The sequence below is a fragment of the Phaeobacter sp. JH20_26 genome, assembly GCF_048056275.1.
Lineage (GTDB): Bacteria > Pseudomonadota > Alphaproteobacteria > Rhodobacterales > Rhodobacteraceae > Phaeobacter > Phaeobacter bryozoorum.
The window spans coordinates 172,114-225,989 of sequence record NZ_JAYMWL010000001.1 but is presented as its reverse complement, the minus strand read 5'-3'; the positions used below and the strand labels follow the sequence as shown (position 1 = coordinate 225,989).

Below are 53,876 nucleotides of genomic sequence, written 5' to 3'. Positions count from 1 at the left end.
GAAACTCAAATTAAATAATGTATCATGAGGCCAGATATCTTGTCGGGCAGCGCTTTCCTGCGATAAGTCGCCTGATAATAAGGGGGAAATACGGTGGTTAAATCGGACAGGCTTTCACATTCCGGCGAACTGCGTGAAAGCAGTCGCCTTCAGGTATTCGATACCATCCGGGCCGCAGGGCAAATCGCACGAATCGATATCGCTCAGGCCACCCGCATCAGCCCCGCCACCGTCACGGCGATCACCGCCGAACTGCTGGCCGCAGGGCTGATCGAGGAAGTCAGCCCGGATACAGCGCGCGGTGCCAAACGCGGCCGCCCACGGGTCGCCCTCAAAATCTGCGGCAGCGCCCATCGAATCGCCGGGCTGAAATTGTCGCATCACGCCATCACGACCCTGATCACCGATTTCGAAGGCACAGAGCTGGTCAGCCACGAAATGCCCCTGCGTGGCGGTCAGATGTCGCCAGAGGCCCTTTGCGAGAAAATTGTCGAAGCCCTGGACCAGAGCTGCGCTAAGGGCGGGTTCACCCGCGCGCACATCTCCGGAGTTGGCATTGGCATGGCCGGCGTTATGGATGCCGAGCGCAATTTCATCTACTGGTCATCGTCGCTCAACGTGCGGAATATCGATCTTGGCAGCCTTCTTGGCAGCTATCTGAGCATGCCGGTGTTTATCGACAACGACGCCAATCTGGTCGCCAAGGCTGAGCATCTCTTCGGTGAAGGTGACACCCGCAGCAACTTTGTCGTGGTGACCGTCGAACATGGTGTCGGCATGGGCATCGTCATCGACAATCAGATCTATCGCGGCGCGCGCGGCTGCGGCGCAGAATTTGGCCATATCAAGGTGCAGCTCGAAGGCGCGCTGTGCCAATGCGGCCAGCGCGGCTGTCTGGAAGCTTACGTCGGCGACTACGCCCTGCTGCGCGAGGCGAATATCACCAGTGGCGTCGAACGGCACAAGGATCTCGCCTCGCTTTATGCTGCCGTCGGTGACGGCGACACCATGGCGCAATCCATCCTTGACCGCGCCGGGCGCATGTTTGCCATGGGACTGGCCAATATCGTCAATATATTCGACCCGCAGATGATCGTTTTGGCGGGTGCGCAGCTGGCCTTTGGCTACCTGTCCTCCGACAAAGTGGTGGAGGAAATGCGCCGCTGGGTGGTTCAGGTGGACGGCCCCCTGCCCGAAGTGCGCGTCCATGGCTGGGGCAACAAGATGTGGGCAAAAGGGGCCGCCGCCTATGCGATTGAAGAAGTCTCCGCACTGACCATCCGCGAAGTTGCCAGCCATGCGGGATAAACTCTCATATATCCTCGCGCCGATCTGGCTCCTGCCGCAGATCGCGCTGGCGGACATCCCCGAGCCTCCGGTGTTCCGCTCCCAACCAGTTCCCGCGCATGTCTATGATGGCGGCTGGGAGCATTTCGTGGGCGGGGGGCTCGCCTCGCTGGATTGCAACGACGATAAATTCCCTGATCTGTTGGCGGCGGGCGGCAGCAACCCGGTTCAGCTTATGATCAACCAGAGCGAGGCACCAGGCGCCACGCTGCGGTTTGCATCCGCTACACCGGCCGCCCTCGCACAGACAGGTGTCACCAGCGTCTACCCGCTCGACATTGATGGTAACGGTATTCTCGATCTTGCCCTGCTGCGCGTTGGCGCGGATCAGCTGCTGCGTGGAACCGGGAACTGTCAGTTCGAACCCTTCGATGGTCTGGGGTTTACCAGTGGTGACCACTGGACCACCGCGTTTTCGGCCACCTGGGAGCCGGGCGCTCAGCTGCCGACGCTTGCCTTTGGCACCTATGTCGACCGCAGCGACCCCGAGGGTCCGTTTGAGGCCTGTGACGACACACTGCTGTATCGGCCCGATGGTGACCGCTACGGCCCGGCCATCCGGCTCCAGCCAGGGTACTGCGCGCTGTCCATGCTGTTCACCAATTGGCACCGAAGCGTTGGGGCAACCGCCCGCGGTCGGGCCGATCTTCGGATCAGCAACGACCGACATTACTATGTCCGGGGTGGGCAGGAGCAGATGTGGAAAATGACCACGCCGCCAAAGCTCTACCAGCAGGACGACGGCTGGCTGCCCTTTCACCTCTGGGGGATGGGGATAGCGTCTCGCGATCTGAACGGTGACGGATTTTCGGATGTCTACCTCACCTCGATGGGAGATCAGAAACTACAGCTGTTTGATCCAAGCGGCACCGGCCCCGCCTACCGCGATGTGACTTATGATTACGGCACCACCGCCCACCGCCCAACCAGCGGCGGTGACGGGCGACCATCCACCGGGTGGCACGCGGATTTTGGCGATGTGAACAACGATGGGCATGACGATATCTTTGTCACCAAGGGAAATGTCGAACAGATGCCCGATGCCGCCATGCGCGACCCGAATACCCTGTTGATCCAAGGGGCAGATGGGCGTTTTGCCGACATGGCCACCGCTGCGGGTATTGCCAGCATGGAACGTTCTCGCGGCGCCGTGCTGCGCGATCTCAATCTCGATGGGCAGCTTGACCTTGCCGTGATCAACCGGCGCGCGCCAATGGAACTCTACCAGAACACCACCAGCCCATCCGGAAACTGGCTGAGCCTGTCACTCAAGGGCACTGCCCCGAACACGCAGGCAATTGGTGCCTTCGTCGAGCTGGACACAGGCATAAGGATACACACCCGCGAGGTCACTGTCGGCGGCGGCCATGCGGGCGGCTCGGCCGGGGATCTGCACTTCGGTCTGGGAGAGAGCGATGATCTGCGGTTGCGCATTATCTGGCCGGATGGGGAAACCACAATCTGGCAAGAAATCACGCCCAACCAGCATCTTACCCGAACACAATAAACTCCTGGACCGGTAGATCAGCGTTCCACCGGCAGGCCCGATGGAACGCTATCCGGCACCCCAAGCCGCCCCTTGGCTGCGGCACTGTCTGTCAGCGCTTCCAGAAAGACCACGAGATCGGCAATATCCCCGTCACTTAGCGCAATCGGATCCAGATCATTCGCTGCCGCGATACGCTCCAGCTCGACCGGATCATCCATGACCGCCCAATCCGACACCCCATCAAGACCGGGCAAGACCGCCTGGCTGCGATCATAAGACATCAGCGCCGCGACGGGATCCAGATGGTGACGCACAACAGCCTCCAAAGTGGCATAGGCGCCGTTATGCCCATAGGGCTCTGTCAGCGCGACATTGCGCAGCGACGGGGTGCGAAAGCGGTAAGCGTCATCCGGATTTCCAGTCACCCGCAACCGCCCCTCGTCGCGGGCGTGGGTTTCAAATCGGGCGGCCTTGCCCGGACCAAGCTGCGGCATCGCGATTGCATGAAACCTATTGTCCGTCTGCAACCAGCCTGTATGGCACTGGCTGCATCCGGCGCTCCCGTAGAAAAGCTCCTGCCCCCTTGCTGCTGTGGTGGGCAGGGCCTCTCCATGCAGCTGAGCACGATCAAACGGGCTGTCATCAGCGCGCCATTCAAACCGGATAAACGCCGCCAGCATATTGCCGATATCGGTAAAGCGGATGGGTTCTGCCGCTCCCAGGATCTCATCAAAACGCTGCCGATATTCGGGGATCTCTGCGACCCGGCCCGCGATGATATCCCATGCCCCACCGGGATGGCTCAGCTGACCCAGACGTACCGCGCGCGAGACATCATTTTCGCCGTAGTGGCCAGCCATCTCATCTGCCGAAAGCACCGGAAACATCGCCTGTGCGGCCAGCGCGGAATCGAATCCTGCGACCATATCACCTTCCAGCGGCGTGCGGATACCCGACCCATATGCGGGGTCAGCCTCCAGTCGCCCGTCGTGGAACATCACATCCATATCATCAGCGCCAAGATTCCAGAGCGCAGGCGCATTACGTGGAATACGCTGTTCAGGACGGTTGTCCGGATCCGCGCGCCGCTCAGGGCCAAGCGTGGTTGCGCCCTCGCCCAGCGACAGGGAGACGCCGTCACCTGTGCCAAACCGTGGATGATGGCAGCTGGCGCAGCTGATGTTGCGGTTGCCCGATAGAATGGGATCATAAAACAGCAGTTGGCCCAGCTCGACCTCTGCCTGTATCTGCGCGGCAAAGCTTGGCCGCGGCCCCAGATCCAAATTCATGGACTGCTCCTCAGCGCTACCAGCACAGGCGAAGGTCGCGTTCGTCATGCAGATCGCAATCGCGCCACACAGGCGATATCGACGCCGGTATTCAGCCATCTTGCTCCCTCTCCGCTACGGAAAATTTCAGCAGCAACTTCTGACGATACGAATGACCGGGGTCCACCAGAACACTCGGGAAATGGGGCTGATTTACAGCATCTGGCAAACCCTGCGGCTCGATACAGACGGCAGAAAATGGTTCCAACCGCTGTCCATCCCGCGCGGCGCAGGAACTGTTCAGATGACTCGCCGTGTAAATCTGCGCACCCGGTTGATCTGAAAAAACCCGCATGACAACACCATTGGAGGCGCCAAGATGGGCCACCTCGCGCATATCACCCGAAGCGTTCGGGGGGAAATTCACATGGATATCCGTGCCAAGCCGCTCTGGATCCAGCGCGGCAAAGCTCCGGCCAGCGCGATAGTCAAATCTGGTACCGCTAGTTGGTGCAATTTCGCCCGTAGGCACCCCATCCCGGCGCAGCGGCAGATAGCTCTCGGCGCTGCTGTGCAGGCGGTGCCCCCAGATATCGCCCTTGATACCAAGCGTATAATAGTTGTGCTGCGCCAAGCTAATCGGGGTGAGTTGGTCCACCGAAGCTGTCATGTCATAGCTGACCGTTGTGCCGGACACGGCAATCCTAAGCCGGATATCGGCACCGCCCGGATAGCCGTTTTCACCATCCGCGGAGAAGTGGCGCAATTCAACCGCCCCGGCCCCCAGCCGCCGCATATCCCAGAACACCCGTCCAAGCCCCTGCGCGCCGCCGTGAAGCTGGTTGCTCCCTTCATTGGCATTAAGAGAAACCTCGCGACCCGCGAGGTGGAAACCCGCCCCGCCAATCCGATTGGCCACCCGGCCAACAATGGCACCCAGATAATACGGATCCCCCAGATAGGCCGTCATATCGGCATATCCCAGCACCATGGGTTGCCAGGTTTCACCATCGCGCAGATCCAGCCAGGCCGTTATAGCGCCAAGGTTCATCACCCTTAGCCGCAGATGATCATTTTCCAGATCGAGCCAACGCAATCTCTCGTCAGCATCGTCCCGCAGATGCGAGTGCTGCTGTAAGGCTCTGGAGCGAGGCTGGCTGGATGATGGCATACAGGGGCGTCCTTTGGGTGCAGAACCCCGGAAGTCCTGGTGATGATATTTATTTCACCGATCAAATTAATACGCCGAACGGCGGCTGTCAATTCAACTGTTCGGCCGCATCACCAGCTCGGGAACGCTTGTTCAGCCTGGCTGCCGATCTGCATACCCCATCTTTAGAACGCCCCAGCATGACTTTGTTTACGACAAAATCTTGCCACGAATTTGAATCAAATCTTAGGAAAGGCGGACGAGATCGCAGCCAGAAAATCGGCCAGCGACCCTGTCGACATAAATGTCGACACCGCGAGGCTGAAAATCGGGGTAAGGCATGAGCGACATTACGAATTTTGACCACCTGCGGGCGCCATCAGGCGGCGGTCAGGCGGCAGAACCGCGCTTCGATATTTATGCAAGAATCGGAAAGCGCCTTCTTGATATGTCACTTGCGCTGGCTCTTCTGCCCGCCCTCGCCCCGGTTATCGCGCTCCTCTGGCTCATCAGCCGGCGCGATGGCGGGCCAGGGTTCTTCGGTCATACTCGTATCGGCAAGGACGGAATACCCTTCACCTGCTGGAAAATCCGTACCATGATCCACGGCGCGGAGGATATTCTGTCCGAGCATCTCAAGTCGGACGCCCAAGCGGCCAGCGAATGGGCCCGCGACCGCAAGCTCAGCCGCGATCCACGGGTCACGGGCTTTGGCCTGTTCCTCCGCCGCAGCAGTCTCGATGAGCTGCCACAGATCTGGAACGTGCTGCGCGGTGATATGAGCTTTGTCGGGCCGCGCCCGATCGTGCGCTGCGAACTGCACAGATATGGTCCAGCCGCTTCTGCATATCTGAGCCAAAGACCGGGAATCACCGGGCTGTGGCAGGTATCAGGTCGCAACGATGTCAGCTATGCTGATCGGGTCTCCTTTGACGTTGATTACCTGAAGCGGCGGACATTCGGCTTTGATATCAAACTGATCCTGCTGACCGGCCGCTCAGTCATTGCGCGCACCGGACGGTAAACGGGCCATTAAGCCCTCTGCGGTAACGTTCAGCCAACGGCGATAGGGATCAGAGTCTGCACCAAGGGTGACAGCCGCGGCAGATTATGCTCCCTAACTGCAAAAGCGGGACCAACAGAATGCACGACAGCAATACCGATGCTTCGACACTCAGCCATATATCGCAGGGCCGCGGCCGCCTGGCGCTGATTGGCGTGTTCTGGTCCTTCGTCAACATCATGGTCAGCAACGGCTTGACCGTGGTTGTGTTCCTGGTGACCTCTCTATTGCTGGAGCCCGCCGATTTTGGCGCCGTGGCTCTGGCCACCTCGATCGTCATCTGGGTCATGACATTGGTGCCGCTGCCGCTTGGAGACGCCATCATTCAACGCAGCGACCTGAGGCAGAGCCATCTGGACAGCGCATTCTGGCTGACGATGGTGATCGCACTTGCCACTATTGCGATCCTGGTTCTCTGTGCGCCGATGATCGCGTCCTGGACCAAACTCGAGGCACTTGCGATCATATTGCCGGTGCTGTCGCTCCGTATCCTGTTTGTATCACTTGGAAATATTCCCGCGGCACTGGTGAACCGGCGGATGGAGTTTCGTCATATTGCGTTGCGGACAACCCTTGCAAATGGGCTGGGCGCGGCAGGTTGCCTGCTGCTCGTGTTGCAAGGATATGCCATCTGGGCACTGGTCTGGGCGCAGGTCATTACCGCGATTGTCGGCTGCGTCGTCTCCTACTGGGCCGCTGGCTGGCGCCCTGGGCTACAGCTCTCGAGGGCCGCTTTGACGGATCTGCGCGGCTTTACCCTGTTGACGATGGGTGGCCGGATGATCGAACCGACCAAGATCAACCAGATCCTGCTCGGGATCGTCGCCGGCCCAGCAGTGCTCGGCATCTTCTTTTTCGCCCGCAGAATGTGTGAAATCCTGCAGGAGCTTACCATTGGCACGCTCTTGCCTGTCACAAGGGTCCTATTTGCCAGTCTGCAAACTGAAAAAGAACAACAGCGGGAAGCGTTTATCCTCAGCAGCTTCGCCGCTGCAACCGCCGCCTTACCGCTGTTCATCGGCTTCATCATTGTGGCCCCAACGGCGATACCCTTCGTCTTTGGCAGCAAATGGCTCGCTGCGATCTACCCGCTCCAGTGTTTTGCAATGCTCAGCCTGATGATGAGTATCGGCGTCATGCAGGCCTCTTTGCTCAGGTTCTCCGGTCATGCACGTTGGTGGTTCGGATTCGAATGTGTCGTCAGCCTGTCTGGATTTGCAGCGATCCTGCTGCTGGCCCCGGAGGGTCTGAACAGGATCATGTCCGCATTGGTTGGCATTTCCTTCTTGCTCTGGCCGGTCGCCACGCGCAAAACTCTGAAAACCCTCGAAATCTCGGCGACAACCTATATCTTCGATGCACTGCGCCCCGCGCTGATTTCTGTCTCAATGATGTCCATTGCGCTCTTCGCGCTACGTGAGTTGGGGCCGCCGATGTATGGCACTCCACAGCTTATGGCTCAACTTGCGGTCGCAATCCCCACCTATCTGATCATGATCCTCCTCGTGGGCGGCGACCGCTTGCAGCAAATCCTGGGAAAGATCCGCAACAGAAGAGATCGCGATCCGGTTGAACCTGGCGCTCACCAGTAGACGTTTCCACCGGCGACTGCCGTCAGCATTCTGATTTGCACCCGCATCTCCAGTCGCAGGCCTACCGGCGTTCGCAGCCAAACTATGATCCGCAGCACCTCTCCAGCGGACGCCAGCCATCTCATGACGCCATGTCGAGGTTTCGAGGAGCTAGGCCGTTAGGTGCGCGCAGCGGACAAAAGCCGGTACCATGGTCAAAGGCGATACAGTGCAGCATCGGACACTCAGGAAGCAGAGGCTGCCTTGCCGCCCAGAACCATGGAAACCGCTGAAAGAGCCGCGCGGTATTGAAGCAACACCCGCCCATCTGCTTTGACAGGCTTCCGGTTGGCGCCGCTCCCACCGCAGGGATGCCAACAGACCGCGAGCCAGCTCAGGATCGTCGCCCCGTCAGGATCAAACATCCGCTGGTCGTTTGCATGCCGATGGGTAGCGGACAATGGATGCTCCAGACTGAATGATCTCAATCGGGTGCTGCACCACTACCCGGCATGATAGGGATCTGGATCGTCAAACCTGCTTTGCGCCGCCCCGCAACAAACCAATTCAATCAACCAGAGTTGGCGTTAGCGTGTCATGCTTGCGACCTCGCTGATTGCGGGAAACTCAGATCACGGAAACGCTGCCGGACTGCAAACCATCCAGCTCAGGAATGACCCAAAGATCCGACACGGGGCCATCACCGGCAGCAACAGCAGACATCAAAGACGAGAGCCACCACTCAAAGGAGTGGTGGCTCTCAAGCATTTGGTGGAGCTACTCTCGGACTCACCGGCCCCGCCTGGACACCCAGTGACGCTCGCGCCTCCAGAGCAGTCTAAGTCAGCGCCCTAGGCCGCAGCCGTATAACTGTGGTGCTGCGCACTCTGCACGGGCTGGCGGCCAGCATCTCCAGTCTGAAAGGCTGTGACCAGCCGCGACAGATTGGTTGTCTCATGGTCCAGCGAACTGCAGGCGGCGGCGGTCTCCTCGCACATGGCGGCATTCTGCTGCTGGGCAGCTTCCAGTGTGCTCATCGCGCCATTCAACTCCGAAATGCCCCTGGATTGCTCGTCGGCCTGTTTGGCAATATCGCCAACATGTTCCGAAATGCTGCCAATGGCATTCATAATGGTCTCCAGAGAGGAATTGGTCCTGCCGACCAGATCCACGCCATGGGCCACCTGCGCTGCGGAGGCGGTAATCAGCTTCTTGATTTCTAGCGCCGATTCAGACGAACGCAGCGCAAGACTGCGGACTTCGGCGGCAACCACCGAGAACCCGCGACCCGCTTCGCCAGCCCGCGCGGCTTCAACACCGGCGTTCAGGGCAAGCAGGTTTGTCTGAAACGCGATATCGTCAATCATACCGGTGATCCGGGTGATCTGCTCAGAGGTGGCGGCAATCGAATCCATCGCATCAACCGTCTCCCGGGCAACCGCGGAGCTGTTTGTTGCACTCTGATTCACGGATGTGACCAATGCCTCAGTTTCGCGCGCGCCGCTGGCGACATGCTGGACGTTCTGCGTGAGTTCGCTCAGCGACGCCGCAGTCTCTTCCAGCTGAAGCGCGGATTGTTCTGTGCGCTGCGACAGATCGTTGGTTGCCGAGGAAATCTCCGTCAATCCGGTATCGATCGAACGTGCCGAGTCATTGACCGAGGTGATCAGCTTGCTCAACTGTTCAACAGTATTGTTGAAGTCCTGGCGCAGCCCCTCATACTGGCTGGGCATTTCATCGTGGATTTTGACATCCAGCCGCCCGGAAGCCAGCTGTTGCAAATTCTGGGCAAGGGCCTGAACAACCGCCTGCTGCTGCTGCTGATCGCGCAGCTGATTTGCTTCCAGCTCCTCCTTGGATGCCAAACCCTGGCGCAGGGTCTCGATGGACAGGGCCATCGCCCCGATCTCATCTTTACGCTTTGGAATATCAACGGGTTGATGCACCTTCCCGGCGGTAAGATCCTTCATGACCCCAAGCATTCGCCCCAGGGGACGCCGGACAAGCGAGCGCACCGAGAAGAAGATGGTGGCCAGCGTCAGCGCCAGCAAGAGAACATTGGCGATCAGCTGTTCGTAGATGCTTGCCTTTACCGGGTTGACGAAGACATGGCGTGGCACATCCAAGACGACAACCCAGGTCTTGTTCATGCCGTAGGCGGTGAAAGGAAAGAACAGGCGTGTCGACCCATCAGCGCGATCCGAAACAATCTGCACCTCTCCGGTTTCGACAGCGGCCTGGAAATCTGCCACCTCTTCCCCTTCAAAGGCCTGAATCAGCATTTCCGGGTCAGGATGTGACAACCATTTGCCGCCCTGGCCCAGCAGCATCACACTGCCGCCTTCATAAACCGACAGCCCCCGGACAAAATCACCGAGATTATCGAGCACGATATCGACACCGGCAACACCGACGATCTGGCCCTGTGCATTCACAGGCACCGACACCGATGTCAGCAGGCGGTTTTCATTTGAGAGATAAGGTTCGGTGATGACGCTCTCGCCACTGTCGATCGGCAGGCGATACCACTCGGATGTGTCATTGGGATCAACGTTGAACGTCTCGAAATTCAGCCCGCCGGACTCCGCTTTGGTCCAGTAGGCGGCAAAGATACCATCGGCATTTCGTCCCTCTTCACCGGTAATGAAATCTTCGGTGGCGCCGTCCGGAATCGCTGACATCCAGGAAGAGAATACAAGATCATAGCGGCCGGGGACGCCTTCCATGATCTTGATCAGATCGGCGGTGGTTGCCTCGCCATCTTCGATATATCCGGATAGCGCGCCGCCTAGTGCCGCCGCAGCTGAGGTCGCTTCGACCAGTTGAGACGACAGGCTTTGCGCGATATCCGAGGCACGCTGCGACGCGCCCTCCAATACCCGCTCCCTGACCTGTGCAGATTCATTGAGGGCCGTAAATACGCTGAAGCAGAGCATCAGCCCGGTAATTGCAACCGTGGTCGCGGCAAGTAGCTTGCCTGATATTGTGTTGAACAGAGCTGGCATTCATATCTCCACTTGGAAGGCTCGTCTTGCACAACCTCTCGCATATTCGCCTGAACAAAGTGTTGACCCACCGCGCCGGGGGCAGTCCCCCAACCGGTTTACCCAGCAGTTTTCAATTAGATTGAAGATATATTTTAGGCCAGCCCCGAACGAGGACTGGCCGCCGCGCAGCAAAGCGAGAGACAGACCTCTAGATCGGGGCCGTCGCCGCCGACAACCACCGGCCCGCTGCATCGCTGACCAAGGGCGATAACCGCTGCAGCACATCCTGATGATACGTATTCAGCCAACAGCGTTCGTCCTCACTCAGATCTGCCGGGATCAGCATGTCGGTTTGTATTGGTGCAAGCGTCATATTGCGAAAGCTGAGGAACCCATCACTTTCTTCAATAACCTCAAAGATGTTCTCAATCCGGATGCCAAAACGCCCGGCCTCGTAATAGCCCGGCTCGATCGACACAACCATGCCAGGCACCAGATCCACCGGATTATAGGGCTTGCCGATGCGTTGCGGGTGCTCGTGCACCGAGAGCCGATGTCCGATGCCATGACCGGTGCCATGGTCGTAATCCAAGCCGAGATCCCAGAGCGGTCGCCGACAGACCGCATCTATATGATGGCCCTGCGTACCCCGGGGAAACCGCAGCGTGGCCAGCGCATGGAACGCGCGAAACACCGCCGTATACGCCCGGTCATAGCCGTCGGGGCGCATCCCGAAGGCATAGCTGCGCGTGGCATCGGTGGTCCCGGTGTCATACTGGCCGCCGCTGTCCAGCAGATAGGGATTCTGTGGCATTATCGGAGCATTACGCCCGTTGGTGGCCGCGTAGTGGCACATTGCAGCATTGCCTGCCGCGGCTGAGATCGTCTGAAAGCTCTCGGTCAGAAAACCCGGACGCGCCTGTCGGCAGGACAGGATCTGTGCTTCCGCCTCACGCTCGGTCACCGGCTCACCAGCCGCCGCGCGCGCAGGAACCGTCTGCGCCAACCAGGCCGAGAACTCGACCCATGCCACCCCGTCTTCCAGATGGCAATCATGCAGACCGGCGATTTCGACCGGATTCTTAACGGATTTGGTCCGGGTCAATATACTGGCCACCGCAGCCGCAATCGCCCCGGCGTCGGCAATAGTATGACGCACCGCAACCGGCGAAAAATCCGGATCAAACAGGATCCGTTCTCCGGCGTTGCATCGGTTTTGAAGAGCGCCCAGAAACTGCGAGACTGGCTGGGCGGTCACGATGTCCGGCAGGTGATCCTTGATCTCATCATCCAGCTTGGCCGGATCAACGAACCAAGTGACCGTCCCGTTTCTCTCGGCAATGAGAAAGGACTGCGGCATCGGGTTGAAGGCCACGTCATCCCCACGCACGTTCAGCAGCCAGGCAATATTGTCAGGTTGTGTCTCAACCAGACATGCGGCGTCCTGCTCGCTCAGATATGCTGCAAGATCCGCACATTTCTCGGCACTGCTCCGCCCGGCCCATTGCATCGGAAAAACGCTGATCCGCCCGGTCGGCGCTGGCGGCTGGTCCGACCAGATCGCATCCACCGGATTGTCGCCTTGCGGCAACATCGTCGCACTGGCCTGCACAGCGGATGCGGCAAACCGATCGAACCAGCCGGGTGGCAGGTGCATCGGGTCGAACCCGATCTGCCAGCCTGCCTGCGCAACCGCGCCCAGCCAGTCTTCCGGTGGCTGTTCAAAAATGTGAAGCCGCGAAAACAGCGGTCCTGAGCATTCATTTGCGACCTGCACGGTGTAGCGGCCATCCACAAACACGGCGACGGTCTCAGCCGTGATGATGGCCATCCCGGCCGATCCGGTAAAACCTGTGATATAGGCAAGGCGTTCGTCATGGGGAGCCACATATTCCCCCTGATGCGCGTCGAACCGGGGCAGAATGAAGGCATCCAGATCGCGGGCACGCAGCTCGCGGCGCAGATCGGCAATGCGGGCGGCGGCAGGTGGGCCGCTCAACATGTCATCCATTTTGATTGATCTCTTCCGCAAGATGGCAGGCGACCTCGCCACGGTCGCCAAGAGGACGCAGGTGCGGGACATCCCGCCTGCAAATTTCCGAAGCGTGGGCGCAGCGCACATGGAACGGGCACCCTGGCGGCACGTTCAGCGGCGACGGCAGCTCTCCCTCCAACCGGATCGCATCCCCTTTGTCATCGGGATCAAGCGACGGGGCCGCACTCAGCAACGCCTGTGAATACGGATGCGCCGGATTGGCAAACAGGCGCTCGCTGTCGCCGATTTCCACGATGCGGCCGAGATAGATCACTGCGACACGGTGGGAAACATGGCGCACCAGCCGCAAATCATGGGCGACAAACAGGATGGTCAGATCCAGCTGCTCCTGCAGCTCCAGCAGAAGATTCACCACCTGCGCCTGAACCGAGACATCCAGCGCCGATACCAGCTCATCGGCGATCAGCACCTCGGGCTCCACCGCCAGCGCACGGGCAATGGCAATCCGCTGACGCTGGCCACCGGAGAACTCATGCGGCAGTTTCTGCGCCGCATCTGCGGGCAGCCGCACCAAATCCAGCAGCTCCGCGACTCGTGTCGGGATCTCGTCGGAGGGGCGCATCTTATGGACCTGCAAGGCTTCGCTCAGGATCTGACCGCAGGTCATACGCGGGTTGAGCGACGAATAGGGATCCTGGAACATCATCTGCACGCGCCGGTTATAGCTTCGGTCGCTGCGCGCGCCGTCGGCGAATATATCCTGCCCATGGTGGCGAATGCTGCCACCCTGCGGCTCGTAAAGCCGGACGATGCAGCGCGCCAATGTCGATTTTCCGCACCCCGATTCTCCGACAACACCTAGGGTTTCTCCCTTCCTCAGCGCCAGGCTGACGCCGTTCAGCGCGCGTACGGCGCGACCGGGTTGCTTGCGCATCACATCAATCAGGCTGCGCGGCAGATGAAACGTCAGGCTGAGATTGTCGATCTCCATCACCGGATCAGTCATGCCACCTCTCCCTGGACCGCGGGAACCGGATTGAAACAGGCCGCGCGACGCCCGGCACTGATCGCCTCCAACGGCGGGCGCGCATTCAGGCAGGCCTCAGTCCGTGCGTCGCAACGGGGCGCATAGGCACAGCCTCGCGGCAGCATCTCCAGACTAGGTGGCGTACCCGGCACAGAGTAAAGCGGCGTCCGTGGCGGCACATCCTGTGGCACCGACTGCATCAATCCGGCCGTATAGGGATGGCGCGGCGTGCGCAGCACCTGCCGCACCGCCCCCTGCTCGACGATCCGCCCAGCATACATCACCGCAACATTCTCACAGGTCTGCGCAACGACCCCCAGATCATGAGTAACGAGGATCACGCCCATGTTCATCTCTTCAGACAGGCGCAGGATCAAATCAAGGATCTGCGCCTGAATGGTAACATCCAGCGCTGTGGTCGGTTCATCCGCCAACAAAAGCTTCGGCTGCGCCGCCAGCGCAATGGCAATCATCACCCGCTGCCGCATCCCGCCCGAAAACTGATGCGGATAATCCTGCAACCGAGAGGCAGCCGCCGGGATACCGACATGATCCAGCATCTCGACCGCCCGGTCCCGACGCGCCGCACGCGGCAGATCGGTATGTGCCTTCAGTGTCTCGGTCAGCTGCAGGCCCACGGTCAATAGCGGGTTGAGCGACGTCATCGGCTCCTGAAAGATCATTGCAACCTCACCGCCGCGCACCTGGCGCAGCTGCCGATCCGACAGGCGGGAAATATCCCGCCCCTGCCAGCGCACCTCGCCTGTGACCTCTCCATGGCGACGGGTCAGCCCCAGGATCGACCTGAGCGTGACGCTCTTCCCCGAGCCGCTTTCGCCGACAAGCCCCAGAACCTCACCCTGTCGCACATCAAAGCTGACATCGCGGACCGCAGGCAGCATCACACCGCCGCGTCGAAACGTCGTACAGAGGTTACGGACCTCAAGTATCGGCTGGGTCTCTTTCATGCTCATACTCTCTTTCCCCTTAACCGCGAGGCCGCAACAGATCGGCCAGCCCGTCGCCGATCAGCGAGAACCCGATCCCGGTCAGCACGATGGCGATGCCCGGCATCAGACTGAGCCACCAGGCCGTGGTGATGAAATTGCGCCCTTCGGCAATCAGGACACCCCATTCAGCCTGCGGTGGCTGCGCCCCCAAACCGAGGTATCCAAGCGATGATCCCAGAAGAATGGCCAGCGACATATCGGTCATCCAGTAGACAATCACCGGGGTGATCGCATTGGGCAGCAGGTGGCGAAAGATCACGCGCCGGTCAGAATATCCCATGACAATTCCGGCCGCCGCATAGTCATTGCCCATCTGGGTGATCACCTCGGCGCGCATCAGCCGGGCGTAGTAGACCCAGCCCACCGCCGTGATGGCGATATACATATTGACAAGCCCCGGCCCCAGCACCGCAACAACCGCGATCACCAGGACCAGAAACGGGAAGGTAATGACGGCATCCACGACCCGACCAAAGATCATATCGGCAATGCCGCGATAATAGCCCACCAACGCACCAACCGTGACCCCGATCAGCATGGCAAAGACCGTGGCCAGAACGGCCATCTGCATATTCACTGAATAGGCAGAGATCACCCGGCTGAGGCTGTCGCGCCCCAGCATATCGGTGCCGAAAGGATGCGCCCAGCTCGGCGGCTGCCGCACCGCGTTATAATCGATGAAATTGGGATCATATGGGGCGAACAGGCCCGGCGCGATAGCCAGCAGCGTCGAGGCTGCGATAATCGCGACACCGATCATGAACCCCGGTTTGCGCAGCGCGATCTTCCACCGGCTCTGCTGCGGTCGCGTCGCCTCGGGCGACAGAACTGTGGCATCGGTCATGTCAGACGCATCCTCGGGTCTAGGGCGCTCTGGATCAGATCGGTCATCAGGAACACGATCGACACCAGCACTGCAAATGTCAGGGTCAGCCCCTGGATCAGCGGATAATCACGGGCAAAGATTGCCTCCAGCATCAACCGGCCAACGCCCGGCACCGCAAACACCGTTTCGGTGACCAGGGTTCCGCTCATCAGGTTGCCGATGGACAGGCCAAGCAGCGTGACTGTGGAAATCAGCGCATTGCGCAACACATGCCGCCCCAGGATCTGCCAGGCCGACAGTCCCTTGGCACGGGCAAATTCAACATATTCCGCATCCACCACCTCAACGATGGCCGACCGCAGATTCCGCATGATGATCGCAGAGGTATAAAGCGCCACTGCCACCGATGGTAAAAACAGATGGTAGAGCCGCTCGGAAAAACTGTCGCCATAGCCCCCAACCGGGAACCAGCGCAGCTGCGCGGCTAGAAATGTCAGCAAGATCAATCCGATATAAAACACCGGCATGGACAGGCCGACCTGAAAGACGGTGCGGATCACCGCATCGGGCCAGCGCCCCCGGTTCAGTGCCGCAACAAAGGCCAGCGGCCCCGCGATCAGCACCGACAATGCCACGGCATAAACCGTAAGAAACAGGGTCGTCGGCAGGCGGCTGGCGATCACATCTATCACCGGCGCTCGCATCAGGATCGAGCGCCCCAGATCCCCCTGCACGGTATTGGACAGGAACTGCCAGAACTGGACCACCAGCGGCTGATTCAGTCCCAGCCGTTCGCGAATAGCGGCCAGATCAGCATCCGACGCGCGGTCCCCCGCGATGGCGATTGCCGGGTCTCCGGGTAATAGGCGCACCAGAAGAAAGATGATGATCATGACCAGAAAAAAGGTCACGGCCATCAGCAACAGGCGCTTGAGAATATATTGAATAGTGGCCATTCCGGCATCCGTTCGTCTGCACCGCCAGCCCTAGGGCTGACGGTGCTTTTACATTGCAGGGCGAAACTGATCAGCGGCTGACCGACGCTTCCTCAAAGAGGTTGTTGCCCAGCGGTGTCTGCACGTAGCCGCTGACCTTCTTTGACAGGGCCACCGCAAACGGGGTCTCGTACATGAACAGCAGCGGCGCCGCCTCGGCATAGATCGACTGCATCTCGGCATATTGACCAGCACGCGCACCCGGATCCATTTCCGTTGCCGAGGCCTCAAACAGGCTGTTGAACTTCTCGTTCTCCCAACCTGTGCCGACGGCCTTCGCAGTGGGGAAGTAACCGAGCCAACCAGTGACCTGACTTGGGTCATTCACATCATTGACCCACCCATAGGTATGGATATCAAATTCACCCGACCGGTTCTTCGCGCCACGGGTGGCATTGTCGACCTGCTCCACCTTAAGCTCGATGCCCAAAGGCGCCCACATCTGCTGAAGTGCTGCAAAAATGGTGCTGTCATCCGCCGATCCGGCCAGCGTCGTAAAGGTGATCTCGGTCCCGGGCTCAAGACCGGCCTCGGCAATCAAGGCCTTTGCCTTGTCCAGATCATAGCCATAAAGCGGATCAGTCGATGTCGCCAGCTGGGTCGCCGCCGCCATCAGAGGCGAGGTCATGGGCTTGCCGGCCCCCTGCAGCACCAACCCGATCAGGGCCTGTTTATTGGTGGCATAGTTCAGCGCCTGACGCACCCGCTCGTCCGCCAGCGGATTGGGCGATCCATCTGCCCGCGTCGGGCGGGTATTGATCGGCGAATAGATAATCCGGGTCGAGGGGAACAGATTCATATCGATGTTCGGATCCGCCTCCAGCTCGGCCACACGCGAGAACGGGATGAATTCCGCCGCATCCATCTCACCGGCCTGCAGCTTCAGGATACGGGTGGCATCATCGGGGATAATCTCGAAATGCACACCGTCCAGATAGGGCAGCGGTTTGCCGTCCGAGCCACTGCGCCAGTAGTGCTCATTGGCGCAGAAATCCATCGATGTGCCCTGCTCAAACCCGCAGAGATAGAAGGGGCCAGTGCCAACGCCCGCACTCTTTGCAGCAAAGATGGCGGCTGACTTCTCCTGATCCGTTGCGCCTTCGGCGGCCTCGAACGCGGCTTTGGACACGATGCCGGTGGTAAAGGTTGCCAGCATCGACAGGATCGTCGGATCCGGTGCCGAGAGGGTCAGGGTGATCTCGTTTTCACTATTGGCAACTGTATCCAATGTACCGAGGAGACCCGCCCACGGGCTCAGATCAGCATTGCGAGCACGATCCAGCGAAAACACCACGTCTTCTCCGGTCAGCGGTGTGCCATCGGAGAATTTGATCCCGTCGCGCAATGTCAGGGTCACCGTGGTGCCATCTTCAGAGACATTATATGTCTCGGCGAGGCCAGGAACGACCGAATTTCCATCGTCGCTGGGGCGCAGCAACGTGTCGAACAGGCTGCCAACCATCCAGATATCCGGATTGCGATCCGCATAGATCGGGTCGATCAAGGTCGATCCGTCGTAACGGGCAAAGTTCAGCACGCCGCCGCGATCCTGCGCCAGCGCCGGTACGGTCAGTGCCGTGGTCAGGGCAGCTGCGGCCGCCACCAGTTTTCTTGTCATTTGTGAGATCCTCCCAGATCGATTCTCCGTCTCATGTGGAGAAGCATAGCGTGGGTTTTAAAATTACTAAAATTATTTTTAGCAAAAGTTCTGATTGCGGTAGAAATCTCCGGTAGCTCAACTGCAGATGGACGCCGAACTTGCCGCATCAGCCCCAAGGCCGGAGGGTAGAGATATGCGCATTTGCGCCTGATCCTTCAGCGGGCAGAGCTCTTCATCGGCATGGTGCTCACCCAAAGTTCAACCGCCTCTTCGTCACTCAAAACGATCGAATAATGCGGCTTCGAGCAGTCATGGTGAACCGTATCCCCCGGCGACATGATATGCACCGAATCCCCCAGATGATATTCGAGCTGCCCCGAGATCAGGTAGCAGAACACCTCGCCCTCGTGGCACATCTTCTCCGAGACATGACCAGGTGGGCGGTGAATGATCGACGGGTAGCAGAGCGCGCCGGAAAACCCCGGCCCCAGCTTCTCATACAATCTTCCGTTGGTTCCCAGAGCGTAGGTCTGCCGGTTATCCTTATGGATATACTCTCTAAACTCTTCCTCAACACTCAACAGCTGCTCTACGCTGGTTTGTAGGGCGGCAGCGATGGACAACAGCGAGGACAGCGAGGGCGTGCTGATGCCCCGCTCAACCTGAGAAATGAATCCGGGCGTCAGTTCAGTGTCCTCGGCAACCTGCACCATTGTCATCCCCATCGCCTTGCGGCGGCGGCGGATCGCGTGTCCAAGCTGCTCGGAATTGTCCTTCTTGCGCGTTTTCTTGCTGGCGCCTGCCTTTATGGTCTCTGTCTTGCGCGTTTCTGAGGCGTCCATATCCGTATCCTGAAATTCCGGCAGCCCGACACCGCGCTGACCAAAGTGACCCATCCAACCAGCCGAACCTGTTTGGTCATGATCTGTGATGTGGGCTTCAGGAAAACATATACTAAAATTTATTGTAGTGCTACATCAGAAACAGGCGATCGATTGGCTTGACCGCCTTTCAGCCCGCCCCAAGCCCGCCGGAACCGCAGGAGACCGAGATGCGCAGCACCAGGACCGTACATGTCATTTCCGCCCATGCCGAGGGCGAAGTGGGTGATGTCATCGTCGGCGGCGTGGCACCGCCGCCGGGCGCCACACTCTGGGATCAGCGCACATTCATCGCGCAGGACCAGACCCTGCGCAACTTTGTCCTCAATGAACCCCGCGGCGGCGTGTTCCGGCACGTCAATTTGCTGGTGCCCCCCAAACATCCCGACGCCGACATGGGGTTTATCATTATGGAACCGGAATACACGCCGCCGATGTCCGGATCGAATTCGATCTGCGTTGCGACCGTGCTGCTGGATGGGGGCATTCTGCCCATGCAGGAACCGGAAACGCATCTGACGCTGGAAGCGCCAGGGGGGCTGGTCAAGGTGCGCGCCGAATGCAGAAATGGCAAAGCTGAGAGGATATTTGTCCGCAATGTTCCCAGTTTTGCAGGGGCAATTGGCGTTGCCTTGGATGTCCCGGGGATCGGTACGCTCTATGTGGATACGGCCTATGGCGGCGATAGTTTTGTGGTCGTACAGGCCGCCGATCTGGATCTGACAATCTGCGACGCAGAGGCCAAGGCCCTAGCGCAGATCGGAACCTGCATTCTGGATGCGGCAAATGAGCAGCTGGGTTTCAGCCATCCAGACAATCCCGACTGGTCGCATATTTCCTTCTGTGCATTTTGCGGCCCGCTGGAGCGCACCGACATCGGGTGGCGCAGTCGCTCTGCCGTGGCCATCCAGCCCGGCAAGGTGGATCGTTCACCCACCGGAACCGCAGTATCGGCCCGAATGGCCCTGATGCTGGCCAAAGGGGAAATGACCGCAGATGAGGAGTTTGAGGCAGTGTCGATCATTGGCTCCAGTTTCAAGGGCCGGATCACCGACCAGACAACCGTCGGAGGCCAGCTCGCCATCATTCCGGAAATCAGTGGTCGTGGCTGGATCACGGGAATACATCAGCACATGCTGGACCCCGATGACCCCTGGCCCGGTGGCTACAGGCTGAGCGACACCTGGGGGGCGTGATGCCCTGCCCCTTGATCCGCGCTTCCCGGCAGGGCACACCCGAACAACAACCGCCAGATTGGCACCTACGTAACCCCGACCCATGAGGCTCCCATGGCAGCCAAGCGCGCCATCTCCCGCAGCACCCTCCCCGACGTGATCGCCGCCGATTTGCGCGAGCGTATCCTGAGTGGTGAACTTGCCGAAGGTGAACCGATCCGCCAGGAGGCACTGGCAGAGGAATACGATGTCTCGCGGATGCCGGTGCGCGAAGCTCTGAAACGGCTCGATGCCGAGGGGCTGGTCCTTTTTGCGAATAACCGCGGGGCAACAGTCACCAAACATTCTCTGCGCGAAATCGCGGAGATTTTTGATCTGCGCATCCTGGTCGAGGTCGATCTGTTCCGTCGCTCGATCCCTGCGATGACCAGCACTGACTTCGCAAGATGCAGCCAGATCCTGGATGAAATGGACGCCTCCTATGATGCTGATGACGTGGCAACCTGGGGCGCATTGAACCACCGCTACCACTCTGCGCTCTATGCTGCTGCCGAACGTAAGCTGACCAATGAAATGCTACAGGGGCTCAGCCTTCATTCCGACCGGTTTGTGCGCATGCATCTCAGCGTGATGAAACAGCGCGAACCCGCCAAGGCCGAGCATCGCGACCTCCTCGCACTGGCGCAGGCCCGCAATGTCGAGGCCGCCTGCGACGCCCTGACCCGACATATTTCCCGCACCAAGGAAGAGCTGCTGGCGCTGGTTGCGGAGAACCGCAGCTAATACCGCACGCCGCAGGGCATACAGCGCGAATTTTACTGGCGCGCCTGTTCATCTCTTGTGAGCGCCCATAAAACCAATATATTTAGTCAGGAATTGACCGGGGTGCCCGAGTGCCCCTCTAGATAGACGGATTCATCACCCATGATGCCAGTGCAGACCTTGTCCCTGCCGCAGGTGACGGCCCCTGACCGGTTGCGCAGTATCCCCCTGCTCGATGAGCAGGAATATAATGCACTCAATACGTTGCGTCTTGCGGCGATGGGCTGCCGCGCCGCTGCGCGGACCGATCTGTTCGAAGCCTGCGCGCTGCTCTGTGTCGATGGAGAGGACGCCAGACGCACCTATGTCGATACTTTTGTGAAATGCCTGCCAGAGGCAATGCCACGTCGAATCAAATGGTTTCGCCCCGGCACGGCAGAGGTCTCGTTCGACGAAGCTTGGGTGATGCGCTGCCTGTCCTGTGTATCAGCACAGGATTATGACAGCCTCGGTTTCTTGCTGCGGTCGCAAATCGACCCGGCGCGGCGGCGCTACATCGGGTTTCTTCTGCGCCGTATTTCCGAGCAATTTCCTAAGTTTTAGAATCGTTCTAAAAACTCTTGCCATATGCCCCCGGATGGCTATGTTGTATGTCACAGCAAGCCAGCTTCCTGCCAGCCAGCTATTTTATGGAACAATGGGGAACATGATGACACAGACCGCTGCTGCACTCTCGACCGATGCCAAAACCGCAATCGCCGATGCTCTGAACCAATCCGTGGCAGAAACCGCTGTCACCACGATGTTGGCCCAGAATTTCCACTGGAACGTCAAGGGCATGGCATTCGGCCCGCTGCATGATCTGTTCCAGAAGATCTACGAAGATCACTTTCTGGGGCAGGACGACCTTGCCGAACGCGTACGTGCACTGGATGCCCATGCCGAGGGCACGTTGGCCGGGATGCTGAAACGCTCCAAAGTTGCCGAACACGACGGCCATGCGACCGATCAGGAAATGATCCGGATCATGATGGAGGCGCAGGAAACCCTCGCAGCGACCCTTGCAGGCTGTGGTGCGCTAGCCGCCGATCATGGTGATACGCTGACCGAGGATCTGTGCATTGCACGCGGCCAGACCCATGAAAAATTTGCCTGGTTCCTGCGCTCGCATCTGGCGGGCTGACACGACAACGGCGGTGGGTGAACAACCCAGACCGGCAAAGACATATAATCGCGGTCAGAGGATCTCCTCTGCCGCGATTTTTCGTTTTGCCAGTTTCTTGCGGTAGGCAAGGTCCCAATGCGTGTATTTTCCCAGCTGGCCCTGCTGCGCGGTCAGCATCCTGACAAACGCGCGCCTGTGGCTGTCTTTCTTCAACGCTTTGAACAGCGACTTCTGGGCCTTGGTCATCGAACAGCCGATGCAATGTCCCTCACGCTTGAATTTGCAGACATCAATGCAGGGGCTGGGAGTCTTGGGCATATCGAACCTTATGCGTTACCGGGCATCTTGGCCCACAAATGGGGCGACACGGGTCACTCTGCAACCGCAAAGACGAGTATTTTTGTCAATTTCTCGACACCCCCACTCGCGCGCCAGCTCGGTAGCGCCCTGACGCCGAACCAACCGGCCGTCAGAAGCGCACAGGGCACATCTAAATCTCGCTACAATTATATGTCGACTTTGACAGCCACTCCGGGTTGATCTCGATCCCCCAGCCGGGCTGATCAGTGACCGTCGCCTGACCGTTGTCGATGCGGAATGGATCAGTGACAAACAGATCCCGCTGCCAGGGATAATAGTCATCGCCCTCGATAGAGAATTCCAGATAACGCCCGGGCAGATCGACGGCGCGGAGCATATGCATCGTGAACAGGGTGACCAGAGACAGGTTCGCGCAATGCGGCGTGCAGGGCAGCCCCGCCGCCGCACCCAGCTGCGCAACCTGCATACTTCGCGTCATCCCGCCCAGATACAGGATATCCGGCTGGATGATATCAACCGCGCGCATCTCGATCATACGACGCCAGACCTGCAAATCCCAATCCTGCTCACCGCCCGCCACATCCAGATCCAGCGTGCGGGTCACCTCCGCCGTCTGCTCCAGCATCCAATAGGGGCAGGGTTCCTCGAAATGCTCATACCCATGGTCCTGCAGGCGCTGACCTACCTCAATGGCGCGTTTCGGGGAAAACCCGGAATTGCCATCAACCAGCAGGGAGACCTGATCTCCCAATACTGCCCGGATCGTCGGAATGATCGTCTCCGTGCGCCCCGGCCATTCATCCCGGTCTTCGCCGCATTCGGCGCCGACCCGCACCTTGAATGCGTCAAACCCGTGGCTGTCACGCAGGGCCTTGAGCCGGTCCGCCTCGTCCTGTGGTGTGATATCGCGCCGCATCGAAGAGGCATAGGCCCGGATCGGACCCGGCGACCCGCCCAGCAACACCGCCACTGGTTTTTCGGCCACCCGGCCGCGCCAATCCCACACCGCCGTATCAAAGCCCGCCATCGCACGCCGCAGATAGGTTCCCGGATATTTATGCTCGCGCAGCGGGATCTCGGTGATCACCGCCTCAAGTGCATCCATACCCCGGCCCAAGGCCCAGGGCGCCACCTGCCGATGAAGGATCTCGCAGGTCAGATCGCTGTTATAGGTCGAAACCTGCCCCCAACCCTGCTGGCCATCCTCCGAGGTAACCCGGACAAACCCCACCAAGGGCGTGCAGAATGTCTCAATCCGGCAAATGCGCGGCCCGATGTCCTGTTGTCCGCGATCATCCTGCAGCGGCACCGCACCCGAGGCTGAATAGGGCGTATTCATCCGGCCTCCAGAATAAGATCAGCCGCCCGATGGGCCAGCATCATAGTCGGAGCATTGGTATTGCCCGAGGTGATATTGGGAAAGACCGAGGCGTCCACGACCCGCAGCCCGTCAAACCCGTGCAGCTTCAGCTTGGGGCAGACAACGGCGGTGCTTGCATCCGCCCCCATACGGCAGGTCCCGACCGGATGAAACACCGTGCCACAGCGTTCGCGGAAATCCGACAGGATGTCGGCATCTGTCATCTGCCGCAGATCAGGCCCCATTGGAGCCTCGATCAGCCGGGTCAATGCCGATGTGCCTGCCAACCTCTGGCAGAGCAGCCCCCCTGCCATAACCTGCGCGCGGTCTTCCTCAGTCGCGAGAGAACCGGGCTGGATCAGCGGAGCGGCAGTTGGGTCGGCGCTGCGAATGTCGATCCGGCCCCTGCTGGTCGGACGGGCGGGTTGAAAGCCGATAATGAACCCGGCAAACGGATCCGGCTGGATCACCTCACGCTTGCCGTCAGGCGTAGTGGTATAGGTCACCGGATTGAAATAGAGCTGCTGGTCAGGGCGGCCCAGATGCGGCGCACTGCGGAAAAACCCGCCGCATTGGTTCACCGACAGCGCCAGCGGGCCCGTGCGGCGTATCGCATACTGCAGGGCGGCGTGGAGCTTTCCGGTCAAGGGCGACAACACATTGTTAAGGGTCGGCTCTGTGGCGCGAAAATAATAGTTGATCCCCAGATGGTCCTGCAAATTGCCACCAACATGGGCCTGCTCCTGAACCACCTCGATCCCGTGCCTGCTCAGCAGATCCGCAGGACCGATCCCCGATTGCTGCAGAAGACAGGGCGAGGCAACAGCCCCGGCGGACAGGATGATCTCACGTCCGGCCGATATCGTCATCAATCTGCCGCGCCGCCGTAGCTGTACCGAAACGGCACGCCGACCGTCAAAAATGATCCGTTCCACAAGCGCACCGGTCATCAAGGTCACATTCATCCGCTTTAGCGCGGGTGCCAGAAATGCCCGCGCCGAATGCATCCGGCGACCACCGCTTGTGTTGATCCGATAGACCGCCGCGCCTTCGCCACCGGGATCGTTGATATTGCCGGTACTCGGCAGGTCCAGTTCAGCCGCCGCGGCAAAGAAATGCCGGTTCGCCGGGTGTATCTGGTCCGATACATCCTGCACATGCAGCGCACCGCTTCCCTGCCGCCGCCCATCGGGCGCCACTTGGGTTTCCATCGCCTTGTAGGACTGATGCACGGTCTCCCAGTTCCAGCCCGTCGCGCCCGCGGCCTCCCAATCGTCAAAATCCTGCGGCACCCCGCGGGCATAGACCAGAGCATTGATTGCGCCCGAACCACCAACCCCCTTGCCACGCGGCCAGTAGCCGCGCCGCCCCGCGAGCGTCGCCTCGGGTTCGCTTTCATATTTCCAGTTCACCGCAGGATCAAAAAACGTCTTGCCGTAGCCCAGAGGCAGCGCAATCCAGGGGGAGCGCCCACGCCCGCCAGCCTCAAGGACAAGCACCTTATGGCGGCCGCAGCGGCTCAGCCGTTCCGCCAGCACACATCCCGCAGACCCTGCGCCAATAATAATGTAGTCAAATCGCGTCACTGCCTGACCGTCCGCAAAGTCTTTATCGTCAGATCGTGACAAAGCTGATCGCAAAGCGGAAACGAAAAATAGTTCGTCGCTACCTTAAAAAAATTCGCAGCATGGGTATTCTGCGCCTATGTACAGCGATCTTCCTCCGATGAGTTGGCTCCGTGCCTTTGATGCCAGTGCGCGGCACGGCAGCTTCACCCTGGCGGCGGAGGAGCTGGGCCTCACACCTTCTGCGGTCAGCTATCAGGTTCGCGGGCTTGAGGCGCAGCTGGGCCACAAGCTGTTCCGCCGCGACCACAAGCTGCTCAGCCTCACACGGCTGGGACATGCCTATCTGCCCGTGGTGGCCAAGGCTTTTGCCGATATTGACGCGACCACCTGCAATCTCTTTGGCAAAGGGACCGAGCAGGAGGTGACCCTGCGCTGTCTCACGTCTCTGAACCTCCTGTGGCTGATGCCATTGCTGGGCGACTACAGAAAACAATATCCCGCCAGTCGGCTTCGGGTGCTGTCGTCATCATGGAGTGAGCTGTCGCAGGGCGAATCGATAGATGTCGACATTCGCTATGGCGATGGCAGCTGGCGCGATGGCCCCGTCTTGCCGCTGCTCCAGAACACGGTCATTGCAGTGGCGACACCCAGCCTGCTAGGCACTTCCCCCTGCCCCGAATTGGACAGATTGCCACTGATCGAAATGACCGGCGTTGTCGACACCTGGCGCCATTTCTTTGCGCTGCACGCCCCCGGCGTTACAGTCCCCGAACCAGCCTACAAGGTCGACCAATCGCTGATTGCACTTGAACTGGCCAACCGTGGTCTGGGCGTTGCTCTGGTTGCTGATGTCTTTGCCCAGCCGTATCTTGAGCGCGGCACATTGCGCCGCGCCAGCGATATTGCCCTGTCGACCCAGCATGGCCATCATCTGGTGCTGCCCTCGGATCGAAACAGCCATCGGCCTGAGGTGAGCACGCTTGTCGACTGGCTGCAAACCCAGGCGCATCTAACTGCCGAACGTGTCGCCGCCGCGATTGCCACACCGCCTGCGGCGGGCTAGGGTCAGCGGGAAACAGACCACGCCGACAGGCCAGCCAAACCAGGCAATCCCGCGCCCTGATCACGAGAGATCTGGCGGCTGCGCTGCGCGGTAATTCCAGTCAACATATATGAATAGGTCGGAATGCTCACTGTTCTTGCAAATCGGACCTATCGTCACCTGCTGGCCGCACAGGTCATTGCGCTGCTCGGCACCGGGCTGGCGACGGTCGCGCTTGGCCTGCTGGCATGGCAGATCGCAGGGGAGGACGCCGGCGTTGTTCTCGGCACGGCCCTCGCGATCAAGATGGTGGCCTATGTCGGCCTCGCTCCAATCGCGGCCGCCCTGGCCGATAGGCTGCCCCGGCGCACCATGCTGGTCTCGCTCGACCTGATCCGCGCTGGTGTGGCGCTCGCGCTGCCCTTTGTCACCGAGATCTGGCAGATCTATTGCCTCATTTTCCTGATGCAGGCCGCCTCTGCGGGCTTCACGCCGACGTTTCAGGCGACCATTCCCGATGTGCTGCCGGATGAGGCAGAATATACGCGCGCGCTCTCGCTGTCGCGGCTTGCCTATGATTTGGAAAGCCTGCTGTCGCCGGCACTTGCGGCTGCGCTGCTGACCGTGGTCAGTTTCCCGATGTTGTTTGCAGGCACGGTCATCGGTTTTCTGACCTCTGCCCTATTGGTGCTCTCCGTGCCGATCCCATCACCCCAGCCTGGCAAACCGCGCACGATCTGGGCTCGCACGACGCGTGGCATACGGCTCTATCTTGCGACGCCGCGACTGCGGGGCCTGCTGGCACTGAACCTTGTCGTTGCGGCGGCCTCCTCGATGGTCATCGTCAACACGGTTGTGTTGGTGAAAGGCAGCTTCGGCCTGCAGGAACCCGAGGTGGCCATCGCCCTTGCGGCCTTTGGCGGCGGATCGATGCTGGCCGCGCTGCTGCTGCCACGGATGCTGGACCATATGCCGGACCGTCCGCCGATGCTGGCAGGCGGCGGCATCCTCACTTTCGGGCTCTTTCTCGGCCCCTTGGCCAACAGCTTCCTGCTTCTGGTTGTTCTTTGGATGGTACTTGGCTTTGGCTTCAGCCTGGCCCTGACGCCAACGGGGCGGTTGCTGCGACGCTCGGCTAATGCAGAAGATCGCCCGACGCTCTTCGCCGCACAGTTTGCCCTCAGCCATGCTTGCTGGCTGGTGACCTATCCGCTGGCAGGGCAGATCGGCGCCCGCGCCGGTTTCAACACGACCTTTATGGTGCTCGGGCTGATTGCCGCCGTCGGTCTCTTGCTCGCCGCGAAGCTGTGGCACGGAAATGCCGATATGGTGGCGCATGATCACCCTGAACTGCCCGACGATCACCCGCATCTGGCCAAGCATGGCCATGGGCGACAGCACCGACATGCCGCGATTGGTGATGATCTCCATCCGCGCCGCTAGGCGATGAGTCTTATTGGCTTTGCGGATCCGATCTCTACGCCCTGTAGCGCGCGCTGCCAGAATACAGGCCGGATGCGACGGCGCTCTCTTCGCGATCCTGACACGGGTCTTTAGCGGCTCCGAGAAACGTCCCCCCAAAAACCGCGACCGCAGCGGCGCAAAGGCGGCTGCGGTCACAGATGAATCGACACCTAAATCAGGATAGGCTTAGCCGGTGTTCTGCCAATCTTCCGGCTCATCAGCCCACATGTCCTGCTCCTCCCAGCCGTCACCGGAGGTGTGTTGCTCAGCGGCATCGACCACCGCCTCCGGCGTCTCGGAGCCGTCTCCTGCTACGGTGAAAATCGCCACCAGCTCCGCCAGCTTGGTCGCATCCCCGCGCAGCATATGGCTGGCGGCGGTGGATTGCTCCACCATTGCCGCATTCTGCTGGGTCACCTGATCCAGCTGCGACATGCCGATATTGATCTCATGCAGCCCGGTGGACTGGGCCGTCGCGCCATCGGCGATATCGGAGACCTGCTGCGAGATCTGCCCGACCTGTGCCACGATGCCGCTCAGCGCAGTGCCAGCCTTGCCGACGAGTTCGACACCGTAGTCGACCTTCTTCGAGCTCTCGCTGATCAATGTCTTGATTTCCCGCGCCGCCTCGGATGTGCGCTGCGACAGGCCACGCACTTCGGAGGCAACAACCGCAAACCCACGACCCGCTTCGCCAGCGCGCGCCGCTTCGACACCGGCGTTCAAAGCCAGAAGATTGGTCTGGAACGCAATGTCATCAATCACGCTGATGATCTGCGCGATATGTTTGGAGCTCTCCTCGATTTCCGTCATCGCAGAGACCGCGCTGCTGACAACGCTGCCATTCTCGATCGCTTCGCTCTTTGCGGCCTGGGTGGTGGTCTCAACCGAACGCGCGCCCTCAGCTGCGGATTTCACACTGGCTGTCAGCTCATCCAGGGCAGCGGCAGTCTCCTCCAGCGTCGCCGCCTGGCTTTCGGTCCGCCGCGACAGATCATCGGAAGCCTGGCTGATCTCATCGGCGCCATTGCGAATGGAAGAGGCAACATCCACCATATCCATCACGGTTCTGCTCAAGGTCTCAACCGTCTGATTGAAATCCGCCTGCAACTGGGCGTAGCCCTCGGTCAGTTCTTCGTTGATCCGCGCCGAAAGGTCGCCCTGTGCAAGCCGGGCCAAACCCTGACCGATCGCCGTGACGGCAGCGGTCTGCTGCGCCTGATGGATCGCGCGCTCCTCCTCGGTGGCCTTGGACAGTTCCTCTTTCTCCACCAACCCGTCACGGAACACGGTCAATGCCTGTGCAATGCGGTAGATCTCGTCGCTGGTGCGCTCAAATCCCTTGATCGGGCTCAGATCACCATCGGCGAGCCGCTCGGTGGTCCGGCTGATCGCGTTGAGCGGTCGTTGGACCAGGAAATGGGTCAGCAGCAGCGCCACCATCAGGAGCCCGCCCGCCACCATCAGCATCCGTTCGATATTGGCGCGAGCCTCGTCTACGGTCGCTGCAATGTCGGTGGCCATATAGGCAATTTCACCCCGGCTGCCGGAGCCAAGAAGCGAGGCACGGCTCGCGATCTGAAGCACCGCATTGGCGGTTGCATTGGCCGCTTTGGTCGCATCCGCGTCTGCCGTGAGCGAGGCAATTCGGAAAACCGCCAGCCCCTGATCGGGTGCCGCCAGCGTGATGATCTCGTCGAGCTGCGCGGCCAGCCGTCCTTCGTCAAACGTCTTGTAGTCTGCAAGAGCGGCAGCGGCTCGCTCCATCGGTTCGGCAGCAGCGCGGGTCTGCACCAGACCCTGCGCGGTCACGACATCCAATGCTGCGACCTGGAAATTGCTGATCCAGGTATTGATCTCAAGCAATGTGTTGAGAAAACCGACCTCATTCGCAAGCAGACCCTGAATTGCCTTCTTGCTGTCGGTGCTGGCATCGTCAGCCGCCAATGTCACCTCAAACACCATGTCATCGACCGCAGTGGCCAGTTCGGTATCGCTTGACAGGCGCGCACTCAGCACCTCCTGACGCAGGGCGCTGGACTGAGCACCCGCGCGCGAAACCGCCTTCTGCAGCACCGCAGCAGCATCACGGATGGCAAAGATCGGTACGACACCAGGCGCCTCGACCTCCAGCGTGTTGATCACCTCGTTCAGACGGCCATCCGATGCCTTGGCCAGATCGGTCAGGATCGACTGCATGGCACGGTCCTTGGTATCGCCGATGGCAAGGGCGATACCGGAAATCAGGTTGATTTCCGCACGCGCCTGCAACAGCGACTGCAGGGTGGCAAATTTCACCTCGACCAGATCGGTCAAAGTCGCATCGACTGCAGACATCGTCTGCTCACCGCCTTTGGTGAGGTTCGAATAGGCCTCCTTTGCCATCTCGGCGAGCGTGACCTGCATGGCGCTGCTCATTTCCTGCAGCTCGGCCGTCATCGCGATCACTGCCGCAGCATTCTTGAAAGCAATGGTACGGGCGTCAATGGAGGCATCCAGCGCCTCCTCGACCATAACCAGATCTGGTTTGAATTCATCACGGAGCACTTCGGGCAGCTGTTCCACCGCGCTATCAAGAGCGCGAACCGCCGTTGTCACATCGCTCTTGGCAAAGTCGAGCGCATTCAGCGTATCAGCCAGCATCACCGCAACCATCGCGTCCTTGGTTCGGGCCGCAGCAGCGGTCATCTGACCGCTCAGTTCCAGTTCAGGAAGCTTTTCCCCGGACAGGACATGCACATCTCCCGCCACCTGTTCAAACGCCCGCGTCACCGCATAGCCGATGGCACCCGAAGTACCGGCCATCGCCAGTAGGATAAGAAACATCTTGGCGCGAATACTGGACAACGGATTCCACCGCCGTGTCGCGCGTTTACGTGTCTGCTTCGTCATTATTCGCCCCATGAGTCCATTAAAACCACTCGGTTTTGCACAGAAATCCGGCAGAGGCCGGGTGATTGAGGCATCAGACATGCCTCAATCTGGCGCTTTTTCAGGATTCGCCGCCTGCCACGACAGGTTGGAAGCTGCCATCCTTGGCGATATGGGTCAGGAAGACGTCATCCATGCCCTGGTTGTCATCCGGACCAAAGCGCATGGTGACTCCGCCCAGATCCACCTCACTCAGCCCGGCGAAGGCCGCGAGATAGCTTTCACGGGTCAGCTCGGCACCTGCCTCTTCCAGAGCGCGGATGGCCAGACGACCTGTCAGATACCCTTCAAGTGTCACGAAACCCGGCTCGGCTGCGGCATCCACCGCCTTCAGTGCGGATTGGTACTGCGCCACGACTGGCAGCGAAGTGTCCCATGGGAACGGCACAACCTGGCTGATAATCACACCTTCACCGGCCTCGCCCAGTTCCTTCGCCAGCGCGTCGGACCCCACAAAGGAAATATTCACGAAGGTCGGATTGAACTTCAGCTTGCGCGCCAGCTTGATGAATTCGGCAACCGGCTTATAGGCGCCAACCATCACAACCGCATCCGGTTCGGCCTTGCGGATGGTCAGAAGCGCCTTCTTCACAGCGGTGGTATTGCGGGTATACGTGCCCTCGGCGGCGAGGGTCATGCCGCGTTTTTCCAGTGCCGCGGTAACGCCAGCCAGGCCTACGCGACCAAAACCATCATCCTGATAGAGCAGCGCGATGGAACTCATGTTCAGCTCATCCACCAGATGGGCAATCCAGGCTTCGGTTTCCGCCGCATATGTGGCACGGACGTTGAAGATGTTCCCGTGGCTTGCATCGCGCAGGAAACCAGCACCGGTGAAGGGGCCGATAAACGGCATGCCAGCCTCGGTCGCGATCGGCTGCGTTGCCGATGCGGTCGGGGTGCCAACAGCGCCGATCAGGCCAATATGCTGATCATCAGCAATCACCTGTTTGACCAGCGTGGCCGATCGGTCGGGTTCATAGCTGTCATCCATACTGTCCAGAACGATGCTGCGTCCATGAACACCACCCGCAGCATTCGCCTCGGCAAACGCGGCTTGCAGGCCAAGCTGCATCCCCTGCCCCAGCGCCGAAGCGGGACCCTCAAGTGCGGCGACCTGTGCAAATCGAACTTCAGTCTCTGACACGCCCTGCTGAGCAAGTCCAAGCGTCGGCAGGGCCATGGCCAGTACCGCTGCGGTTGTTAGTTTTCTTAGCGACATCGTATACTCCACCTTTCAAAACACCGGCGCAGCTTGCCCTGAACCCGTTAACAAAGGCCCTCCGGGCGAAAATAACCCTGCGCAAAATATGCAAAGCATTTTAACGACCGGTCGAAAAAACAGACCAAAGCGCCCAGACCATCGACCTCTTCCCGCGCGGCTGTTAGGGTGACAGCACCCTATTTCCGGTCAGCGCCCAGGACCTGCCATCGTGAAAATCCCTTTGTTCTTTGATGGCTATGATCTGAAAGCCTACGATGTCCCACACGGCCAAACCCTGTCGCAGCTGCGTGAGCGCCTGCGCTATGGCTATCGCCTGATGAAAGGCGCACAACCGCGAACCGGCTTCTACGTCGCCTTCACGAATCTTGCCAAAAGCCTTCGGCGTCTCGGTCACGATGTGGTGATAAATGACTTCGACTTTGCCCGCGGACATCCGGATCACCCGATCGGCCTGAGTGGATATCTGCCGCCGCTGGCCCGTTTTGGACTGCGCAACCCTGCCATTTACGGTCCCGGACGCGTGCCGGACAGCAGCGACCTTGCAGCGCTTCGCGAACAGGTGAACCTGAAAGTCGTGACCTACCCGTCAGCCTGGCCGATCCAGCTCAATCCGGCAGAGACACGCGCACAATTCGCACCGATGTTCGTGGGCATCGACACCGATGCCTGGCCCGATATGTCGGGTCACAGAAAAACGATTGATTTGCTCTTCTACAACAAGGTCCGCTGGCATCGCGAAACCGCCCGCGAATGCGATCTGCTCCAGCCCCTGCGTGACATGCTGACCGCGCGCGGGCTCAGTTGGCGCGAACTGGACTACGGGCATCATACGCCCGCGCAGTACCGCGATCTGGTGGGCCGCAGCCGTGCGGTACTTTTCTGCACCGAACATGAAACCCAAGGGCTGGCCTATCAGGAAGCCATGTCGGCGAACCTGCCAGTCTTTGCCTGGGATGAGGGGGTGCTGGTTGACCCCTCACAGCGGATCCTGGCACAGGGTGACGTCACCCCCAGTTCGGTGCCCTATTTCGATGACCGCTGCGGGATGCGGTTCCAGATCGACAATATGGAAGAACAGTTTGATCGCTTCTGGACGGCGCTGCCAAACTATCGCCCCCGCGATTACGTATTGGAGAACCTGTCTCTCCAGCGCGGCGGTGAGCGTTTTATGTCACTCTACGAGCCGCTCTTTGACGGGGCCTCATCTCTTCGGCCCGGTCTCACGCCTTTGGCCCGGAACGCCGATCCCGGCTGAAGCCAGCAACGCCGTCACATCATCGGCGGTCTGACGGAACATCGTCTCGGGCAGCGCCGCGATCCGATTGCGACAGGCGGCGATCCGGTCCGGCGTCAGCTGCTGCAACAGCCCGACCAGCTCGGCGGCATCAGCACGGCGCAGGGTCCAGCCCTGCCCTGTCTCCTCAATCTGGCGGCCGGTCTGCGTCGTCGCCACGGCGATCACCGGACAGCCGTGCCAGCCGGCCTCATAAAGGCGGTTCGGCAGCAGCAGATCCGAATTGCCACCGGCGCGGGCCTCACCCGCCTGCCACAAATCCTGCGCCCAGACCACATCGCAGCCGCGGTAGCAGGCAGCCAGACCCTCCGGGTAGGCGTAGGCCCCGTGAAAGATGACATTACCGAGCCCGGCGATCCGGTCATGGAAATCAGGCAAGACATGGTCGTGGATCTTGCCGTGAACATGCACCTCGATCGCCGCCCCCATTTGCTGCGCCACCCTCAGCAGCAGCTCAAAGCTCGGTCGGCAGCGTATGGCGCCGATCCAACCCAGCCGCAACGGCCCGGATGCCGCGCCATGAAAACCTCCCGCGACGGGTCGTGACATGCGGTCCGGCACGACCATCTTGTTCTCCACCAGTTGCCAGGGCCCAACAAAACCCTGTACCGGCACGAAATACCCTTCGTGAAAACCGGGCGAGGACAGCCACAGCACCTCCGCCGCCGCGATCAGCCGCCGCTCGACCCAGCGGGCGATCCGGGGTTTCAGGCCGCTGCCCTCGAACAGCGAATGGATATCCAGCACCTCATAGGCAAGCGGCGCCGCGCTGCCGCTCCGCCGCCGCAGCGCGGCGGCCAGCGCCAGCATATCGAGATTGCGCGCCACCAGCAGATCAGCCTGCTGCACCAATGGCCGCAGCCGTGGGTCACGCAACGCAGTGGAGAGCGCCAGACGCCCCCGGCGCAACAGCCCGTGTTGACCTATCTCGCCCAAATCAATGTTCAGCCAGCTCACCTGCGGCAACGGCCCCTTGCGCGATGACACCGAGATCACCTCATGCCCAAGCGCCTGAAAAGACTCCAGCCGTCTCAGCTGGGCCACGTCAGTCAGATCGGAGGCAAAACAGAGCAACTGCGCCATATGTCAGCCACGGATCCGCTGCGGCGACGGCTCTTGATCCTTTGCTCCGCCGTAGATCTGCGGCTGTGGCAGGGCAAAACATCCCGCCAGCACGCCCAGGTGCAGCAGCCCCCGCAACAGCCAGAAATTCCGGCGCGGCTCGACAGGCAGGACAGGCAGGGTCGCAACGACACAATAGGCAACCTTGGCCAGCGCCGCCCCAGCCAGTTTTGTCCGTGCCAGCAGCCCCGATGCGCTGGCCGCATAGCTCTGCCCCATGCGGAACCGCCGTTTTGCCAACCAGCCCAGATGCAACCGATCCGACGCAACCACCTCAAAGACGGCCGCATCGGCCGAGATCGCAAACTGCGCGCCCAGATGTGAGAGCGCAAAGAAATAGGCGGTATCCTCGCCGCCGCTCGTGCCGCGAGAGAGATCAAACTCCAGCCCCTCCCAGGGGCGACCGGCAAACCGCATCAGCGCATTGCAGCTATGGGCGGTCTGTAACTGCACCCCACCGCCATTGCCGGCGCGAAGTTCCGGCCAGTTGCTGTGCCAGTCCTGATCAACCATCCATTGCGGCGCCTGCTGCGGGTAACGTGCGATGGCCGGCCCTGAAATCACATCCGCGCCGGTCTCCATGGCGCGGCGTATCAGCTGTTCGATCCAGTCGGGCGGAACCACCTCATCATCATCGACAAAGGCAACCCAATCCGACCGCCGCTTGCGCGCCATGGCCAGACAGGCGTTGCGGGCCAGAGAGATATTGCGTGCCGGCGCGTGGACATAGCTGACCGGCCACGAGGTCGCGCAGCCGCGCACCCAGTGGTCCGCCGACGGCGAGGTATCATTGTCCGCAACGATGATATCTATCGTATAGCCCTGCGGTGCGCGCAAAGCGGCCAGGCTCTCCAATGTGTCCACCACGCTGCGGCGCCGATAGGTGCAGAGTAATATCGAAATCCGTTCGCTCATCGCTTCACCCTGCGCCCCGCCGCACCCGCCAGGGCCGATTGAACAGAATGCCGCGCCATCGCCCGCACCAGACCAAGCGCCCAGCCCATGTGCATCAGCACCAGAGCCACCCCGGACCAGATCCCGGCACCCCCCAGCCGCAGACAGGCGATGCCCGTCACCACAATCACCACAGTCAGGTAAACCAGCGGCCAGATCAGAGCCAAGGGCCAGAAGGGTGCCGCGACCAGTGCCAGTCCACATAGGAGGAGATTGGCAACCGGCACCATCTGCCGCAGCCGTGGCCGCATTCGGTGTTTGATCAATGTTGCCGCACGGCCTGCGCCATAGTTCTGATATTGCCGCCATAGCGCGACAGGCGTGCTGCGCATCACATAGCCAAGCCGCACATCACCGGCCAGCCAGATACGTCCTCCGGCCGCCAGCAACCGCCAATCCAGCTCAGCATCCTCATTGTGGCTGAAACTCGCATCATAACCGCCAACCCGGCGGAACCAGTGCAGATCCATCAGCGCGTGATGCCCGTGATCCACATAGCCCGAGGTCCGACCTCCCCGATGCGCCGCACCACCCGATCCGAAGGGCGTATCCACGACCCAGGCGGCCGCCTTGCCGAATTCACTGCGTCCTTCGGACTGCATCGCCACCACGACCGCCGCACGATCATCGTTCTCCCGCAGCGCCGCGCACAGGGCGGTTGCATAATTCGCCGGATAGATCGCATGGGCATCACAGCGCAGCAGCACATCAAAGCCGCCGCCAAATTCAGCAACCGCCCGATTGATGCCTGCGGACTGAATCCGGTCCGGATTATGCAGCACATGTATCTTGATCGGCGCTGTCTCGGCCAAGCTCTCGACGATGGCCACCGTGTCATCATCGCTGCCCCCATCCGCCACCACCAGCGCAGACCGATCTGGATCGCGCAGCAGCGGGTCGCGCAGCAGGCTTTCGAGACAGGGACGGATCGCAGCCGCTTCATTCAGAGTCGGGATCACCACCAGCACCCGCATATCAATGCCCCTGGGTGCAGCGCTGGCGCCCTCCCTGCCTCTCTGACCGCTCATGCCCATGGTCTTTGTTCCATTCCGTGTTATGGACCTGTCTAAAGGATCCGATTATGTTGCGACAGATTGATTTTTGCGCGCAGTCTGATGAACTTGGCACTGCAACCTACTTGCCACCCCTGCGGCGTCGCGCAACGCAGGGCGGGCCGTGGGCAAACCAATAACGATGGGGTCAACCAACGTGTCCACGCCTAAGACGTCCTTTGCCGCGGATGACGGCCAGGAGGTGCTCGATCTCGGCGCCATTTTTGCAATCATCTGGCGCGGCCGCTGGGTCATCGCTGCCTGTGTCATGCTCGGTCTGTTTCTGGGCATCTGGCGGGCCTATCTCGCCGCCACTCCGCTCTACGGTGCCGAGGTACAGCTGGTGCTGGACACCCGCGACGAAAAGGTGGTCGATATCGAAAGCGTGGTCAGCAGCCTTTCCGCCACGGATGAGGTGATCCGAACCGAGGTCCACATCCTTGGCGGTCGGGAACTGGCGGGTCAGATCGTCGACCGGCTGAATCTTGTTTCCGACCCGGAATTCAACATGATGCTGCGCGATCCCGGCCTCAATCCTGTCCAGACGCTGAAAGATCTGATCAAGGGACTCCTCGGGATGCCCGTCTATGACACGACCATTCCGCCAGATCCGGCCTTTGTCCGCGAAAAGGTGATCCAGACGCTGCTTGCCAACATGCGGGTGGTGAACATCCCGGACACCTATATTTTCTCGATCTGGGTGCTAAGCGAGAACCCCTTCAAGGCGGCTGATATCGCCAATGCCTTCGCCGACACCTATATCGAAAATCAGGTGGCGGTGAAGCTGAACGTCACCGAACAGGCCACCGGCTGGCTGGCGGACCGGGTGACCGAGCTGCGCGGCCAGCTGGAAGCAAACGAACGGCGGGTTGCCGACATCCGGGCGCAGGCCGATGTGACCAGCCCCGCACAGTTGATCGGGCTGGAGAACCGCCTGATTTCCCTGCGCAGCGCGCTGACCGAGCGGGCCGAGGATGTCGCCGCGCAACGGGCCAAACAATCCGAACTGAGCAGCCTGCAAACAGCCGAGGAGCAGCGCGCCGCCGCCCGCCGCTACGGCTATAGCGCGCTTCTGGCGCGCGCTGATGATCCGCTGGCTGGCTGGCGCGCGGTTCTGGCGCAAGTCGCTCGTGATCTGCGCGAAGCCGAAGCCAAGGAACAGGCAATCCGCCGCTCGATGGCCGATCTGGAGATCACCATCGCCACCCAGAGCGATGCGCTGACCGAAGTTGTGCAGGCCGAACGCGACGCCGAAGCCAGCCGTCTGCTGTTTGAAAACTTCCAGAACCGGCTGCGTGAAACCTCCATGCAGATCGGCCTGCAACGCGCCGACAGCCGGGTGATCTCGCGCGCCTTCCCCCCGGACCAGCCTGCCCTGCCCAACAAGGGCCGGATCCTTATCCTGTCGGTCTTCCTTGGCGGGTTTCTCGGCACTGTTCTCGTTGTCGTGTTGCAGCTCTCCCGGGCGCGCCTGCATTCCCCAGCGCAGATCGCAGGCCTGACGTCCGTGCCTGTGATTGCGGTGCTGGACCAGTTTTCGCAGAAAATCCGGCCCGAACAGGCCGGCGCGCTTGGCCCGCAGACCCGCGATGGCGAGGCTGTTCGCAATCTGCGCACCACGCTGCTGATGGCGCGGGGAGATGTCCCGCCGCAGGTGGTTGTCTTTACCTCCGCCGAAAGCGGCGATGGCAAGTCGACGCTGTCGGCGGCCATGGCACATAATATGGCGCAGATCGGTAAATCGGTCCTGCTGATCGACGGCGACCTGCGCCGCCATTCCCTGTCTGACCCGCTGGCCAGTGGCAACAGCAAGCCGGGGCTCTTTGATGTCCTCACCGGGCAATGTGATCTGGCAGCGGCGGTGCTTCCCGGTGCGCTGGGGCAGGCCGATATCCTGCCTGCCGGCACCGTAACCGGCAGTGCCGCGGATCTGCTCAGCCAGGGCGGGCTGACCGAGCTTGTGTCGGTGGCGCGCAATCACTGGGACATCATCATTTTTGACACCCCGCCCATCTCCGTTGTGCCCGATGCGCGGATCATCGGCCTGCACGCGGACCTTCTGATCCTGCTGGCGCAATGGAACACCACCCGGCAATCGGTCTTTACCAATGCCCTACGACAGCTGGAACAGGGCGGGCGCAGTCCCGACGGCATTGTGCTGACCAAGGTCAAAGGCACCGCTCAGCCGCTCTACGGGGCAACCAGACGGTCGCGCGACCGCTATTACCACAGCTGAGAGAGCCGATGCAGCTGTCCCCCCTTTTGCGCAAGGCCAGGATAGCAGGTCGCCGCTGCCTCGGCCGACCTGTTCTGAATTATCAGGTGCTGGGTGAGCGCTGTTCCGGGACCAATTTTCTCGACCAGCTGATCCAGCAGAACTTCGCCGCTGCACGCCCGCGCTATGACATGTGGAAACATGCCTTCCCGAACCTCATCGCGCTGCCGGCGGATGTGCTCTATATCGTGATCTTTCGCGATCCGTTCCAATGGCTCGAAAGCATGTATGGCAAGCCGTGGCACAGCCTGCCAGCGCTGCGTGATCTGCCGTTTTCGCAGTTTATCCGCGCCGAATGGCGCAGCGAGATCGACGTACCGGCGTGGTTTGACCTGCCAAAGACCAGCCCATGCAAAGGTCAGCCGCTGAACCAGGATCTGCATCCGATCACCGGCGCGCCCTTTGCAAATCTGCTGGCGTTGCGTCGCGCCAAGGCAGAGGCGCTGCTGACCCTGCCCCGGCGCGGTGCACGGGTGATCTACACCACCCATGCTGCCATCAGTCGGCGCCCCGAAGACATCATTGCGCGCATCGCAGGCGAAAGCCCGGTGCCCCCGAACAGGCGCTTGCAGGTCCCTCAGGGACACTATGGCTGGTCATGGTCCGACCGTGATGTAAAACCCAAGACCCCCGGCCACCTGATCACGCCGGAAGACCGCACCTGGATTCTCAGCCAGCTTGACCCCGCACTGGAGGCCGCAATGGGGCTACCGCTCGATCGGGCGCCGGATGAGAACCAGAACGCAGGCTAGACCCCAAAAGTACACTCAGATCCGGGGTGGCACATCCCGCCAGCGCCCCAGCGCTCGGCCGGCATAGATCCACGCCATCGCGATCAGCATGTGCCGGATCGAATGCTCGTTGTAGATCACATTATCCGACAGCGCCGCGACCAGATTGATCAGCACATAGAAGAGATAATACCCCGAGGTCACGCTACCATCCTGCAAATACCAGCGAAAACAGCGCAGCACGACGGCGATCAGCAGGCCAAAGAACGTCACCGCCCCAAGGAGCCCATTGCCCACCATCAGTTCGATATAGCTGTTATGAAACCAATAGAGTCCCTCGTCGACATAGGCCTCAATATAAAGCCGTGCGTAAGATGGCACCGACCAATACGCCCCAAACCCAACGCCGCCAATCGGCGCTTTGGCGATTTCCTCCAGACCAAAGGCCCAGATCACCGTGCGCCCGGTCAAGGTGCTGTCCTTGCCCAGCCGCTCCAGCAGCAGCCCCAAAGCGTCAATGCCTGAGATATAGATCGCGAGCGGCACCAGGAACAGCACCATCAGCGAAAACAGCAGCGCCACCCGCCGCGCTGTCCCGCCCCAGCGACGGATCCAAAGCACCGGCACATAGATCGCCAGAATGGCAAAGGTCACATAGGCCCCCGCCGATTGGGCCATGCCCAGCACCGGGATCATCAGCGCCGCCGCCAGAATACCCAGGATCGAAAGCTGCCAGTAGAACCCCAGCGTCACCAGCCCATGCGCTGCATTCACCGTCGCCTTCGCGAGGGAGTTCTTGTGCATATAGATGCCCTTCAGCGCCCCGTTCGGATGAAAGGCCGGAGCAAGGAAGGTCACGACGGAATTCAGATAAGACAGCGCCACGCCGACCGCCGAGGTCAGGCTGACAACAATCATCGTATGATGCGCCGGAATGGCAGAGGCGATACGCACGGCAATCAGCGTTGTCATCGTCAGCTGGAAACTACGATAGGCGGTGACCGGCGGGTTGATGCTCCACAGGGTGGAGGCCATTGCAATCACGCAGGGCATCAGCACCGGCCACGCCTGCCAGAGAATGGCAGCGCTCTGCCGCGAGTCCCGCAGATACCACAGGATCGTCAGCACATAGAGCGCCATCCAGCCGGGCGACTGGAACCCAAGCCGATAGACCACCCCGGTGCCCGACATGGCCGCTAGGATCAGATAACCCATGCGCAGATGGCCACGGGTCAACCACCAGCGACCAGCTCCGCGCCGCAGCACAGACACCTTCGGCTGCCCGATGTCTTGCGGTGGTTCAACCGTGAGTGTCATGTCGTCCCATATGCCGCCTCAAACGCCCGCCATTATCCCTCGCTACCTGCTCCCCCTCCGCCAATCCAGCCGCGCGCCCAGCCGCGACGCCCGCCCGCGTCTCTGCGGCAACACCGCAGCTCTGCTCCCCTGGGGGTCGAACCGTCGGCACCATCCACAGGGCAGACCTGCCCAGGGCATCACTCACCTCCGCATCAATGCGCCTGCGCGAGGCGGCGCAGCACAGGCGCGCCCAGATCGGCGCCGCCGCGGCGCTGAGGTCCAGTTCGCCTGCGCTGTCTGTCGGCAGGCTCATCCCCCCTGCCCTGCCGTCACGGCCCAGTCGCCAGCGCTGCGGACGACACCACAGGCGCGAGATCCCGGCCACCAGCTTCAGCTCCAGCCGGTTGCGCAGGACGGATAACACCCATGGCCAATGATCGCGGCACATCGCGGCGTGCCAGGCGGCGCGGCCCAGCCGACCGCTGCGAACCTCCCGCGCCAGTTCCAGCTGTGCCTGACGCCGCAGAAGTGCCTGCCGACGAATGCCCGCGTGGAGTGTCAGCTCCTCGCGCCTGTCCTGCGCAACCAGACCATCCAGCGCATGGATCTGTGCGGCCAGATCCTCGGGCACGTTGCGATACGAAACCGACGCCGGGTGCCGACGATAGAGATAGGCCGCCATCGGCAGCACCCACATCGTCGCACCCGCCAGCAGAAGACGCAGATAAAGGTCATGATCCTCGCCGATCCGCAGCGCGGGGTCGTAACGCAGATCACGAAGAAGCTGATTTCTGATCAATGGCTTAAGGTATCCGATGTGACTGATGCCCTGAGGGTCAACCCCGCTCAGGACCAGATCCTTCAACGTCAGCGCACGGGCGTGTTGCGGTGCATGACCACCCAGAATGGTTTCTCCCCGCACCATCGGTCGCTCTGAAAACAGGATCAGGTCATCAGCGACCACATCGGCCCCAAGATCCCGCGCCGCTGCCAGCATCAACTCCAATCGCCGGGGATGCTGGCTGTCGTCACTGTCGCAGATCGCCACCCAGTCCCCGCGTGCAAGGCCGAGCGCATCATTACGTGCCCGAGCCGGACCGCCGCAGCGCGGCCGCCGTTGCGCCCGTATGCGCGGATCCTTGGCCGCAGCCGCACGGATCACCGCCCAGCTGTCATCGTCGGAGGCGTCATCAATGATGATCAGCTCCAGATCCGCCATGGTCTGTGCCAGTACCGCCCGGATCGCCAGCGGCAGATGAGCGGCGGCATTGCGGGTGGCCATAATCACCGAGATCTGCGGGCGCGGCTCAGCCATCCCGGCGGCCCTGCGGCGGCATCAGATCAGAGACCACAGCCCCGCGCGCTTTGATATGCGCGGCGGCCGGGATCCGCCAGGCCGCCGATAGCCCGGCCTCGTCGCCATAGGTCACAGTCAGCACACGGCGCGAGGCCCGATAACACAGATCCGCCCATAGACTGCTATGGCCACCATCGGCGCCGGGGTCCGGGACAACGACATGTTGACCCTCTCCCTGCGGCGGCAGCCCATCGGCAGGGCCGATCAGATGGACCCGCTCCGCCGCAGCCTCACCGGCCTGTCCAGCTTGGCCGCCGCCCTGCCCCCTGCCAATACTGCGCATCTTCGCCCAGGCGATCTGCACCAGTCGAAACCCCAGCGCAGGATGCCGCAGGATCTGGCGCAGCGCCGCCCCAAACCGCCGCTGTTTCAGCGTCTCTGCCAGCGTCTCAAAAGCCAGACGGTCTTGTAGCACTTGCCGCCTCTCTTCTATAATATGTTTTAATTCAATATGTTGTGATGCACTCAATTGACCCGGCAACGCCTCCATCGCAGCAAGCGCCGCAAGAATCTGCCGTCGGGTCGATCGATGTGACAGGGAATGCGGATGTCGCCGGTAAAGGTAAAGCGCCTCCGGCAGCAGCCACATACGCGTTCCTTGCAACAGCAACCGCAGATAGAAATCCTGATCCTCGCCGATCGTCAGCGCCTCATCATAACGCAAGGCCGCCAGCGCCTGACGGCGGATCAGGGGCTTCAGATAGCCCAGCTGCGCACCAGACGTGCCCGGTTCCGGCACCCGCAGCATATCCGCAGGCCCGATCTGTCGCGGCACCTCCGGCGCATCACTGCCAAGAACGCTGCGCGGACCAGCCAGCGGCTCCGTCGCGAAATGCACCATGTCATCGGCAACCGCATCCGCATCCAGCGCCTCTGCCGCGGCCAGCAGGCGCCGCAACCGGTCCGGGTGCATGATGTCATCGGAATCGCAGATTGCCAGCCAATCGCCACGGGCCGCCGCCAGCGCCCGATTGCGGGCGGCAGCAGGACCGCTGGGTGTTTCATGCAGCAGCACCCGCACGCGGGGGTCCTGGCGTGCAACCTCTCGCAGGATATCCAACGATCCGTCACTGGACCCGTCGTCGGCCACGATCAGCTCCCAGTCGGCATGAGTCTGCGACGCCACCGACCGCAGCGCGTCCGGCAAATATGGCGCGCCCTGATGATTGGCCATGATGATCGAAATCATCCGCCCCTGCCCTGCCGGTTCCTGCATGATGCTGCCCACTCTTCTCCCGGCATATCTAGCATGTCCCCGCAGGGTGAGGCCAGATGCCGGGCAGCGGCGTTTGACGGAATGCACGGGGTCATTTCCCGTGGCACCGCCGATCCGAGGTGCTAAGACTGGCGTTCAATACCGCCGCAATCGCCACGCCGACAGGAAAGACCCGCCATGACCACGCCCCCCCTTGCGCCATCCGGTAACAGCGCGGCACAGGCTGGTCCAACGCTGGTGGGTATTGGCGCACAGAAATGCGCCTCCACCTTCATTCACGCGGCCCTCGGTGCCCATCCTGATGCCGCCGTATCGGATCCCAAGGAACTGGATTTCTTCAGCGCCTATTTCGATCGCGGCTATCAATGGTATCGCAGCCATTTCAGCCATGGCGCGGACAAGACGGTGAGATTTGAGGCATCGCCCTCATATTTCTATGACCCGCGCTGCCCCGACCGGCTGAATGCCTTTGATCCGAACATCAAGGTGATCTGCCTGCTGCGCGATCCGGTCACCCGCGCCTATTCCAACCACCTGCATGAGGTGATCAAGGGCCATATTCCTCCCCTGCCCTTTCACGACGGGCTGGCGAACAATCCGGCCTATCTGGAGCAGGGGTTCTACAGCCGCCATCTGGGGCGCTGGCTCGACACCCTCGGCCATGATCGCGTGTTGGTACTGCTGGCAGAGGAAATCAGCGCCGATCCGGTCGCGGCTGCCCAGACGGTCTATCGTTTTGCCGGGCTCGACGACAGCCACAGCTCTCCGGTGCTGCATGAGCGACGAAACGAAAGCGACCGCGCCCGGCTCCCTGCGCTTCGCAGCCTGCTTCGTGCAGGTGGTGATCAACTGCGCAAAGCCGGGCTGGAGGATAGCCTGGCCCGGCTAAAATCCACCAAGCCGGTTTCCGCAGTGCTGCGTGCCAACAGCCAGAACATGCGTGATGTGGTGCCGCCCCTGCGCGACAGCGATATCGCAGACCTGCGCAGCTGTTTCGCGGAGGATCTGCGCCAACTACCCGCCCTGCTGGGCCGTGACAGCCTGCCCTGGGAGAGCTGGGCTGCGGTCACACGGTAGGCCACCAATGTACACATATGTCTAGAACAGGATCGCATCCTGAGCTATCAGCAGATCCAGTGTCAGCGCATCCGCCCGGTCATCGATCACCGCAACATTCACCCAGCCATCTTCGCCCTCGGCCTGCAACAGATCGCGCGTACCACGCCCACGCTCACCATCAAGCCAGCGCAGCTGATCCGCACCATCCAGATTGAACCGCGTCAGATCCAGAACGTCCCCTTGGGACAGGGAGAAATCATTGACCCGGTCCGGCGTCCCGCCCTGGCGGAAGATAAAAACATCCGCGCCGCCCCCGCCGCGCAGCTGATCACGACCGATCCCACCGTCAAGCTGATCGTCACCCCCGCCTCCCGCCAGACGATCCCGGCCGCGACCACCAAACAGGAAATCATCTCCGTCCTTGCCGCGCAGGATGTCCTGCCCCTTGTCACCATAGAGGTGATCCGAACCACGATTGCCCACCAGCTGATCCGCACCATCGCCACCGTGGATCAGATCTGCACCAGCGCCGCCGAACAGATCCTCTGCCTGCTCCGTGCCACGCTGTTCGCTGTCGAACTCCGGCTCGGCGGGATCTTCCTGTCCCGGCAGGGACACATCCGCAATCACCGCGACCAGCGGCGGCGCATCCGGGTCAGGTGTTCCGGCCCAAGCCGTTTGATTGTCGGACACCGCCCAAAGGTCAGCAAAGCTCTTGACCGCCCCGGAGTACCAAAGCCCACCCGGCATATCAGCCCCGCTGAGATCGGCGCGCACCTCTCCATCTACGCGGAAAATCGCGCTGGTGCCGGTCAATTCGATTTCATAGGTATGCAGCCCCTCGGCGGCATCGAACCCAAGATCAACGACCAGCGGCCCCGCGGGGCCATCGGCCAGCCGCACGCGGCTGCCATCCTCCGCCTCCATATGGATGCTCAATTGAACCTGACGGGTATTGGCGCCAACGAATTCAAAATCGAACTCCAGCCAGCGATCGTTCCGATAGTCCTCCTGATAGAGGAACATCCCAAAGACCGTGCCATCCTGCATCTGCGGCGCCTGTGCAGTCCAGCTCCAGATGCCGGTCTCATGGGCCGCTTCGGACTGGATTTCACCACCGGTGAAAAGCCGCTCTCCAACGCCATTATCCGACGTCAGATGCAGCTCAACCGCGCCGTCACTGTTGATCTGGACATTATCCTGTGACCACGTGGTGTCGCGCGATTGACCGGCATTCCATGTCGACACCAGCCAGTCGTCGCTGTCACGCATCTCGCCGGGGACCCGCAGGTCCAGCGCCGGTGTCTTTTCTGCCTGCGCGCTGTCTGTTGCTGCCATGTCGATCACTCCAAACCTTGGTGCCGCGGAAAACGGCCATGCCTTTGGTTTGGTTGTCGGGGCGAACGATGGCAGGATTGTGCCTTAATTATCGCCCATTAATGCCCCATTCAGACAGTTTAACGCAAACTCAAGACCAGTTTTAGAGGGTTGCTTTTTAGTCGAATTGCGCAGCACGCAAGAGCCACCGGAGCGACAGCCAAGAAGTCACCGGACAGCACATCCCCCGATGCGCCAACGAGCGTCATCTCACCAGCACTTGCGGCGTGGCGGGTGTCCCCGCAGGGACAATGATAATGCTCTGCTCCCTTCAGCAGCGCGGCGAGCATGATCAATGACAATCCACCCATCTGAAGCCTGGCTCAAAAAAAGGCCGCCCCCGCAGGGACAGCCTCGTTGATACCGTCGTGTCGGCCAGCTCAGCGCTAGGTCTGATCCCCGTCCAGAGCATCAAAGAAAGCCGTGATCGCGGCCTCAAGCCGACGCTGGTCAACCGCCGAGAAATCACGCTCCATCGCCATTTCAATCCGCCCGTCCCGCGCCAGACACCGCACCGTCCCCGCAGGGACAGAACAGCGCAGCGTGGTCTTGGCCATGCCGGCGCGCTGGCTGGTGCTGGCCTCCCTAACATCCGATGCAGGGGCCTTGAGCGCCTGCCGCAACACGGCCAGTTCTTCCTCAGCGCTGGAAAAACTCCGCTCCCTTAGGCGTTGCCGCAGCGGCTCAAGCGTGGCCGGGTTCTCCAGCAGGTGCTTCTTCAGATCCAGCCCTAATGCACGGGGGATCGCCTCGGCATAGGACAGCTCTTCTCCAATCAGTTCCAGCAGCTCTGCAAAGTGGCGAATGTAGCTGCGCTTCTGACGCCCGGCTGAAGCATAAAGCAGCGCAACAGAGTCTTCTACAGAGTCTGAATCCGTCTCTGGATCCTGCGAATAGGAGAGCGCGAGCTGCGCCATTTCGGCAAAGGAAATATCCCGGCGCACCAGGTTTTCATCCACCATTCGCCGGTACAGACCCTGTAGTGTCTCGCCCCGCGCCACCAGTCCGGCCGGGATCAGGCGGAACTGTTCCTCTCCCGTTTCCTCGTAAAGCGCGCGATAGGCCGATAGTCGCCGGAAGCCCTGTACCAGCTGATACCCCTCGCCGTCCTCTTCCACCCGGATCGGATTGGACAGACCAAGATCGCGGATCGACTCCTTCAACTCCTCCAGCTCAGGATCCCGGTTGAAGGCGCGATCGCGGATCAGCTTGCTGGTCGAAATCAGATCCAGCGGGATCCGATCGACCACCAGACCAAGGGTCTTCAGCCGGACAAATTCATGCGCCAGGCGATCGTTCTCTGCCCGGATATTCTGCTCGACCTCCGCCCGTGTCCGCAGCGCTTCGGCGTTTTCGCTGATGGCGGTGGCCATCGGGCCACGGCGCGCCTCGCCTGAACGGAACGCCGATTTCGTCTCAAGCGCGGGGGCGCCGGGGTGCGGGTCCACCGGGGCAGGGGAGGCTGCCTCGGGCGTGGCGGGGGTGGGATCCGACGGAAAATCGATGTCGAACATTCTGCGCTTGCTCATGCCTCATCCTCCAGCTGGGCCCATGCGGTCAGGGCGTTGCCCTTGAACTCCATATAGGCCTGGTCAAAAGACGCGCGCGCCCGTCGCCAGGTCTCGCGCGTCATATCCCGGTAGTCGATTTCGTAAATCGAGCTGAGGAAGCGCCCGGATTGTTCCACCGCTCGGGTCATCTCAATCGGGTGTTCCGTCATCCGGTCGCCAAAGACCTTGACGAAGGCATCGCGCATGGCGCGGTGCAGGTCATTGCCGGATTCATAGCGGGTGAGCAGGAACCGGACCTCCTGAAACACCTTCGGCAGGCTGAACGTCCCCGCAGGGACAACCCCGTTGAACGCCGAGAGATCCTCAAGCGCCTCGGAGAGCTGGCCGATGAACGAGGTGGTGGAGTCATACTCCCAATATCCGGGACCTGACGGGATATAGAGCATATCGGCGGCGAAGACCGCATTCATAGACTGATAGCCAATGGCCGGCGGGCAGTCGAAGATCATCATGTCGTAATCGTCCGACGGCAGCTGATCGAGATAACGCGACACCGCTGCAAAGAAGGACCATTCCGGATTGAGATGGCGGTACTGCGCCGATGCAAATTCGACAAAGGCGGCATTGGCGCAGCTGGGGATCACATCAATCGTGGGCCAGCTCGTCGGCTTTACAAAATCGCTGATCCGAAGATCCTGCAAGCCCATGCCGGTGATCGCTTCTGGCAGGCGCCGCTCGGGCAGGGCGGCGCCGGACTCGGCGCCGCGCGCACTGGCGTTCATCCGTTCGGTCTCACGCACGAGGTCCCGCGCCATGATGCCCCAGACCGTATAGTCTTCGGTCACATCGCTCAGCCCCATCGAATGGGACAGGGTGGCCTGCGGATCAAAGTCAACACAGAGCACACGATAACCGTCCAAGGCGGCGGCATGGGCAAAATGCAGCGCTACGGTCGATTTGCCGGCACCCCCCTTGAAGTTGGAAATCGCCACCCGCAAGGCCCGCTTGCCCGCCGGTCGCTCCGGCATCAGCGATTTGCGGTTCACCTTCAGCCGACGGCGCAGCTCGTTGATTTCCTCAAGCGAATACCAACGCTGACGCCCGTCTTCCTCGACATGGCCCTGCGGCAGGCTGGGATCGGCCGCCAGCCGTCCACGCAGGGTGGACTGGTTCACCTTGAAGATCAGCTCGGCCACCTCCCAGCTGGAGAAGCGCCTAAGCGTCTTTTCCAGCTTGGGAGAGAAGGTCTGCTGCCGGATCCAACTCTGCATTTTCAGGGATTGTGCCTGCATATTCGCCAGGTCTTGATGGGTAAACATCTCTGCTCCTCGATCTCTGTAGTGCGGCCTTATTCACCAAGCGGACGCTTTTTCTACCTAGAAACTCGTTTACGCCGAATTTGCAAAAAACGCAAAACCTATTATCGTAGGAATAAGCGTCCTGTCCCCGTGGGGACGTCGACAGGAATAGGCGGCAATACCCTTTGTTTATCGGGCGATTGCGATTCGGTCGGGCTCCCACACCGCTGACGGGTTTTCTGGATACTCGACCCTGATATAGGGGGACGCGCCCAGAGCTGCCCCTGCATATTGGGGGACATTTTTCGATCAATAGGGGACAGCCTATCTGTCACCCAATACCATGAATACCTATTTTTGATTCAAAAATGGAATTGGAACAGCCCCTCGGGCAACAGCGCTCTTGACAGAATCGTATCGCTGGACGCAAATCAGATAAACCAACCAAAGAACGTTGAGTTCGGATCAAAAGGACCCTGAGTTGCGACGCAGCGCAACCCACGGGCCACCCGGTCCGACAATGAACCCAACAGGATCTCGTGGCAAACATGAGACGACAGAGGCAGCCATCCACCATCGGATGGAGACAAGAGGGCAGCCATGCTTGCCAGCAAACCCGTCGGGCGTCAGGCCGCGGCACTGAAATATGATATCCTCACCGCAATGGGGACCTATGCCCTGTCTCTGGAGAAGGGACCGCAGCGACTGGTTCTGCGGTTCATGACGCTGATGACCGCGCGCTACAACTGGCAACGCAATGAGCTGGCAGTCGGCCAGCGCGAGATTGCACGCATGTGGTCCGTCGACGAACGCACGGTGAAACGCGAGATGGTCAAGCTGCGCGCACTCGGCTGGTTGGTGGTGAAACGGCAGGGCGCGCGGGGGCGGGTAACGGAATACGGTTTTGATCTGGAGCGGATCCTAGACGACACCCGCAGCTGCTGGGCCGCCGTCGGACCAGATTTCGATCACCGGATGCGTGGCAGCGATGAGCCGGAGAAAAACGTGGTGCCGCTGATGACCGGCACAACCGCGCCCGCACCTGATATCAGCGACGGCAGCGAGTGGAGCCTCGCGAAGGCGGTCCTGCACCAGGAGGACCCGGCCATTTACGCTGCCTGGATCCAGGCGCTGACGCGGGAGAGCAGGGCAGGGGGCCGTCTGATCCTACGCGCGCCAAGCCGGTTTCACGGAAATTACGTCACCTCACATCTGCAGGAGCGGCTGCTGGCGGCCTGTCACGATATCGACGGGGATGTGGAGCAGCTGACCATCCTGTCCTAGGTGCCTGTGAACCGGACCGGCAGGCACATGGACAAGCCCCCAAGGCGGCACCTGGGGGCTCTTTGATCTTGCTGGGCGGGTGATTATTGCCGCTGCGGGATCCGGTCCTCAAACCGTTTGAAGGCGAGGGTGATCAGCCCGGCAATCACCATATAGACAAGCGCCAGTAGCAGCAGCGGCTCATAGACGATAAACGTGTCAGACCGCACCCGCGAGGAAACCGCGTAGATGTCCAGAACCGTGATCGTGGCCACCAACGGTGTCGCCTTCAGCTGAAGGATGGTTTCGCCCCCAAGCGTTGGCAGGACGTTGCGCACCGCCTGTGGCAGCCAGATCCGGCGGAACATGGTGCCGCGTGGCATACCGTAGGCCTTGGCGGCCTCCAGCTGGCCCTTGGCAACGCCTGAGAAGGCCCCGCGCATCACCTCACCCTCATAGCCTGCATAAGACAGGGTCAGGGCCAGCACCGCATATGGCCAGGCTTGCCGCAGATAGGGCCACAGCTCGCTGGACCGGATCCACGGGAACTGCGGGAACAGCGATCCCAGCCCATAATAGAGCAGCCATATCTGCAACAGCAGCGGCGTGCCGCGAATGACGGTACAAAAAACCCGTGCGGGAACCGACAGATACCAGGGGCCAACCGCCTGGGCGAGACCAAGCGGTACCGCCAGCGCAAATCCGAGGATACTGGTTACCACCAGGATCCAGATCGTCGTCCAGAGCCCTTGGAGCGCGAGCGGCGCATAGGCTGGAATCCAGTCCCAGCGCAGGGAAACCGCGCACCAGACAATTAGGCCTGCGAATAGCGCCATGAGGACAAGCCGGTGAGGCTGCATCAGAGGTTTCAGCACACTCATTGGCGGGTCTCCCGCAGGGAGGGCTGCCCACGTCTGGCCCAACGTTCAATCCAGTTGAAAATCACGCCAGAGCAGAGGGTTACCATCAGGTAAAGCGCCCCAGCCGCGAGGAAGAAAGTGAAATAAGCCCGCGTACTGCTGGCGGCCTGTCGGGTTTCCAAGGTCAGCTCGGCAAAGCCAACGATGGCCAGCAGGGCGGTGTCCTTGGTCGCGATCAGCCACAGGTTGGCCAGCCCCGGCGTTGCAAAACTCATCATGGCCGGGATGGTAACCCGGCGCATGGTCATGAAAGCGGGCATGCCATATGATCGGGCGGCCTCAATCTGGCCCGGCGGTACCGCCTTGATCGCTCCGCGCAGGACTTCGGTCGCATAGGCACCCTGCACAATGCCAAGCACCCAGATGCCTGCCACAACGCCGCTGATTTCGACCCGGCCATAGCCGAGGCCGGCGGCCAGCCTGTTGATCAGATCGGTGCCGACATAATAGAGGATCAGGATCAGCACCAGTTCGGGAACGGCGCGGATCACGGTGGTGTAAATGGCGAGCAGATCCCGCAGGATCGGCCCGCCATAGAGTTTTCCATAGGCCCCGAAAAGCCCGATAATCAGCCCCATGCCAAATGCGCCAAAAGCGATCTGAAGCGAATTGGCGAGGCCCCGTAACAGGTTGCCCCCCCATCCCGGCGGCGAGAGCGACAACAGCTGCGCGCTCTCGGCCAGACCAAACAGGTCGAGGAGTCCGGTCACGTTATGTCCTTACTCGGAGTAGATGCTGGTCGTGAAATACTTCGAGGTGATATCGGCATGGGTGCCATCGGCCAGGATAGCGGCGATCCCCTTGTTCAGGGCTGCCAGAACATCGGCGTCGCCTTTGCGCACGCCCGCGCCGACGCCTTTGCCGAGGATCGCCTCGTCATTGGCCACCGCGCCCTTGATCTCACAGCAGCTGCCCGCGTCCGAACCGACAAAATCGGCCATGGCAATGCTATCGGCCTGGGTGGCGTCGATACGGCCGGCAAACAGATCCTGATTGGCCTCGTCCTGGGTCTGGTAGACGCGCAGTTCGGAATCTTTGAAGTATTCCTGCGCATAGGTCTGGTGAATTGTAGAGGCCTGAATGCCGATCACCTTGCCCGCCAGCGAGTCCGGGGTCGGCTCGATGTCCATGGATTTGTCGGCGACAATCACCGCCGGGGTGTTGTAGTAGGGGTCGGAGAAATCAATTGTTTTCAACCGCTCTTCGGTGATCGACATGGAGGCCATGATGGCGTCGATCTGCTGGCCGGTGAGGGAGGGTATGATGCCATCCCAGGCAACCGGCGTGATCACGCAGTCCAGTTCGGCGGCAGCGCAGACGGCATTGATAATGTCGATTTCCCAGCCCACCCACTGGCCGGATGAATCCAGCGAGGCAAAAGGCGGATAGGGTTCTGCGGCGACACCGATCTTCACCGGTTCGGCCTGGGCAATTGCCCCGCTAGCAGCCAGCAGAGTCGCAGCAAGAGCTGTGCGTTTGAGGTCTGATTTCATGGACATGACTGTCTCCCTGTTTTGTTATTTGTTTGTTCGAATGGCGAAATCATCCGACTGAGCTGAGGAACTGTTTGAGCCGCTCCGACTTTGGATTGCCGAAGACTTCGGCCGGCGGGCCCTGCTCTTCGATGCGGCCCTCAAAGAGATAGACAACATGGTTGGCAACCTCGCGGGCGAACTTCATCTCATGGGTGACCAGCAGCATGGTGCGCCCTTCGGCCGCCAGATTGCGGATGACCGTCAGCACTTCGCCCACCAATTCGGGGTCCAATGCGGATGTCGGCTCGTCAAACAGCATCACGCTGGGATCCACGGCAAGGGCGCGGGCGATGGCGGCGCGCTGCTGCTGGCCGCCGGACAGAAAAGCGGGAAAGGCATCCGCCTTGTCACCAAGCCCGACGCGGGCGAGCAGCTCATGGGCGCGGGTGATGGCCTGCGACCGGGGCACTTTCAGCACATGAACCGGCACTTCGATCACGTTTTCCAGCAGGGTGCGATGGGTCCACAGGTTGAACTGCTGAAAGACCATCGCCAGCCGGGTGCGGATACGTTCGATCTGGCGGCGGTCGGCGGGGCTTCCATCGGGGCGCATGGCGATGGTTTCGCCCGCGATGACGATTTCGCCGGAATTGGGGGTTTCCAGAAAATTGATACAGCGCAGCATAGTGGATTTGCCGGACCCGCTGCCGCCGATAATTGCCACCACATCGCCCTGTCGGGCGGTCAGGGAGACACCCTTCAAGACCTCCAGAGACCCAAAGGATTTGTGCAGGTCGCTCACCCGGATCGCCTCGGTCCGTTCCGCGGCCCGGATGTTCGCGGCACCGGCATCCGACGCGGGGACTGGGGCTGTTGAAAGCGGGGCAGGGCCAGCGGCAGCCGGATCGGGCATTTTCTATTGTCCTCATATTTCGGCTTGTAGTAAGGCTGACTTGGCGTAATTATGCAAGTGTATAATTACTGCATCCCAGCAACCATTCAGCCATTGGAGAGCCCGTGTCAGGTGAACGCCGGAAGTTTAAGCGTGCGACCGCGGAAGAGCGCAAGGACGCGCTGATTGCCGCAACGCTGGAGCTGGTGGCCGAAAAAGGCGTGCGCGGTGCCACCGTGCGCGACATAGCCGAGCGCGCGAATGTGACCCAGGGGCTGATCCGACACTATTTCTCCTCCAAGGAAGAGCTGATGACCGCGGCCTATGAACACCACATGGTCACCATCAGCGATCTCACCTATGCGCCGATCGCCGGGATCGAAGGCGATGCCCGGTCGCGTCTGGCGGGGTTCGTCGAGTCATCGCTGCGCCCGCCCGTTGTAGAGCCGACCGCCGTGGCGCTTTGGGCTGGGTTTTTGAACAAGGTGCAGCAGGATCCCGACATGCGGCAGATCCACCAGCGCACCTATGATTATTTCCGCGACAAGCTGGGCGAGC

44 protein-coding genes (1 of these 44 running past the window's edge) are annotated in these 53,876 nt (G+C 60.9%); 16 read left to right on the top strand and 28 right to left on the bottom strand.

The window, feature by feature from the left end:
• The first annotated feature begins 93 nt into the window (after positions 1–93).
• Together VWY60_RS01040 and VWY60_RS01035 are read left to right on the top strand one after the other, a co-directional pair.
• On the top strand, positions 94–1,308 hold the full coding sequence (locus VWY60_RS01040; protein WP_340547578.1) for an ROK family transcriptional regulator: 1,215 nt from the start codon (positions 94–96) through the stop codon (positions 1,306–1,308).
• Entirely contained in the window at positions 1,298–2,854 is a 1,557-nt protein-coding gene (locus VWY60_RS01035; RefSeq protein ID WP_416539671.1) for a CRTAC1 family protein, read from the top strand. The genes VWY60_RS01040 and VWY60_RS01035 overlap by 11 nt, the downstream gene beginning before the upstream one ends.
• A gap of 17 nt (positions 2,855–2,871) precedes the next feature.
• On the opposite strand, the gene VWY60_RS01030 is transcribed toward VWY60_RS01035, so the two are convergent.
• Positions 2,872–4,125, bottom strand: coding sequence for a cytochrome-c peroxidase (locus VWY60_RS01030; RefSeq protein ID WP_416539670.1), 1,254 nt, complete (start codon positions 4,123–4,125; stop codon positions 2,872–2,874).
• 91 nt (positions 4,126–4,216) lie between these two features.
• On the bottom strand, positions 4,217–5,275 hold the full coding sequence (locus VWY60_RS01025) for an aldose epimerase family protein (protein WP_416539669.1): 1,059 nt from the start codon (positions 5,273–5,275) through the stop codon (positions 4,217–4,219).
• 319 nt (positions 5,276–5,594) lie between these two features.
• Between VWY60_RS01025 and VWY60_RS01020 the strand changes: the two genes are divergently transcribed.
• Complete coding sequence (locus tag VWY60_RS01020) at positions 5,595–6,278, top strand: sugar transferase (RefSeq protein WP_416539668.1); 684 nt, start codon at positions 5,595–5,597, stop codon at positions 6,276–6,278.
• A gap of 119 nt (positions 6,279–6,397) precedes the next feature.
• Positions 6,398–7,909, top strand: coding sequence for an oligosaccharide flippase family protein (locus VWY60_RS01015; protein WP_416539667.1), 1,512 nt, complete (start codon positions 6,398–6,400; stop codon positions 7,907–7,909).
• An 830-nt stretch (positions 7,910–8,739) separates the two neighbouring features.
• Here VWY60_RS01015 and VWY60_RS01010 read toward each other — a convergent pair.
• The 8 genes from VWY60_RS01010 to VWY60_RS00975 form a co-directional block, all read right to left on the bottom strand.
• Positions 8,740–10,893: a methyl-accepting chemotaxis protein gene (locus tag VWY60_RS01010; protein ID WP_340547572.1), complete on the bottom strand. Its 2,154-nt coding sequence runs from the start codon at positions 10,891–10,893 to the stop codon at positions 8,740–8,742.
• 190 nt (positions 10,894–11,083) lie between these two features.
• The gene (locus VWY60_RS01005; RefSeq protein ID WP_416539666.1) at positions 11,084–12,886 is read right to left on the bottom strand and encodes an aminopeptidase P family protein; all 1,803 of its coding nucleotides are present in this window, start codon (positions 12,884–12,886) and stop codon (positions 11,084–11,086) included.
• Entirely contained in the window at positions 12,879–13,877 is a 999-nt protein-coding gene (locus VWY60_RS01000) for an ABC transporter ATP-binding protein (RefSeq protein ID WP_416535386.1), read from the bottom strand. The genes VWY60_RS01005 and VWY60_RS01000 overlap by 8 nt, the downstream gene beginning before the upstream one ends.
• Positions 13,874–14,872, bottom strand: a complete 999-nt coding sequence (locus VWY60_RS00995; RefSeq protein ID WP_374015656.1) for an ABC transporter ATP-binding protein — start codon at positions 14,870–14,872, stop codon at positions 13,874–13,876. The genes VWY60_RS01000 and VWY60_RS00995 overlap by 4 nt, the downstream gene beginning before the upstream one ends.
• A gap of 13 nt (positions 14,873–14,885) precedes the next feature.
• Positions 14,886–15,752 (bottom strand): ABC transporter permease, encoded by an 867-nt coding sequence (locus VWY60_RS00990; RefSeq protein ID WP_340547568.1) that lies wholly within the window; start codon positions 15,750–15,752, stop codon positions 14,886–14,888.
• Positions 15,749–16,690 (bottom strand): ABC transporter permease, encoded by a 942-nt coding sequence (locus VWY60_RS00985; protein ID WP_340547567.1) that lies wholly within the window; start codon positions 16,688–16,690, stop codon positions 15,749–15,751. Before VWY60_RS00985 ends, VWY60_RS00990 begins: the two co-directional genes overlap by 4 nt.
• 70 nt (positions 16,691–16,760) lie before the next feature.
• Entirely contained in the window at positions 16,761–18,347 is a 1,587-nt protein-coding gene (locus tag VWY60_RS00980; RefSeq protein ID WP_416539665.1) for an ABC transporter substrate-binding protein, read from the bottom strand.
• A gap of 197 nt (positions 18,348–18,544) precedes the next feature.
• Positions 18,545–19,171 carry a helix-turn-helix domain-containing protein gene (locus tag VWY60_RS00975; RefSeq protein WP_340547565.1) on the bottom strand — a complete coding sequence of 209 codons (627 nt, stop codon included), beginning with the start codon at positions 19,169–19,171 and terminating at the stop codon, positions 18,545–18,547.
• A 209-nt stretch (positions 19,172–19,380) separates the two neighbouring features.
• Here VWY60_RS00975 and VWY60_RS00970 point away from each other — a divergent pair, with 209 nt between their 5' ends.
• The 4 genes from VWY60_RS00970 to VWY60_RS00955 all read left to right on the top strand — a co-directional run bounded on the left by VWY60_RS00970 (position 19,381) and on the right by VWY60_RS00955 (position 22,330).
• Positions 19,381–20,406: a trans-3-hydroxy-L-proline dehydratase gene (locus tag VWY60_RS00970; protein ID WP_416539664.1), complete on the top strand. Its 1,026-nt coding sequence runs from the start codon at positions 19,381–19,383 to the stop codon at positions 20,404–20,406.
• A 93-nt stretch (positions 20,407–20,499) separates the two neighbouring features.
• Positions 20,500–21,168, top strand: coding sequence for a GntR family transcriptional regulator (locus VWY60_RS00965; RefSeq protein WP_340547563.1), 669 nt, complete (start codon positions 20,500–20,502; stop codon positions 21,166–21,168).
• A gap of 141 nt (positions 21,169–21,309) precedes the next feature.
• Positions 21,310–21,750, top strand: a complete 441-nt coding sequence (locus VWY60_RS00960; protein ID WP_416539663.1) for a hypothetical protein — start codon at positions 21,310–21,312, stop codon at positions 21,748–21,750.
• Positions 21,751–21,856: 106 nt separating this feature from the next.
• The gene (locus VWY60_RS00955; protein ID WP_340547561.1) at positions 21,857–22,330 is read left to right on the top strand and encodes a Dps family protein; all 474 of its coding nucleotides are present in this window, start codon (positions 21,857–21,859) and stop codon (positions 22,328–22,330) included.
• 54 nt (positions 22,331–22,384) lie between these two features.
• Here VWY60_RS00955 and VWY60_RS00950 read toward each other — a convergent pair whose 3' ends face one another.
• The 3 genes from VWY60_RS00950 to VWY60_RS00940 form a co-directional block, all read right to left on the bottom strand.
• Entirely contained in the window at positions 22,385–22,630 is a 246-nt protein-coding gene (locus tag VWY60_RS00950; RefSeq protein WP_340547560.1) for a DUF1289 domain-containing protein, read from the bottom strand.
• Positions 22,631–22,802: 172 nt separating this feature from the next.
• Entirely contained in the window at positions 22,803–23,972 is a 1,170-nt protein-coding gene (locus VWY60_RS00945; RefSeq protein WP_416539662.1) for a mandelate racemase/muconate lactonizing enzyme family protein, read from the bottom strand.
• The gene (locus VWY60_RS00940; RefSeq protein ID WP_416539661.1) at positions 23,969–25,579 is read right to left on the bottom strand and encodes a GMC family oxidoreductase; all 1,611 of its coding nucleotides are present in this window, start codon (positions 25,577–25,579) and stop codon (positions 23,969–23,971) included. The genes VWY60_RS00945 and VWY60_RS00940 overlap by 4 nt, the downstream gene beginning before the upstream one ends.
• Before the next feature lie 139 nt (positions 25,580–25,718).
• On the opposite strand from VWY60_RS00940, the gene VWY60_RS00935 reads away from it, so the two are divergent.
• Entirely contained in the window at positions 25,719–26,624 is a 906-nt protein-coding gene (locus tag VWY60_RS00935) for a LysR substrate-binding domain-containing protein (protein WP_416539660.1), read from the top strand.
• Between the two features lie 123 nt (positions 26,625–26,747).
• Entirely contained in the window at positions 26,748–28,046 is a 1,299-nt protein-coding gene (locus VWY60_RS00930; RefSeq protein WP_416539659.1) for an MFS transporter, read from the top strand.
• A gap of 207 nt (positions 28,047–28,253) precedes the next feature.
• Here the strand turns inward: VWY60_RS00930 and VWY60_RS00925 are convergent, their stop codons facing one another.
• Both VWY60_RS00925 and VWY60_RS00920 read right to left on the bottom strand, forming a co-directional pair.
• Complete coding sequence (locus tag VWY60_RS00925) at positions 28,254–30,959, bottom strand: methyl-accepting chemotaxis protein (protein ID WP_416535374.1); 2,706 nt, start codon at positions 30,957–30,959, stop codon at positions 28,254–28,256.
• A 100-nt stretch (positions 30,960–31,059) separates the two neighbouring features.
• Positions 31,060–32,220 (bottom strand): ABC transporter substrate-binding protein, encoded by a 1,161-nt coding sequence (locus VWY60_RS00920; protein ID WP_340547554.1) that lies wholly within the window; start codon positions 32,218–32,220, stop codon positions 31,060–31,062.
• A 211-nt stretch (positions 32,221–32,431) separates the two neighbouring features.
• On the opposite strand from VWY60_RS00920, the gene VWY60_RS00915 reads away from it, so the two are divergent.
• Entirely contained in the window at positions 32,432–33,478 is a 1,047-nt protein-coding gene (locus VWY60_RS00915; protein WP_416539658.1) for a glycosyltransferase, read from the top strand.
• Here the strand turns inward: VWY60_RS00915 and VWY60_RS00910 are convergent.
• Genes VWY60_RS00910 through VWY60_RS00900 form a run of 3 tightly spaced genes read right to left on the bottom strand, consistent with a single transcriptional unit; the run spans position 33,425 to position 36,621 of the window.
• The gene (locus VWY60_RS00910; protein WP_416539657.1) at positions 33,425–34,600 is read right to left on the bottom strand and encodes a glycosyltransferase family 1 protein; all 1,176 of its coding nucleotides are present in this window, start codon (positions 34,598–34,600) and stop codon (positions 33,425–33,427) included. The genes VWY60_RS00915 and VWY60_RS00910 overlap by 54 nt on opposite strands.
• 3 nt (positions 34,601–34,603) lie before the next feature.
• Positions 34,604–35,554, bottom strand: a complete 951-nt coding sequence (locus VWY60_RS00905; RefSeq protein ID WP_416539656.1) for a glycosyltransferase family 2 protein — start codon at positions 35,552–35,554, stop codon at positions 34,604–34,606.
• Positions 35,551–36,621 (bottom strand): glycosyltransferase family 2 protein, encoded by a 1,071-nt coding sequence (locus tag VWY60_RS00900; protein ID WP_416539655.1) that lies wholly within the window; start codon positions 36,619–36,621, stop codon positions 35,551–35,553. The genes VWY60_RS00905 and VWY60_RS00900 overlap by 4 nt, the downstream gene beginning before the upstream one ends.
• Before the next feature lie 181 nt (positions 36,622–36,802).
• Between VWY60_RS00900 and VWY60_RS00895 the strand changes: the two genes are divergently transcribed.
• Positions 36,803–38,881, top strand: coding sequence for a GumC family protein (locus tag VWY60_RS00895; protein WP_416539654.1), 2,079 nt, complete (start codon positions 36,803–36,805; stop codon positions 38,879–38,881).
• 8 nt (positions 38,882–38,889) lie between these two features.
• Positions 38,890–39,672: a hypothetical protein gene (locus VWY60_RS00890; protein ID WP_416539653.1), complete on the top strand. Its 783-nt coding sequence runs from the start codon at positions 38,890–38,892 to the stop codon at positions 39,670–39,672.
• Positions 39,673–39,687: 15 nt separating this feature from the next.
• Here VWY60_RS00890 and VWY60_RS00885 read toward each other — a convergent pair whose 3' ends face one another.
• From VWY60_RS00885 to VWY60_RS00875, 3 genes are read right to left on the bottom strand one after another with little or no spacing between them, the layout of a single operon-like run.
• Positions 39,688–40,968, bottom strand: a complete 1,281-nt coding sequence (locus tag VWY60_RS00885) for an O-antigen ligase family protein (RefSeq protein WP_416539652.1) — start codon at positions 40,966–40,968, stop codon at positions 39,688–39,690.
• A complete protein-coding gene (locus VWY60_RS00880) occupies positions 40,952–42,265 on the bottom strand; it encodes a glycosyltransferase family 2 protein (protein WP_416539651.1) in 1,314 nt (437 codons plus the stop codon). Before VWY60_RS00880 ends, VWY60_RS00885 begins: the two co-directional genes overlap by 17 nt.
• Positions 42,258–43,523 carry a glycosyltransferase family 2 protein gene (locus VWY60_RS00875; RefSeq protein WP_416539650.1) on the bottom strand — a complete coding sequence of 422 codons (1,266 nt, stop codon included), beginning with the start codon at positions 43,521–43,523 and terminating at the stop codon, positions 42,258–42,260. The genes VWY60_RS00880 and VWY60_RS00875 overlap by 8 nt, the downstream gene beginning before the upstream one ends.
• Positions 43,524–43,700: 177 nt before the next feature.
• Here VWY60_RS00875 and VWY60_RS00870 point away from each other — a divergent pair, with 177 nt between their 5' ends.
• Positions 43,701–44,600: a sulfotransferase domain-containing protein gene (locus VWY60_RS00870; protein WP_416539649.1), complete on the top strand. Its 900-nt coding sequence runs from the start codon at positions 43,701–43,703 to the stop codon at positions 44,598–44,600.
• A 21-nt stretch (positions 44,601–44,621) separates the two neighbouring features.
• On the opposite strand, the gene VWY60_RS00865 is transcribed toward VWY60_RS00870, so the two are convergent.
• The 3 genes from VWY60_RS00865 to VWY60_RS00855 form a co-directional block, all read right to left on the bottom strand.
• A complete protein-coding gene (locus VWY60_RS00865; RefSeq protein WP_416539648.1) occupies positions 44,622–45,920 on the bottom strand; it encodes a family 16 glycosylhydrolase in 1,299 nt (432 codons plus the stop codon).
• A 425-nt stretch (positions 45,921–46,345) separates the two neighbouring features.
• Positions 46,346–47,488 (bottom strand): ParB/RepB/Spo0J family partition protein, encoded by a 1,143-nt coding sequence (locus VWY60_RS00860; RefSeq protein WP_416539647.1) that lies wholly within the window; start codon positions 47,486–47,488, stop codon positions 46,346–46,348.
• Positions 47,485–48,789 (bottom strand): AAA family ATPase, encoded by a 1,305-nt coding sequence (locus tag VWY60_RS00855; protein WP_416539646.1) that lies wholly within the window; start codon positions 48,787–48,789, stop codon positions 47,485–47,487. Before VWY60_RS00855 ends, VWY60_RS00860 begins: the two co-directional genes overlap by 4 nt.
• A 579-nt stretch (positions 48,790–49,368) precedes the next feature.
• Between VWY60_RS00855 and VWY60_RS00850 the strand changes: the two genes are divergently transcribed.
• Complete coding sequence (locus VWY60_RS00850; protein WP_416539645.1) at positions 49,369–50,052, top strand: DnaA N-terminal domain-containing protein; 684 nt, start codon at positions 49,369–49,371, stop codon at positions 50,050–50,052.
• 83 nt (positions 50,053–50,135) lie between these two features.
• Here the strand turns inward: VWY60_RS00850 and VWY60_RS00845 are convergent, their stop codons facing one another.
• From VWY60_RS00845 to VWY60_RS00830, 4 genes are read right to left on the bottom strand one after another with little or no spacing between them, the layout of a single operon-like run.
• Positions 50,136–50,912 carry an ABC transporter permease gene (locus VWY60_RS00845; protein ID WP_340547740.1) on the bottom strand — a complete coding sequence of 259 codons (777 nt, stop codon included), beginning with the start codon at positions 50,910–50,912 and terminating at the stop codon, positions 50,136–50,138.
• On the bottom strand, positions 50,909–51,661 hold the full coding sequence (locus VWY60_RS00840; RefSeq protein ID WP_340547739.1) for an ABC transporter permease: 753 nt from the start codon (positions 51,659–51,661) through the stop codon (positions 50,909–50,911). Before VWY60_RS00840 ends, VWY60_RS00845 begins: the two co-directional genes overlap by 4 nt.
• Before the next feature lie 9 nt (positions 51,662–51,670).
• Positions 51,671–52,450: a transporter substrate-binding domain-containing protein gene (locus tag VWY60_RS00835; RefSeq protein WP_416539644.1), complete on the bottom strand. Its 780-nt coding sequence runs from the start codon at positions 52,448–52,450 to the stop codon at positions 51,671–51,673.
• Between the two features lie 43 nt (positions 52,451–52,493).
• On the bottom strand, positions 52,494–53,339 hold the full coding sequence (locus VWY60_RS00830) for an ABC transporter ATP-binding protein (protein ID WP_416539643.1): 846 nt from the start codon (positions 53,337–53,339) through the stop codon (positions 52,494–52,496).
• A gap of 104 nt (positions 53,340–53,443) precedes the next feature.
• Here VWY60_RS00830 and VWY60_RS00825 point away from each other — a divergent pair, with 104 nt between their 5' ends.
• Positions 53,444–53,876: the 5' portion of a TetR/AcrR family transcriptional regulator gene (locus tag VWY60_RS00825; RefSeq protein WP_416539642.1), read on the top strand. Its footprint extends 215 nt past the window's final position; only the first 433 of its 648 coding nucleotides appear in the window; it begins with the start codon at positions 53,444–53,446; its stop codon lies beyond the right edge, outside the window.

Coding starts and splice junctions, on each gene's coding strand:
- VWY60_RS01035 (WP_416539671.1), top strand. CDS start 1,298: ATGCGGGATAAACTCTCATATATCCTCGCGCCGATCTGGCTCCTGCCG.
- VWY60_RS01030 (WP_416539670.1), bottom strand. CDS start 4,125: ATGAATTTGGATCTGGGGCCGCGGCCAAGCTTTGCCGCGCAGATACAG.
- VWY60_RS01025 (WP_416539669.1), bottom strand. CDS start 5,275: ATGCCATCATCCAGCCAGCCTCGCTCCAGAGCCTTACAGCAGCACTCG.
- VWY60_RS01020 (WP_416539668.1), top strand. CDS start 5,595: ATGAGCGACATTACGAATTTTGACCACCTGCGGGCGCCATCAGGCGGC.
- VWY60_RS01015 (WP_416539667.1), top strand. CDS start 6,398: ATGCACGACAGCAATACCGATGCTTCGACACTCAGCCATATATCGCAG.
- VWY60_RS01010 (WP_340547572.1), bottom strand. CDS start 10,893: ATGCCAGCTCTGTTCAACACAATATCAGGCAAGCTACTTGCCGCGACC.
- VWY60_RS01005 (WP_416539666.1), bottom strand. CDS start 12,886: ATGGATGACATGTTGAGCGGCCCACCTGCCGCCGCCCGCATTGCCGAT.
- VWY60_RS01000 (WP_416535386.1), bottom strand. CDS start 13,877: ATGACTGATCCGGTGATGGAGATCGACAATCTCAGCCTGACGTTTCAT.
- VWY60_RS00995 (WP_374015656.1), bottom strand. CDS start 14,872: ATGAGCATGAAAGAGACCCAGCCGATACTTGAGGTCCGTAACCTCTGT.
- VWY60_RS00990 (WP_340547568.1), bottom strand. CDS start 15,752: ATGACCGATGCCACAGTTCTGTCGCCCGAGGCGACGCGACCGCAGCAG.
- VWY60_RS00985 (WP_340547567.1), bottom strand. CDS start 16,690: ATGGCCACTATTCAATATATTCTCAAGCGCCTGTTGCTGATGGCCGTG.
- VWY60_RS00980 (WP_416539665.1), bottom strand. CDS start 18,347: ATGACAAGAAAACTGGTGGCGGCCGCAGCTGCCCTGACCACGGCACTG.
- VWY60_RS00975 (WP_340547565.1), bottom strand. CDS start 19,171: ATGGACGCCTCAGAAACGCGCAAGACAGAGACCATAAAGGCAGGCGCC.
- VWY60_RS00970 (WP_416539664.1), top strand. CDS start 19,381: ATGCGCAGCACCAGGACCGTACATGTCATTTCCGCCCATGCCGAGGGC.
- VWY60_RS00965 (WP_340547563.1), top strand. CDS start 20,500: ATGGCAGCCAAGCGCGCCATCTCCCGCAGCACCCTCCCCGACGTGATC.
- VWY60_RS00960 (WP_416539663.1), top strand. CDS start 21,310: ATGATGCCAGTGCAGACCTTGTCCCTGCCGCAGGTGACGGCCCCTGAC.
- VWY60_RS00955 (WP_340547561.1), top strand. CDS start 21,857: ATGACACAGACCGCTGCTGCACTCTCGACCGATGCCAAAACCGCAATC.
- VWY60_RS00950 (WP_340547560.1), bottom strand. CDS start 22,630: ATGCCCAAGACTCCCAGCCCCTGCATTGATGTCTGCAAATTCAAGCGT.
- VWY60_RS00945 (WP_416539662.1), bottom strand. CDS start 23,972: ATGAATACGCCCTATTCAGCCTCGGGTGCGGTGCCGCTGCAGGATGAT.
- VWY60_RS00935 (WP_416539660.1), top strand. CDS start 25,719: ATGAGTTGGCTCCGTGCCTTTGATGCCAGTGCGCGGCACGGCAGCTTC.
- VWY60_RS00930 (WP_416539659.1), top strand. CDS start 26,748: ATGCTCACTGTTCTTGCAAATCGGACCTATCGTCACCTGCTGGCCGCA.
- VWY60_RS00925 (WP_416535374.1), bottom strand. CDS start 30,959: ATGACGAAGCAGACACGTAAACGCGCGACACGGCGGTGGAATCCGTTG.
- VWY60_RS00920 (WP_340547554.1), bottom strand. CDS start 32,220: ATGTCGCTAAGAAAACTAACAACCGCAGCGGTACTGGCCATGGCCCTG.
- VWY60_RS00910 (WP_416539657.1), bottom strand. CDS start 34,600: ATGGCGCAGTTGCTCTGTTTTGCCTCCGATCTGACTGACGTGGCCCAG.
- VWY60_RS00905 (WP_416539656.1), bottom strand. CDS start 35,554: ATGAGCGAACGGATTTCGATATTACTCTGCACCTATCGGCGCCGCAGC.
- VWY60_RS00900 (WP_416539655.1), bottom strand. CDS start 36,621: ATGAGCGGTCAGAGAGGCAGGGAGGGCGCCAGCGCTGCACCCAGGGGC.
- VWY60_RS00890 (WP_416539653.1), top strand. CDS start 38,890: ATGCAGCTGTCCCCCCTTTTGCGCAAGGCCAGGATAGCAGGTCGCCGC.
- VWY60_RS00885 (WP_416539652.1), bottom strand. CDS start 40,968: ATGACACTCACGGTTGAACCACCGCAAGACATCGGGCAGCCGAAGGTG.
- VWY60_RS00880 (WP_416539651.1), bottom strand. CDS start 42,265: ATGGCTGAGCCGCGCCCGCAGATCTCGGTGATTATGGCCACCCGCAAT.
- VWY60_RS00875 (WP_416539650.1), bottom strand. CDS start 43,523: ATGCAGGAACCGGCAGGGCAGGGGCGGATGATTTCGATCATCATGGCC.
- VWY60_RS00870 (WP_416539649.1), top strand. CDS start 43,701: ATGACCACGCCCCCCCTTGCGCCATCCGGTAACAGCGCGGCACAGGCT.
- VWY60_RS00865 (WP_416539648.1), bottom strand. CDS start 45,920: ATGGCAGCAACAGACAGCGCGCAGGCAGAAAAGACACCGGCGCTGGAC.
- VWY60_RS00860 (WP_416539647.1), bottom strand. CDS start 47,488: ATGAGCAAGCGCAGAATGTTCGACATCGATTTTCCGTCGGATCCCACC.
- VWY60_RS00855 (WP_416539646.1), bottom strand. CDS start 48,789: ATGTTTACCCATCAAGACCTGGCGAATATGCAGGCACAATCCCTGAAA.
- VWY60_RS00850 (WP_416539645.1), top strand. CDS start 49,369: ATGCTTGCCAGCAAACCCGTCGGGCGTCAGGCCGCGGCACTGAAATAT.
- VWY60_RS00845 (WP_340547740.1), bottom strand. CDS start 50,912: ATGAGTGTGCTGAAACCTCTGATGCAGCCTCACCGGCTTGTCCTCATG.
- VWY60_RS00835 (WP_416539644.1), bottom strand. CDS start 52,450: ATGTCCATGAAATCAGACCTCAAACGCACAGCTCTTGCTGCGACTCTG.
- VWY60_RS00830 (WP_416539643.1), bottom strand. CDS start 53,339: ATGCCCGATCCGGCTGCCGCTGGCCCTGCCCCGCTTTCAACAGCCCCA.